Source organism: Gemmata algarum (genome assembly GCF_034097035.1).
GTDB lineage: Bacteria > Planctomycetota > Planctomycetia > Gemmatales > Gemmataceae > Gemmata > Gemmata algarum.
Map to the genome: position 1 here is coordinate 1 of NZ_JAXBLV010000176.1, position 56858 is coordinate 56858.

Genomic DNA, 56858 nt, shown 5'->3' on the forward strand with positions numbered 1-56858 from the left:
ACCCGTTGCCCCCGTCCATCACCGCCACCACACGCCCGGCGCGTCCGAACCCGCGGGCGACGGCCACACGCCGCAGACGCGCCGCCACCTCGTCGAGATCCCAGCCGCTGACGTACTCGGTGTGCTCCTTGTCCGGTGTGTATAGCACCCCCACGTACATCATCCGCCACTCCGCCTTTCTCGCGTCGGGCTGCTGCATCGGCACGCTGAACGCGTCCAACCCGACGTATCCGACCGACCCGTTCCCGTCGGGGCGTGTGAAGTCCCACGGGTTGCCGGTCGGCATCGGGAGAATAACCCCGTCGGTGTCGGCGAGCAGATCGGCGCCGGCGCGTTCCGTGGCCGCCCAGACGGGACCGGCCGACAGGCGGATACCCGCGAACCGACGCAGGATGTCGTCGGCCGCGTCGGTGAAGGAGGCGAGGGTGCCGGCCAGGGTCGCCAACGGACGCAAGGTGGGGCTGAGCCGGTCGTCGCGCAGGCCCAACGGTTCATCGGCCGGGTAGTGTCCGCGGGCGCAGTCGCGGCAGTGGTAGTAGGCGCGGGTGAACTCGACGTGGCCGGTGAGGGTCAGAACGCGGCGCGGGCGGTGGGAGTGGAAGCGGGCGTCGGATTGGCAGTGGGGACAGACGACGCTGGATCCGGTATAGCCCCCTTTTTGCGCCCGTCGGCTGCGACCTGCTGGGCCGCGGTCGCGAGGTCGTGGGCGGCGTCGCGGAGGTCGGTCTCGACGGCGCGGAAGAGTTCGGCGTCGGGCCGATCGACGAGCGCCTCGGCCATCTTGCGGAGGGCCTCTTCGGCCGCAGGTCGGAGTTGGTCGAGCGTGGCCTGGATGCGTGCCTCGCGGTCGGCGGTGCCATTAATGGCAGACCTCCGGGTGCAAGAGCCGATGGGGTTACGAGTTCGGGATTCCCCAGCCAGGCTACCCGACCCACCCCCATTTCGCAACCACAAATATCGAACAGGGTGTCCCTGTAGATTTTGGCGATGCTCAAGCAGCGGTCCAGAAGTGATGCCAGTCCGGGGTATCAACGACGGCCGCCAATTCCACGAGCGGTCCGACGTGTTCGACCCGCCAGCGCGCGCCGGTGAGCTTCATCCGTCGGTTCACCAGCTGCTTAATCGAGCCCTCAATGAGGCCACTGCCGATGCTCCGGCCTTTGGCCAGCCGTTCCGCGTACCCCAGGCGCGTCGGGTGCGCGCCGAGGTAACCGGCCAGGTCCCTCAGCGGGTCCCCGTCGGCTCCCGGTGGCCGTTCGCCGAATCGGTCGGCGATCCACCGCTCGATCCCCGCTTTCCCGTCCGCGACCACGGCCAACAGCCCGCTCTGCCGGTGCGCCGTCGCCTCCGCCGTGTCACCCCAGACGGCCTTCACCGCGGTCCCGATGTGCTCGGCCGCGTGGTACACGTCCAGCACACCGGCCGCCTGGGGCAACACATCCGCCGCCAGGTTCCAGATCCACTCGGCGCCGTCACCGAGCACCGTCACGTCCGCGCCCGTGGTCACCTTCAGCCGGTCCGCCTCGGCCCGCACCCGCACCGCGAACGCACCGACCTCCTCGACGTTCGCGACCACGGTGCGAATGGTCGGGGGCGGCAACACGCGGTCCCCCCATTTCGCGGGTGCCGCCGGTTCGCCGGGCTTCCGCTTACCGATCGCGCACACCTTGACGTCCCGCCACCCGGTCGTGGTGTTCACCTTACCGGCGTCGATCTGAACCTCGACCGCGCCGGCGGCGGCGGTGAACCGGCGGTCGTCGGTGCGGGCGCCCCGTGAGGCGCTCAGGCGACGGGCCGTTGCGTGGGTGCGCTGGCGGATCAGCTCGTCGTCCAGTTCCCAGCCGGCGAGCTCGCGCAACATCACCTGGGCTCGCGCGAACGCGTCCCGCGCGCCGGCGAGCACCGCCATCCGCTGTGCCGCCGCCGTCACGTACCCGTCGACGCCCAGAACGGCATCGGCCGGGAACGCTCCGCCGTCGGTGGTGACGGCGTACTGACGGAACAGGCGGACGCGCCCCAGCGCGGTCAGGAGCCACCGCGGGCGCCGCCCCTTGAGCCGCGCGCCGACTTTTTTTGAGCGTCGGTGGTGTTGGCCCGATCCTGAACGGCGGAAGCCAACGTGTCCCGGACCAGCCGGCGCCCCGAGTCGAGGGCGACGCGCTCACACGCGCCCAGGACCGTGCCGTCGGGCGCGGTCGCGGCGACCTGCCGCATCTGCGTCAGGAACGCCACCGCTTGTTCCAGAATCAGCCGCTCGCTCTCGGTCCGGTATTCGATGGTCAGCGTCGGCATCCGTGCCTCGGGGGTAGTTCGGGGGTTAGTAGCCTAACCGCTATAGGCTGCCAAAATCTATAGGGGCACCCTATCGAACACACCCAACTCGTCGGGTGTAGGACCGGCTTTGCGTCTGGTCGGTGTCAGGCTATCTTGACTGGTGGCAAATCCCTCTCGCAGTTTGGCCCAAGTGCAAGGCAGGACAGCCGATGGCGAAACGCAAACTAACGCCCGAGCAATTGGCGGCGGTAGAAGAGCTCGCCAAGCAGTGGGGCAAAATTGTCGCCAAGAGTACCTATAGTCCGAGCGGGCCGGGACTCGATGTGGACTTCGATGAGATGGAGCAAATCGCCGCGGCCGCCACACGAGGACTCGCACGAGGGACGCTCGAACACCTCGTACAGCAACAGGCCCAGCAACTCCCTGCCGAGCTACCTTGTCCCACCTGCCAGAAGCTTTGTCCGGCCCAAACGCGACCGCGCCCGGTTGTCGCACGCGGGGCCACCATCGCGCTCCAAGAACCGGTCGCTCACTGTCCCGCGTGTCGCCGGGACTTTTTCCCCCCAAAGGACCAATCTCAAACTTGATGCCCACGGGTACAGTCCCTCCGTACTCGCCAAGATCGTCCATGCCGGTGCCGTGCTCCCGTCGTTCGACTTGGCCGCCAAAACGCTCCGCCTCTTGGCCGACGTGTCGATCAGTGGTCGGCACGTCGGGCGCCTGACCGAGACCATCGGTGCCGAGTTGGTCGCCACACGCGACGCGCGCGCCGAAGCTCATCGCCTCCGTGACCTCGAGGCACAAGTTCCCAACGCGCCTTGCGTGGTGGCCGTTGAGATCGACGGGGGGCGCTACCAGCGCCGCGCCGAGGGGTTGGGGTGCGGGGTGCGCGACCCGCACTGGCGCGAGGACAAGGTCGCGTGCCTGGTCACGCTCACCAGCGCAACGCACGACCTCGCCCCACAACCGGAACCGCCCGCGTGCTTCCTCGACCGCACGCACGTCGCGAACATGACCGCGTGCTCAAACGCTTGCGCGCCCGCAATTCCGGGCGAGTCCCCTGAATCGAAGAGCGCCCCCGAACCCGACGTGATCGCCTGGCAACCGGAGCGCGTGGTGCGCACGTGCGTGGCCACGACACGCGACAGCGAGGCGTTCGGGCGCCTGGTGGGTGCGGAAGCGAACGCGCGAAACTTCGAGGCGGCGAGTCGTCGCGCGTTCGTGAGTGACGGCCAGGCGTACAACTGGTCGATCCAGAAGCGCTGGTTCGGGGAGTACGTGGCGGTGTTGGACTTCATCCACGTGCTGGGTTACGTGTGGCAAGCGACGCGCGCGAGCGGGGGCACCGACGCCGAGCAGTGGAGCCGGTACGTGCGTTGGATGCGCGGTTGCTGGCAGGGTCGGGTGTCGGAGGTGCTCGTGGAAATGGATCGCGAGCAAGAACGGATCGGCCAACCACCGGAGGACGCAGAGGACACGGACGTGCGTGTGGTGCTGAGTCGCGCGCGTGGGTACTTGCGGAACAACGTGGATCGGATGAAGTACCCGGAGTATCGGAAAGCGGGTTTGCCGGTGACCAGTTCGTGGGTCGAGTCGTTGATCAAGGAGATCAACTACCGGGTCAAGGGAACCGAGAAGTTCTGGAACGAACAAGGAGCCGAGTGCGTGCTGGCGGTGCGCGCCGCCGTGCTCAGCGACGACGAACGACTCACCAAACACCTTGCCGCAAGACCCGGGTCCCCGTTCCAACGACGAACCGCGGCCTGATTACAAAGCCGGTCCTACACCCCCCCTCGTCGGTCCGTGGGCTCACGGCTCCATTGCGATACGCGCGGCGGTCGGATAGGTTCATCGTCAACATCACGGGAACCCGCCATGCCGCACCTCCGCACGTTCGTCTCCCGCCGGCGCTTCTTGAGAACCGCGGGGGCGACGCCTCTCGCACTCGCGTGCGACGGGTGCCCCGCCCTGGCGCAGGAGAAACAACCGACGACGCCACTCGGGCCGCTCAACCGCTTTCCGCGGACCGTGCAGGAGTGGTGCGTCGAACAGGTGCGGGCCGCCGAGTCGCGGGGGAACGAGGTCCGCGCGAAGATCGCAACGAAAGCCGACGCGGAAGCCTACGTTCGCGACGTGCGGGCCAGGGTCGCCCGGTGCTTCGGCCCGTTCCCGGAGAAGACGCCCCTCAACGCGCGCGTCACCGGTCAACTCGAACGAGACGCTTACACGGTTGAGAAGGTGATCTTCGAGAGCCGCCCCGGGTTCCATGTGACGGCCAACCTGTACGTCCCGCGCGCCGCGAAGCAGGGCAAGAAGCTCCCGGGCGTCGTCGGCTCGTGCGGGCACGCGCACAACGGGAAAGCGGAACCCGCGTACCAGTCGTTCAGCCAAGGGCTGGCGCGGATGGGGTACGTCGTTCTCATCTTCGACCCTATCGGGCAGGGCGAGCGGTCGCAGTACCCGCACGTCGAGAAGCCCGATCGCCCCGGAGTCGGGGTCGGTGAGCACCTGCTCGCCGGGAATCAGCAGTTCCTCGTCGGCGAGTTCTTCGGGAGCTGGCGCGCGTGGGACGGCGTCCGCGCGCTCGATTACCTCCTGTCGCGACCGGAGGTCGATTCAAGGCACGTTGGGATCACCGGAAACAGCGGCGGCGGGACGATGACCGCGTGGCTGTGCGGGGTGGAACCGCGGTGGACGATGGCCGCACCGGCGTGCTTCGTGACGACGTTCCGCCGCAACCTCGAGAACGAGTTGCCTGCGGACACCGAGCAGTGCCCGCCGCGCGTCCTCGCGCTCGGGTTGGACCACGCGGACTTCCTCGCGTGCATGGCCCCCAAACCCGTTGTGATACTCGCGAAAGAGAAGGACTACTTTGATGTCCGCGGTGCGGAAGAGGCGTTCGCGCGACTGCGGCGCCTGTACCAGCTGCTCGGCGCGGAAGAGAACGTGAAATTGCACATCGGGCCGACCGGGCACGGGTACAGCATCGAGAACCGTGAAGCCATGTACCAGTGGTTCAACACGGCGACCGGTGCGTCTGACGTGAAGAGCGAACCGAAGCTGGTCGTCGAGAAAGAAGAGGACCTCTATGCGGCCCCCAAGGGGCAGGTGAGCGAGTTGAAGGCCCGCACGGTGTTCTCGTTCACCGCTGCAACGGCGCGGCAACTCGAAGACGCCCGGCGCGTCAGACCGGGGCCGGGGCCGGGGGCACTCGCGAAACGGGTGCGCGATGCGCTCTGCCTACCCGCTTCCGACCGCGCACCGGACTACCGCATCCTCCGCCCGGTGACGGGCCGCAAGTATCCGAAACCGTTCGCGACCGCTTACGCCCTCGAAACGGAGAAGCCGGCGGTCGCGGTGGTGTACCGGCTTGATGATCAGCAGCACCTTGCTCGCCCACCGAAGAACACCGGCGGCGCGACCTTATACGTTTCGCACCACTCCGCGGACGCGGAACTGCGTGACGAACCGCTGCTCGCGGAGCTGGTGAACGCGGAGCCGAAAACAGCGTTCTACGCGTGTGATGTCCGTGGGGTGGGCGAGTCGCGGCCGGACACCTGTGGCGGGACGAACCAGTTCCTCGCCGCTTACGGCAGCGACTACTTCTACGCCGCTCATGGCGTCATGCTGGACCGGCCCTACGTCGGACAAAAAACGTTCGACGTACTTTGCGTCCTTGAGTGGCTCAAGGACGTCGGCCACAAGGAGGTTCACCTCGTCGCGAAGGGGTGGGGAGCGGTCCCGGCGACGTTCGCCGCGCTGCTCTCGGAACGGGTCACGCGGGTGACCTTGAAGAACGCGCTCACGAGCTACGCCGATGTCGCGCGAGCGGAACAATACGTGTGGCCGCTGTCGTGCTTCGTGCCCGGCGTGCTGCGGTCGTTCGACCTGCCCGACTGCTACGCCGCCCTCGCGGCGAAGAAGCTCCGGTTGATTGACCCGTGGGGCGCGAACGGGAAGCCGAAATAAGGCCGACACCCGCCCGCTTTACACCAGCGGCGTGCGTGTGTTCGCCGCCGACTCCATCTGCTTGCGGAGGTCGGCGAAGTATGCGGACAGCTCGTCGGCCGACTTGACCTTGCCGCGCGAGCAGGAGCCGGTCGAGCACCCGCCCTTTTCGCCCCCGGTGCCGCACGACGAGCACCCGCCGCCGCCGGACCCGCACCCCGGCTTGCCGCACCCGCCGGACGCTTCTTTCGGGTCGTTCGCGACCGGCGCGCGGGACAGGTCGAGCAGACGAACGGTGAGCCCGAACCGTGCGGAGAGGTCTTCGAACAGGGGCGTGGCGTCGCAGGCGCCCCAGGCGAGCCCGTGGAGAATCAGGTGGTCGTCGAGCGTGAGTTCCGCGTCCACGAACGTGACGGGCAGCGCGCGGCTTGCGGCCGCTTCGTTCGCCGTTTCGAGCAACTCGCCCTCGCGCGGGGCGAACCGCGCGGCGCGGGCGCAGTCGTCGGGAGTGGCTGTCCGGAGGAGCCGGCCTTCGACGGGGAGCGCCGGGGAGAACGGCTCGCCGGGCTCACACAGCACCAGCCCGCACTCGACCCCGCGCGGCGAGTGGACGACCACGCGGGTGCCGCGCGCGGCGGGACCGTCGGCCGTGAACCGGCCGACGAACCCCGACTTGCCGAACTGAACCAGGGTGGAAGTCACTTGGCGTCCTGTTCGAAGCCGAAGAACTCGCGCATGTTCTTGTCGTACTCGCCCTGACCGCCCTCGGAGCTGAGGTCCAGGCGCAGCTCGTTCACGACCTTGACGCTGAGATCCTTGAGCCACAGCGTCCAGCACGCGGAGCAGATCTCTTGGTGGATGCGCAGCCCGATCGCGTCGGGCACGGGCGGCTTGTCGAGCTGGCGGGCGCGCTTGCCCTCCATGCACCCGGGCCGCTCGCACCGGAAGCCGGTGCCCGGCCCGTCGTCGTCCGCCGGCGCCGCGGCCTGCTTCTTCGGAACCGGGGCGCCGAGCTGCTCGAGGTGCTTGGCCATCGCGTCGCGGGGCACGCGGTCGCCCCGGTCGTCGGCCACGGACCAGCCCTTGGTAAACACCTCGATCGCCTCGGCCTTGCGGTCGAGCTTCAACAGGCTCTCACCGAGGAACTTGAACGCCGTGGAAAATTCCGGGGTGATTTCGAGCGTGCGACGGAAACACTTCGCCGCTTCCTCGGCCTGCCCGTCTTCAAGCAGGAACTGCCCGAGACGGTAGTGGGCCAAGTCGTTCTCGGGGTCCTCTTGGGCCATGTTCCGGAAGCGCGCGATCTGGTCGGCGAGGTTGTTCATCGGGAGCCTGCGGGTGAAACGAGATGAGGGCATTGTACGCGCCGCCGCTCGCTTCGGTCGATTACCGGAAGGCCGAATGTCGTAAGTCGGGAACGGCTCGAGGGCGCTCCCGGTTTACGACACTCGGTTCCCTACCCGGAAGCTCAGTTCGCCGGGCTCACCGTGACCGGCAGCTTGTACGCCGACGTCTTCTTCGACACGCGATCGGTCGCGGTGATTTCGACGGTGAACTTGCCCGGTCGGTTCATGAACACCGGGAACTGGAGCGCGAACGCGCCGTCGGCGTCCTTCACCGGTTGCGGGGCCTTGGCGTCCTGAATGTGCTTCCGCGGGGTGGTCAGCAGCGGGGCGCCCTTGTCGTCGAGGAGCTGGCACACGACCTCGACGTCCGGCTGCTTGGTCTTGGGGTCGCGCTCGAAGCTGGCGATGCTGAACTGCACGTAGACCGTCTGCCCCACCTGCCCGCTGGTCGGGGCGGACAGCTCGCCGCGCTGGTCGTGCGTGGTGTACACCGCCACCACCCCGAAGTCCTTTTTCGTCACCTCGAACTTCAGGTTCATGCTGCCGGTCGCTTTGGTTTTCGAGTCGGTGACTGACAGCTTGCAGGTGTACTCGCCGGCGGGCTGGTCGAGGCCGATGGTGACGAACGCCCGAGCGGGCAACTTGTTGCCGCGCAGCGGCACGAACTCGGTCAGCTCGCGGGGCTCGACCTTCGGCTCGCTCGGCGGCGGTAGGATGCGGGCGCCGGCCGCGTTCACCACCTCCATCGCCATCGTGTAACGCGCGAGCCCCTCGCCGTCGATGGTGATGCCTTCGATGTCGTACGCGATGAACAGCACGTCGCCGGGGAGGATCTTGGACACCTCGCGGGTCGGCCCGAGTTCGCCCACGGTGGTGCGCACGTTGGCGAGCTTCAGTTCACCGGCCGGCTGCGCCGTCGGCTGGGGCGCGAGGGCCGTCAACAGGGCGATCGCGATCATGACCGTCATGGCTCAGGGTCTCCTGTGGGTTGAGAGGGCGGGACACCGCTACCGGCGATAACACCGTATTCTCTCCGCCGTCGACGGCCCCGACCAGTGGGACCCGGTTTCGGCCCTTACGGTCACTTCTGCTCGGGGTACACGTCGGGCAGTACGTTGCGTCGCAGTTGCGCCGCCGGCTCCTTTTTGGGCCGCGGCTCCTCTTGTTGTTCCAGTTTCTCCAGCTCCACACCGAACTTGACCACGTACTTGAGGTTCGCGATCGCGACCGTGTCGTTCGGGAGCAGCGCGGCGCGGCGCACACGCTGCCCGTTCACCCGGGTGCCGTTCGTGCTGCCCAGGTCGCGCAACAGGAGCAACCCGTCCGTCTTCACGACGACGCAGTGCAACTTCGAAACGCTCTTGTGGTCGAGGCGCATGTCGCAGTCTTCGTCCCGACCGAAGAGCGTCATGTCCTTGACCAAATCGATGGACGGGCCGCCGTCGGCGGACACCAACCGGGCGCGCATATCGGGTCACCCTGGCGGTTCGGATGCGTTACCGAGCATTCTCTCTCGCGACCGCCACCGGTACAAGGGGGGCGGCGCCCGCAAATTCGTGGCTCGCCCGCGGTCGGCGGTACGGTTGACACGGTCGCGCGGCACAACGGTTGCAATAGGTCGTGGGTATCGCCCGTACTCCGCACCCAGGAACGAGCCACGTGAGCACCTCACCGATACCGACCCCACCCGGCCCGGACGTGCCGACCCGACCGCACCCACAGCCGCGACCGAGTGACCCGGTACCGACCGTCCCCCCGGATGTCACGCCGGCGCAACCCGGAACCGCCCCTGAAGGCCCGGCGCTGCCGTACCCTGTGAATCCGCCGTCACCACCACCGGCGCCAACCGTCCCGCCGACCTGGGGTTGAGGTGATTCTTGACGCCTGCCACCCAACATTTTTCGATACCGCCGCAGCCGATAGTGGGTTAGAATTTCACCGCACTCTCCGTTCGTGCCCTCTCACCGCCCAAATTCATGTGATCGTGACCGCGAGGCGCCTCGCGGCGGGCCGAGAACAGGACCTCGCTCATGGTGATGCGGAACAGGAACGACGGTGCCGACGCGCGCCGGTGGTGGGACGACCTCCCGCCCCGGGTCCGCACGCGGGTCGCGTCCCCCGAGACCGAAACATACGAACAACCGGCGCCCGACACGGAACGGCTGTTCTCGCCGGGCGAGTTGGTCCGCGATCTGTCTCGCCTTGCGTTGCTGTTCTTCGTCATCGTCGTGGCGAACATGTTGTTCCTCGTGCTCGTGCTCGCGCTTCTGCACACCTGACGGCCGACACCCATTCGGACCCCGCTCTGATGCTCCGCACAAGCCTCACGTTCGTCGCATTCATCGTTGCTCCCGCCGTTCTCGCGGATCCGCCGAAACCGGCCGAGCAGAAGTTCTGTCCGGTGATGACCAAGGACGAAATCGACCCGGTCTATTCGAAGTACGAAACCTACAAGGGCGTAAAGATCTACCTGTGCTGCGACACGTGCGTGGCGAAGTACCGTCGCGACCCGGCCGCGTACCTCGACCCGAAGTTCATTCCGGCACTTGCCGGGGTTGAACTGCCCAAACGCGGTATCGAGCAACAGTTCTGCCCCGTCTACCGCGACAAAAAGGTCTCTGAAAAAGACCCGTCGGCGATGTACAAAGGGGTGAAGGTGTACTTCTACAACGCCACCGCAAAAGAGAAATTCGAGAAAGATCCCGAACGGTACGCAGAGCCGGCCGTCCTGCCACAACTGCCGAAGAGGAAGTAAGGAACGGGGCGGGGAGCTGAGGACATCCGAACGCGCAATAGCACCCCACTTTCGGTACAGATTCTCCACTCGCCGTTCCCGCGCTTCACCCCACGTTCCGCTCGCTTCACTCCCCGCTCTTCCGGCCGCGCCGTATGCTCGTCCCTGCGCCCCACCGCTCCCGGAGGACTTCGCATGTGTCGCTTGTTGCTCCTTCCGCTTGCTCTCGCCACCCTCACGCTCATGACCGCCGACACTTCCGCCGCCGAAAAGGACGCCCGCGTGTACGAGATGCGGGTGTACTACGCGCCCCCGGGCAAGCTCGACGCCCTCAACGCCCGGTTCAAGAACCACACGCTCAAGATGTTCGAGAAGCACGGGCTGACCAACGTCGGCTACTTCGTGCCGGTCGATAACAAGGAAAACAAGCTCGTCTATTTCATCTCCGCGCCGAGCAAGGCTGCCCGCGACAAAGCGCTCCAGGCGATGGGCGCCGACGCGGACTGGAAGAAGGCCGTTGCGGAGAGCGAGAAGGACGGCAAACTGGTGAGCAAGATGGAATCGCGGTTCCTGACCGCCACCGAGTACTCGCCGCTGCTCAAGGTCGAGAAGGGGACCGAGGAGCGGGTGTTCGAGCTGCGCACCTACACCGCGACGAAGGGCAACTTGGGGCACCTCAACGACCGGTTCAAGAACCATACGATCAAGCTGTTCGCGAAGCACGGCATGACGAACCTGATCTACTGGAACGTGCTGGCGGGCGAGAAGGGGGCCGACGACACCCTGATTTACCTGCTCGCGCACAAGAGCAAGGAGGCGGCCGCGAAGTCGTTCGACGCCTTCCGCAAGGACCCCGACTGGCTCGCGGCCCGCAAGGCCAGCGAAGAGAAGGGCGGGGGCAGTTTGACGGCCGAAAAGAACGGCGTGGTGTCGGAGTTCTTGGTTCCGACCGACTACTCGCCGCTGAAGTGACGGCCGCTTCCGTACCGTGTCAACGGCGGTGCGTTGGCCGCTACAACTCGGCGACACGAGACGCTGCCACGCGGTTTTTCTCGCGTGGTAGTTCCGGAAGTCCACATCACGCCTTTTCCCAGCCAAACGGAGCGGTTGATCCCGCGCGTTCGTCCGGGAAGTGAATCCACTCACGCACATCGCTGTGGACATAAATTATTCCCAGGCTGGATGTTGCAACGTACCGCGCGGTTGCCGTTCGAGCAGGCTCCGATGGCTGCTGCGAACCGTTATCCGCGTTCCGAGCTGTGATTCGTGGGTAGCGACCGCCCAGCGAATTGCCAGCCCGTGACCAGTCAGGCGGTAGCGGATGTCTAGTCGGTGCCCCCGCGGTTGCTATCCCGACGCCACTGTAACCCCCGTTACAGCGGCGTCGGGGCCAGAAGCGACTCCGTACGCCGATTTCTGCCCGCAGGCCGCCAGTTCACATGTGAGCCGTCCGCAGTTGTAAAGTGCTCGGCAGGTGCAAAACGACCCGGCTCGGGGGCACAACAGTTCTGGTAGCCAAGGCGGCGGGTGTAGGTCACCACCCGCACCAGCACCCGCTTGTGCCCGCGGATGGTGGCCGCCAACTCGTCCCGCTCCTGCGCGGTGTGCGAGCGGATCAGCCGCGCGAACGGGAAGTGGTACGTCACGTTCCTGAACCGCAGCGCCGGGATCGGTTCCGTCATACAACTGCTCCTCCGCCGGTGCGGCGCGCTCGACACGGCCGCTACTCAACCAATGACACCGGGTCCGCTCGCCCTGCCCCGCTCCTGTGGTCACCCCCCGGTCACCCGGTTGGCTAGGGGGTGTGGCCGCCGTAAGTCCTTGCTGCTGCTGCTCGGGTCACCCCTGGTTACCCTGTTTCCTGTTTTTGTCCGTCGAACACCGTGTCACCGGTCTAACGTGTCGCAGGTGTAACGTGGTCCGGCGCTCGTTACACACGCGCCAGGTGGCGCCGGAGTGTTACGGGGGTAGGGAGGGGGTGACCGGGGGTGACCGGGCGGTCCCGGCGCGACATGCGCACGCGGGGCGAAGACCCACCCCCAACCCCTCCCTGAAGGGAGGGGAGCAAAGGCAACCTACCCCCCCCGGCCCCCTCGGCGTGCTCGCTGGCCCGGTCAGCGGAGCTTCCGTGGGCCGGCGGAAGGGAGGGGGTGGCGCGGGGAACGTTGGTCCCGGGGCGAGATGCGCGCGCCACGCTTCGTGGGTACGTTACCGTAGGCGGTCGCGGGGCTGGAGCGCGGGCGTCTCGCCCGCTTCCGCTTCGCGGGTCTCGCACCGTCGGCGGTGGTACGCCCTCTGTGGAGCGCGGGCGTCCCGCCCGCCTCCGCTTCGCGTATCGTGTCGCGATGCGCGCGACCGCCTCCGGCGCAACATGCGCGAAGCGAAAGCGGGCGAGACGCCCGCGCTCCAGCTCCGTGGCCCGCATCGCCGCACCACGCGCGAAGCGGTAGCGCCTCGCGCGCTCTTTACGCACCGGGACCAACGTTCCCGGCGCCACCCCCTCCCTTCAGGGAGGGGGCCGGGGGGTGGGTCGCCCCGCGCGCGCTTTACGCACCGGGACCAACGTTCCCGGCGCCACCCCCCTCCCTTCAGGGAGGGGGCCGGGGGGTAGGTTGTCTTCGGGGTCGGGGGCATCTTCACAGGCCGAGCGCCTTACCGCGGATTCGGATCTGGTGGCGCTCGGTGCCGAGCGGCCCGTGTGCCCGAACATATGGCCGCTACCCTCACTGATGGCAGCGACTCTGTGTCGGTTCGGCAACCGGCCGCGACTACGCCCAGCCGAACGGCGTCAGCGGCCCACGGGCGACGGCCGGGGAAGTTCCGGTCCGGTGAATGGCACCGGCGGCTCGCTCACCTTGACGTGAATGTCCTTAAACGTTGCGTCGAGTTCATTTGGCGTCACGTTGATCGTGGCGCCGCGGAACCCGGCTTTTTCGAGTTTCGCACGGCCATCTTCAATTGCGGAGTGTTTCAGCACTTGGCCTGCATGGAAGTCGAGCAGTTCGAGAATCTTCCCGTCCGGTGTCTTGACGTTACCTTCGATGAGAATGCGCCCCACGCGGTCCGGCTCGGGGGCTTTCGGAGCGACACCGAGCTTCTGCATCCGCTCGGTTTGTTGTTGGAGCTTCTTGCGGAGCGCCTCGGTCAGCTCCTTTTCGCGCTTCGCCAGTTCGGTCTGTTGGACGCGGAGCTGTTCGAGTTCGGTGAGCAGGTCGTCGACCGTCTTTTCAGTCTGCGGCGGAGGCACGGGCGCTGCCGGCGGCACGATCTGCGGCGAGGGGGCCGATCCCGGGCCTCCGGGAGCGATGGCCGGGGGCGCGATGGTCGGGTACTTCTCCTGAGCAAGTGCCGCTCCGGGCACGATTGCCAGGGCGATCGATACGAGCAGGATTCGCACGCGCATGGTCCCTCCGTGGAAGCTGGGACCAGAACTTAGTCGTATTGAAGCAAGACGGTCAAGACCGAACCGGACCGGTCATCCGCCGAACGGGTCGGGGTTGTCGTCGAACCGCTCCAGGTCGCGGTCGGACCAGCCGAAGTGGTGCGCGATCTCGTGGACCACCGTTTTGCGGATCTCGATTTCCAGCTCGCGCGGGTCGGGGAAGTCGTCTTCGAGCGGGTTGCGGAAGATGATGATGCGGTTCGGGTTCTCTAGCATATCGCTGGCGCTGGCCCCTTCCAGCGGCATGAAGTAGCCGTACAGCGAGTCGCCCGCCTCGATCTCCTCGTCGGTGAACCCGGCTTCGCGGAGGAACTCGTCGGACGGGTCGTCTTCCACGTCCACGACGACGTTATCGAGGTGCCGCTTGATCTCCTCCGGCAGGGACTCGATCGCGCGGCGCACCACGGCGGCGAACTTCTTCATGCTCATGCCCATACCGTTATGCTCGCGGGCGGGCCGGGCCGCGTCAACGGCCGGCTGGCGCAACGCGACCTACCCCGGCACCTCGCCTGCCACGAACACGGCCGCCGCGCCGAACTTCCTCTGAAGCGCCGCCCGGCTCTCGGCCCCCAAACCGTCGCGGTCGAGGACCAGGGCCGTGAGGTCCGGCGGGACCGGCGCGTTCAGCAGGTGCCGCACCCCGGCGGGTGAGAGCGTGTTGTTCCGCAAATCCGCTTCCACCAGTCCGTGCCACCACCGCGCCTGCGTGACGTGACGGACCCCCTTATCCCCCAGATGGCACGAGTGGAGGTTGATCGCGCGCAAGGCCGGCAGCGCGTGCGACAGCGACAGCAGCCGGCTCGACCGCGGGCTGAGCGGGTTGAGGCTGAGGTCGAGCCGCTTCAAGTTCATCAGCCCCCCGCTGCGGGCGAACACTTCGAGCCCGTCGCGCGCACCGACCCTCACAAGCGCGAGGTCGCGCACGGTACTCGGGAGCTGTTCGGCCAGCACCCGTATCCCGTCCCCGCCCAGCGGTTCGCTGGCGAGGTGCAGTTCCTCCAGTTCCGACGCGACCGGCCCGGCGAACAGTTGCCGCAGGTGCTCTGCGGTGATTCCCATGTTCGAGAACGACAGCCGGGCGAACGGCCCGCCGGTGTTGAGCGCGTCCACAAGCGCGCTGAGGGACTCGTACCCGGTGTGGAAATGGAGCCCGCGCGCCGTGTGCCCCAGCGGCGAGCGGAACAGGTCTTCGATCACCTCTGGCATCCCGGCCCCGCTCGCCCGGCCGAAGTACAGGTCCGTGATCCCGGCCGCGGCGGGGCGGTCGCGGAGCGCGAACAGGGGCTCAATGGGGCTGGTGGCGAACGCGACCTCGCGGAACCGCGTCACGCGCTCCGACGCCGCGATCCGGCGCCAGTCGTCGAGGGCCGTGGGCCAGAACATGAGCCGGCCGATCGGCTGCCGGTCGAACAGGGGCTCCGCGAGCGTGTCCCAGAGGGCCGGCATGTGGACCCGGAGGGACCACCCGAGCCCGCGGCGGAACGGCGTGTCCCCCCACGCCAGCGCCGACCCTTCGAGCTTCGGGAGGGTGCCGCGGAACGGGGCGCCGCTGACGACGTGCGGGGCGTGCCACCGGCACCACACCGCGAACGGCTCCCACGGCGGCGTCTGCGCCAGCCGGATCTGGTCCCGGATGAACGCCGCGCGGGCCGCCTCGTCGTGCTCTTCGAGGTAATCGGCGAAGACGAGCCGCGGCGTGTCCTCGTCGGGCTGCGCGCAGATCGCGCTCAGGAGTGCGTCGCGGTCAGACATGGCAGCATCTTATATCCGTGGGTCAGATCCGCACCCGGTCGCCCATCTTCTCTTTGAGCAACTCCAGCACCTCGGCCGACGCCGGCGAACCGGTCAGGTCCAGCAGCACGAGCGTCCCGAGCAGCGGGGACTCGAGCAGCGCGCGGACGCCCTCGTCGCCGACCATGCAGTACGACAGGTTCAGGTACAGCAGTCCGGCGAAATGCGGCGACCGGAACAGCGCGGCCGAACCGGCGTTGCCGATCGGGTTGTACGCGAGGTCCAGCACCCGCAGGTTACTCCCCTCGTGGCACGCCGCCAGTTCCGCCGCCAGCGCCGCGCTCACGTGGTTCCGCCGGTACCCCAGCCGCTCCAGCCGGCTGAGCGTCAGAGAGGTCGCGAGCCGCCGGAGCCCGTCCGCGCCGGGCGCCGTCTCGCTCAGGTCCAACTTGCGCAACCGTTCGAGTGGCAGCAGGGCGACGGCCTCGTGCCCCGCCCGCCCGATCGGGTTGACGGCCAGCACGAGCCGCTCCAGGCCTTCGGCCGCAGACGAGGTGAGCAGCCGCTGAAGGTGCGACCCGGACAGCCCGGACTCTGCGAGGCCCAGCTCACGGAGCCGCACCGGGTGCGCGATCTGGGCGAAACTGTTGACGAACGCCCCACCGGCCCACTGCCGGCCGTCCAGGTCGAGGCGCGTGAGCCGCGCCAGGAACTCGGACCGGGTGAGAACCGGGAGCGCCGCGCTCGTCAGCCCGTCGCTCCCGGCGCTGAACCACCCGATCCCGACCGCGTGCGGGGACTCCACCAGCAACTGAAGAGCGGCCGGAGTCAGGTGCGTCTGGCGGATGTGCAGGCCCGCGAGCCGGGCCAAGTGCGGCGAACGCGTGAGGGCCGCCCAATGCGCGTCCGGGTTAGCGAACGTGAGCACGCCCCCGGGCACCTGCGGCAGCACTCGGTCCGCGTTGGCCAGAAGCTCGCTCGGGCGCAGCCGGACCCACCACGGGAACCCGCGCTTCAGCACCCCGCCGGCGCGCTCCGGGGTCAGCACCTCCGGCGTGTGGGTCACGCGGACCCACGGCTCCTGCTCGCGCCGCGGCTTCTCGATCAGCTCCCACCGGAGGCGCTCCGGGTCGCACTCGGCGCGCGCGGACATCCCGATGTCGTCGCGAATGAAGCGCGCCCGGGCGTGGGCGTCGGTCGGGATCGGGAACGTGCCCGCGTGCTCGTCGAGCCAGTCCGCGAAGGCGAGCCGCGGGGTGTCTTCTTCGGGCTGGGCACAGATCGCGCTCAGGAGGGCGGCGCGGTCGGACATCGGGCCTCTCAAAGAGTTTCGGGATCGCCCCGTCGCGGGCCGCAATTGTAGCCGCCCGCGCGGGGCGGCGTCGATCGACGTTTCGCGCCGCCCCGGCGGTCACCCGCGGACCGGGGTGGGGTACTCGCCGGGCACGGCCGTGCGCTCGAGCCGCCGCCCCTCGCGCAGCACCGCCACCTTCGCGGGCATCCCGACCGGCAACTGGGTCAGCGCCCGGTGCAGGTCGTCCACGCTCGCGACGGGCCGGTCGCCGAACCCGATGATGATGTCGTCGATCCACAGCCCCGCGTTCTGGGCCGGGCCGTCCTCTTCGAGCATCAGGATCTCGACGCCGCTCTTCTGCTCCAGGCCGAACTTCGTGCGCAGCTCCGGCGCGACCGGCACCTGTCGGGCGTGCAGCCCGAGGTACCCGCGGATCACCCGCCCGTGCTTCAGCAACTGCGGAAGGATCGTCTTCGCGGTGTTGACCGGTACGGCGAAGCAGATACCTTGCGCCGGCTGAATCACCGCGGTGTTGATCCCGATCACCCGCCCGTGCGAATCGACGAGCGGCCCGCCGCTGTTGCCGGGGTTCAGCGCCGCGTCGGTCTGGATGACGTTATCGACCAGGTGCCCCGACACGCTCCGGAGCGTGCGCCCGAGCGCGGAAATCACGCCCGCGGTGACGGTGGACTCGAACCCGAGCGGGCTGCCGATCGCCACCGCGAGCTGTCCGACCTTGATCCGGGCCGAATCGCCCAGTTGCGCGAACGGGAGCGCCGTGCCCTCGGCCTGCACCACGGCGAGGTCGGTCCACGGGTCGTTGCCGACCACCCGCCCGGCCATTTCGGTCCCGTCGCTGAGCCGCACCCGCACCTTGTCGTGCCCCTGAACGACGTGGTGGTTGGTGAGCAGGAACCCGTCCGGGGCGAACAGCACGCCTGACCCGCTGCCGCCCCGCTCGCCGCGGCCGACGCGCAGGTTCACCACCGCCGGGCGCAGCTTGTCCGCGACGCCCACAACGGCCCGCGAGAACGCATCGAGCACGTCCTCGGGTTCGGGGACCGATTCGCCCTTGGGCCGCTCCGGCGCGCCCGCCTCCTCGCCGCCGTTCGTAACGAAGTGCTGCCAGAACCGAGACATGGTCGTCACCTTTCGTTCGGGTGACCAATTCTACGCTCGCAGGGCAACAGACAGCCGTGCCCCGTTCTCCCTCCCTCAAAGAATGCCGTCGAGAAATGGGGCCGCGTGGTCCCCGTGCGTCGATTGTGCCGTTCGGGTCCGAGTACCGCACGCCCGACGCACCCGAAAGACCGGTCGAACCTCCCGTGCTCCAACATCAGCCTCTGTTCCCGGGTGCGGCCTCAAAACCACGGCCCTGTCACTTCTGAGCGGCCAACGCTTCGGTGAAGAATTTCACGACCGGTGACACGTCCTTCAGCCCGTGCGGGTGGTGGTCCTGACCCGGTTTCACGACCCGCTCGACCGGCCCGCCGAGCGCCTTGTACCGGTCGTACACCAGCTCCGAGTTCTCGACGTGCGGCACCACGGCGTCCTTGTCCCCGTACACCAGGAGCAGCGGGATTTTGGCCTTCGCCAGCGGGGCCAGGTTGTCCACCGGGTTCAGCTTGTACTTCAGCGCATCGTCGTCGGTCTTGAAGTCGTAGGCCGCCAGCATCTTTTTCCACTCGGCATCCGACCCGGGGGCCGCTCCGAACTTCTTCGGCTTGCCGCCGGGCCAGCTCTTGAAGTCGCACACCGCGTTGTCCAGGTACACCGCCAGGGTCTTGTCCGGGTGTGCGGCCGCCCAGTTCATGCAGTACAGCCCGCCCCGCGACAGCCCGATGAGCCCGGGCTTCGGGTGCAATCCGTACTCCTTCACCAGCGCCTCGTGAAACGCTTCCCACTGCTTCACCGCCTTCGGCGCGCCGAACAGGTCGGGCACCTTCAGGTACGCCAGGTGCCACCCGGCCTTCACGAGCGCCGCGTCGGCGTCGGCGAACGCGCCGAAGAACTCGCCACGCCACACCCACGGGCGCCCCGGGAGCGGTTTCTCCGGTGCGACCACCGTCGCGTCCAGAGTGCCGACCTTGAAGTCGTGGCGGGTGAACCCCTGCCACTTTGTCGGCGCCCCCGGGAACGGCTTCGGGTCCGCGCCGCGCGCCGGCGCGGCCGGTACGAGGGTGAGAACGAGAACGAACGCAAGGTGGCGCATGAATGACTCCGGGAGAGCTATCGTTCGTACAGTTCGAGCGGAAGCCCGTCGGGATCGGCGAAGAAAGTGAACCGCTTCCCGGTGTACTCGTCCACCCGGATCGGCTCCACCTTCACGCCGTGCGCCCCGAGGTGCGCGACCGCGGCGGCGAGGTCGGCGACGACAAGCGCCAGGTGCCGCAACCCGCACGCCTCCGGGTAGCTCGGCCGCGGCGGCGGGTTCGGGAAGCTGAACAGCTCGATCTGTGTGCCGTCCGGCAACCGAAGGTCGAGCTTGTACGAGCCGCGCGACTCGCGGAACACCTCCGACACCACCGCCAGCCCGAGCACTTCGGTGTAGAAGTGCTTCGAGCGCGGGTAGTCCGAGCAGATGACCGCGACGTGGTGCGTGCCGAGCAAGATGGCCATGCGGTTCCCGGGTGCGGGGGCGTCCACGCGCCGGCGGCGCGCGTTGCGGTGCTGTGCCGCGCGTCAGCTTTTCGGTGACAGCCCGCACGCGCGGAGGAGCGTCTCCTGCACGGCCAGGTCGTGTTCGGGCGGGAAGTCGTGCGGCTTCTCACCGCGGATCACGCGGGCCATGTCGGCGGCGTCGCCCACGTACCGCGCGTACTTCGGGAACGTCACCTCCTGCGTGCCCTTCTTGTACCCGTCGCGCGCCTGGGACAGCGACACCCGCGCCGCCGGGTTGTCGAGCGGCTGGATGTGGAACGTGCCCTCCGTTCCGCACACGACGAGGTGCCGCCGGTCGCCGCCCTCCACCTCCAGCGCGCTGGACTTCACGCTGGCGATGGCCCGCGGGTAGCTCAGCACCGCCAACATGTTGTCGAGCAGGCCGTCCTCGAGTTTGGCGGCGTGCGTGCGGAACCCGGCGACCTCGTTCGGCCGGCCCAGCACGCCGACGACCAGATCGAGCACGTGACAGCCGAGTTCGAACATCATCCCGCCGGGGTACTCGGCGTGCTCCTTCCGCTGGGCCGGCGGCACCACCTTACTCATCACCGCGTGGACCTCGAACACCTCGCCCAGCCACCCCTTCTTGAGGAACTCGCGGAGCAGTACCACCGCCGGGTTGTAGCGGTACATGTAGCCCATTTGCACCACGAGCTTCTGCTTCGTCGCGGCGTCGAGGACGCGCTTGAGGTGCGGAAGCGACTCGCCGGCGGGTTTGTCGATGTGAACGTGTATCCCGGCGCGCACGCACGCCTCGGCGTTGTCGAGCAGGTCGCGGATGCGCGTCTCCACCAGCACCGCTTGCAGACCCGGCGTGGCCAGCAGTTGTTCGCGTGTGAGCCACTTGAGCCCGCGGTACGCGGGCGTGTTCTCGGCCCGCTTGCGCAGCGCCTCATCGGGCTCAACGATCCCGACCACCTCGTAGTCCGGTGAGTCGCGGTACACGGACAGCTTGGTGGCGTGCGCGTGGGCGACCCCGATCTGCCCGATCTTGATCGGCTTCGCACCCGCCTTGGGAGCGTCCGCACGGGCGGCGGCGGTCCCGCCGAGGACGGCCGCTGTGCCGAGGTGCGTCAGGGCGTCGCGTCGGGAGGGTGCTGCCATGATGTTGCTCGCGGGCGCCGGCACGATGCGGCGGGTGGCGTGAAGGCTCGGACCGGAGCCTGACGGTAGTCGTGGTGTGCGGGGAAGTCAAACTCCTTCCGCACACCACGAGCGTTCGCACCGGCTCACTTCGACTTGTCCTTCGGAGCGTACCCCTTCCACACCCACTCGATGGCGTGCGGGAGGAACTGCGTCTGGGCGTTGCCGACGCTGTGGCCCGCCCCGCGACAGAACAGGTACTGGTACTCGTACCCCTTGGCCTTCAGCACCTTGGCCATCCGGTGGTTGGCCTCCACCCAGTCGTGCATGTCGTCCCGCATCACGTTCGGGTTCAGCAAGTCCTGGTCGCCGACGGAGATGAACAGCCGGATCGGCTTCTTGGGCTCCTTGGGGATGAGGGTCTCGTGGAACCCCCAGGCCCCGTCCGGGAACTTCGGGTCGAACGGCCACGCCTGGTTCACGAACGTGCCCGAGGTCGTGAGCACGCGGTGGTACAGGTCGGTGCGGAACCAGGCCATGATGAGCGCGGCCGAGCCGCCGGAGCTGTTGCCCATCGCGGCGCGCCCGTCGGGGTCCTTGGTCAGCTTCACCTTGCACCCCTTCTCCACCCGCGGCAGCACTTCGGTCTCGATGTACTCGGCGTAGTCGCCGTTCATGTTGTCGTACTCTTTGCCGCGCTCGTGCCCCTGGGCGTCGCCGCCGCCGTTGGCGACCCAGATGACGACGAGCGGCGGGATCCGCTTCTGGGCGATCAGGTTGTTGAAGGTGTTCAGCAGTTCCGCGCTCGGCTTCCCGCCGGGGCCGTCGTGAATGACCTGGAACGGCATCTCGTCGCCGGCCTTGTGTTGTGCGGGGATGTAGACCGTGATCTTGCGCTTGTAGTCGATGGGGTGCGTCTCGACGATCAACGTTTTCGGGTTCTTCGGGTCGACCTTCCCGAACTCCTTCCGGGCGATCCCGGGGTTGAACAGCTTGGTCTCCTTGGAATCGATCACGAACTGCTCCACCTTCCCCTCGGGCACGCCCTCGACCCGCTTGCGCTCCGGCGCGGGCACGTACTTCGGCCCGATGACGAAGTTGTCGTAGGCGTCGAGCGGCGGGAGTTCGCCCTCCTTCAACACCTTGAACGGTGGGGCGCCCGGGTCGTCGAACTTGCGCACCGGCGGCGCGGCCGGTGAAGCGGAGCACACGATGACGGTGGCCAACATGGCCATTTGCAGCTTGCGCATGGAGAGTCCTTGTCGTTCGTTCCCTGTGGCAGGCGCGCGATACGCCGTGGCGTCCTATTTACCCGATCTGGTGCGGCGTTGCACCGATTTGCCTCTCTAATCTCGAACCGCCCGGCAACCACAACCGGCGCCGTTCTTCGCCCCGCCCGCCAGCCGCGGTTGCGTCGGCCGCCCCCCCTCGCTATGTTCCCCCGTCGCTCACACACGGGGACGGGAAACATGAGCCGGGCGGATCACTGGGCGGCGCCGTGGCTGCTGGGCGCGTGTGCGCTCGCGTTCGCGGCCTTCAGCGCGTGGCCGTTCGCGTCCGGGTGGAACGACGGCAGCCGGCTCGCGTCGGTCGAGTCGCTGATCGAGCGCGGCACGTTCTGCATCGACGACAGCGTGTTCCTGCACCCGCCGGCCGGGCACTTCGACCGCGGCACCCCGCCCTACGACCCCGACAACACCCTGTTGCGCCGCGGCACCAGCGACAAGCTGCTGATCGACGGCCGGTACTACTCGGACAAGCCCCCGCTGGTGAGCGTTCCGCTCGCGGTCGCTTACCGCGGGCTGATGGCGCTCGGGCTTCCGCACCCGGGCGACCGCCCGGACGTGTTCGCCTGGGGCATCTGCGTGCTCCTCAGCGGTACCGGGTACGCGCTCGCGGTCGGGTGCCTGTGGGTACTCGGAACCCGGGTCGGGCTGTCTCCGGGGTGGCGGCTCGCGTGGCTCGCGGCGTTCGCGCTCGGCACCGTACTGCCCGCTTACACCCGCTCCGCCAACAACCACATCGCACAACTGGGAGCGGCGGCCGCGGTGTGCGTGCTCCTGTGCCGGATCGCCGACCGCACGGCCGAAGGGCGCACGGCGTGGCTCGCACTCCTTGGCGCCGGGCTCATCGCCGGGTTCGCGTACAACCTCGACTTCGGCGTCGGCCCGCCGCTGGTCCTCGCGGTTCTGGCGGCGGTCGCGATCCGCACCCGCCGGGCGCTACCGGTCGTGGTGTGCGGGCTGGGAGTCGTGCCGTGCGTCGTTGCTGGGCATGCCATCAACTTCGCCATCGGCGGCGACTGGCTGAAGCCGCTCAACATGCACCCGGAATACCTCGCGTGGCCCGGCAACCCGTTCGGGACCAACATGACCGGGGTGGTTCACAAGCACTTTTTCGCGCAGTTCCTGTACCTGTTCGACCTGCTGTTCGGCAAAAAGGGCTTCCTGACGCACAACCCGCCGCTGCTGCTGGCAGTCATCGGCGGAGCACGGGTATTCCTTCGCCGTGGGGCCGCGATCCCCGATCGCACGGAGCTGCTGGCGCTGTGCGGGTGGTGCGCGGCCGGCTGGCTGGCATACGGTGTCCTCTCGAAGAACCTCGGCGGCGGGTGCGTGTCGATCCGCTGGTTCGTGCCGTTCCTGGTGCCGGGCTTCTGGGCGCTGGCGGTCGTCCTGAAGGCGCGACCGGAGTACCGGCCGGACTTTGTCGCGCTCGCGCTGTGGGGCGCCGGGCTCGCCGTCAGCGCGTGGCTCGTCGGGCCGTGGTGGGTCCGCTTGGTTCCCGGCTACTGGGTGGTGTTCGGCGGGTCGCTGCTCACCTGGGCCGTTGTCCGCTGGCGCGCGGCCCGAACCGCACACCCGGATGAGGCCGCCACCGCAGACGGGGCGAGCGCCCGGCTTTGGGCAGCCGTGCGGGGCCGGTCGCGCGCCTGAGATGCGGCCCGGCCGGTATCAGAGGAACACGCGGTCGCCGAACCGCTTCCGCAGCCGGGCCGCGGCGGTGGCGGTCAGCGTGTTGCCGTACAGGTTCAGGTACAGCAGCCCGCCCAGCCGTGCGGTTTGGGCGAGCGCGTCGGCGCCGTCGTCATCGATTCCCGCTTCCGCCAAATCGAGAACCAGCAGGCCGGACAGGTTCTCACCGCCCGCGAGTGCCGCGGCGCCGCCCCCGCCGATCCGGTTCCCGTCCAGGCCCAGTATTCGCAGGCTCGTGCGGCCCGCCTGGGCCAGTCGCTCGGCGGCGGCCGGGGGGAGGTTGTTTCCGCCGAGGCCGAGGCTCCGTAACTCGGGAAAGAAGCTCGCCCCGGTGAGCGCATAAACGCCCGCGCCGGTCGGACGGGTGCGGATCAGGTTCAGCGACCGCAGATTCGGCAGAGCCGCACCCGCGAGCGTCTCCAGCCCTTCCGCGCCGAGGTTGTTGTCGCTCAGGTTCAGTTCCTCGACCGTCTCCATCGCGGCGGACGCCAGCAGCGGTGCCAGCGCCGCATCGGTGACCCGGTTCGAGGACAGGTCGAGCTTCTTGAGCCGCGGCGGCTTCGCGAGCCGCGCCAGCGCCCCCACGAGCGACCCGCCGCCCTGCCGGTCCTCCCTCACACTCAGGGCCGTCAACTGATCGAACATCCGGCTCCGCACCAGCGCCGTGACGGCCTCCGGGGTGGTCAACTGCGCGCCCAAGTGCAGGTCGGTGAGCCGGTCGAAATACGGTGAGTCGAGCAGCAGCCGAATCGAACGGCCGACGCCCTCGACCAGCGACAGCGACCGTAACCGGCTGAGCCAGCCGCACGCCGCCAGGGCGGCCATGTCGGGCGCACGCGGGCCGCGTAACTCCAGCGATTCAATGGGGTACTGCGCGAACAGGTCGTCGGCGTGGGCGACGAACGTGGCCCCGTCGCGCGACTGGATGGCCCCGGGCAGCCCGCGGCGGAACGGGTCCCGCGCCCACGACAGCCCCTCGGGCAGCGGCGGCAGTTCCGTGATCCAGCGCCCGCCGTCGGCCTTTTTCTTCTGGTTGTGGTACTTGGCTTGAACCGCTTCCGGTTCGTACTCCGGCACCCGGGCCAGTTCCACGTGCGCGCGGACGAACGCCGCGCGCCGCGAATCGCCCCCCTCCTCGAGCGCGTCCGCGTACACCAACCGCAGCGTGTCGTCGTCGGGGTTCTCGAGAACGGCCCGGTAAAGTGTGTCGCGATCGTTCATTGGCGTTATTTTAGCCGGCGCCGGTCCGCGCGGGGCGTTCGGCGTGAGCAACCCGCCGCACCGCGCGGCTCTGTAATTCCGATGGCAGCGAGCGCGTTGCCGGTGCGAATTTCGGCTCGGGGGCCGGCCGGTCCGGATGCGCGGCCCGGGAACCGGGCCAAAAACGCGCGCCGCGTGGGTAGCGACGACCCAGCCCGACCCCCCGCTCCGGGGTAGCGAGCGCCCCGCTCGTGTGCCAGCGAACGCCACTACAAGCCCAGTCGGTGGCATCGCAGTGCGTTGGAGATGTGTGCGCCGGTCGATCGCGCCCGCGGCTGCTGATACGCGCGGTTCGACCAACCGCGCCTTTATCGCAGGTGGCTGCGGTTCTGCCGGCGCTACCAGTTGACGCGGTCGCCGAACCGCTCCCGCAGCGCGGCCTGGGCGGCGGTGCCAAGAGGGCGCCGGCTGCGGGTGCTGAGGTCCAGCCGCAACAGCCCGCCCAGGTACGGAGATTCGGCCAGCGCCAGCGCCCCGGCGTCGCCGATGTCGGTCTCGCACAGGTCCAGTTCGAGCAGCCCGGCGAGGGCACGCGCCCCGGCCAGGTCGGCGGCCCCGGAGTCGCGCACGTGGTTGTTCGACAGGTTCAGCGCCCGCAGCCCGCGGAGCGCCGAGGCGCCCGCGAGCGCCTTCACCGCGTTCGGCCCGAGCGCGTTGTTCGACAGGTCGAGCTGCCGCAGCCCGGCCAGCCCGCCGGCCTCGGTCAGGGCCTTGACCCCCAGCACGCCGGGGCGGGTCCGGCTGAGGTTCAGGGTCCGGAGCCCGCGAACGATTCCGCTCGCGGCCAGTGCGGTCAGGCCGTCCGCGGCGAGCGGGTTGTCGCTCAGGTCGAGGTGCTGAAGCTCGCGGACCGCGGGGAGCCCGAAGAGCGCCTCGGCGTCGGCCGCGCCGATCCGGTTGTTCGGCAGCCCGAGCCGCGACAGCGCGCCCGCGCGGCGTGCGCCCCCAAGGGCGTCCACCAGGAGCGCCGCGGGGAAGGCGTTGGCGTTCAGTTCGAGGGCGGTCAGCCGGGCGAACAGCGCCGACTCGGCCAGCGCGCCGAGCCCCTCGGGCGCCAGGCTCTCGAACTCGAACCCCAGCTCGGTGATCCCGGCGGCGTGCGGGGACCGGGCGAACCGGGCCACGTCGTCGGAGTCGAACCAGCCGGTGGAGAAGTTGAGCCGGTGCAGCCGGGTCAGGTGCGGCCAGTCCGCCAGGGCGGCGAGGTCGGGGCGGTCGCGCGAGTCGACGCCGAGCGCGCGGATCGGGGCGACCCGGAACAGCGCGTCGCCGGTTTCGAGCAGCGCCGCGAGCGACCGCACCCCCACCTTCCACGGGAACCCGCGGCGGAACTCGAACTGGCGCCACTCGCACCCCGCGGGTAGCCCCTTCGGTAGGGTGTGCGCCATGCACCACCCGGTCAGCGCGTCCGGGTCGCGCTGGCGGGCCGTCACGCACACCGGGTCGTAGGCGGGGAGCCGGGCCAGCTCCACCTGCGTGCGCACGAACGCGGCGCGGCGGTGCTCGCCGTCCTCGTCGAGCAGGTCGGCGAACGCCAGACGGGGGGTGTCCTCGTCCGGGTCCGCGCAGATGGCGCGGTACAGTGCGTCGTGCGAGCTGGTCGTCAAGTGCGGCGGTTCCTCCGGCGGCGCGTTTCGTAAGTAGTTTACGCGGGTCGTGCGGCCCGCGCCTATGCCAGTGGTCGGGGCCGTTCCCGTCCGCGCGCCGGGCTCCGGGTGCTAGAATGAGCGGCGCCCCCCGCTCCGTGCGGGGACTCGCCCGATAAGGAACTGTTCACGTGGCTGCAAGCTCCGCAGAGTCGCTCACACTCCTGGCGAACGATCCCGCCGGGGGCGAACTGAGTATGCCGCTGTTAATTGTCGGACTGGCGGCGATTCCGGTGCTGGTCGCAATCAACGGGTTCTTCGTCGCGGCCGAGTTCGCGCTCGTCGCGGTCCGCAAAACCCGCGTCGAAGAACTCGTGAACCAGGGCAAGGTCGGGGCCGCCGGGCTGCTCGCGGCGGTCAACGACCTGAACCGGAGCGTGGCCGCGTGCCAGCTCGGCATCACGGTGGCCAGCTTGGCCCTCGGGTTCGTCAGCGAGCCGGCGATCCACCGGCTGATCCACCCGCTCATGGCGGACCTGCCCGCCGAGTGGGGCCGGGTGCTCTCGATCGCGCTGACGCTGTCGCTCATCACCTACATGCACGTCGTGTTCGGGGAGCAGATGCCGAAGCTGGCGGCGCTCCAGTCGAGCGAGGCGGTGGGGCTGTGGGTGGCGCGGCCCGTGTACCTGTTCGGGGCGGTCACGGCGCCGCTCATCAAGCTGATGAACGGGTCCAGCGCATGGTTCCTGCGCCGCCTCGGGTACCGGGAGGACGCCGAGGAGGGGGAGGTCCACACGGTCAACGAGCTGCGCCTCCTCGTGGAGGACAGCGAGGAGGCGGGCGAGCTCGACTCCGACGCCGCGGACATGGTGCGGGGCGTGTTCGGGCTGGCCGACAAGGTGGTGCGCGACTGCATGGTGCCCGTCGAGAAGATGGCGGCGCTCGACGTGGCCACCCCGCCCGACAAGGTGCTCGAGATCGTCCGGCTGGGGGCGCACACCCGGCTGCCGGTGTACGAGGGGACGCCCGACAAGATCGTCGGCATCGTGAACACCAAGGACCTGTTCTTCCTGTTCAGCACGTCGGGGGTGGTGCTGCTGGAGGACGCGCTGTACCCGGCCACGTTCCTCGACCCCGGCGAGTCGGTCTCGAACGCGTTCCGGCTGTTCCGCAAGTCGCACCGGCCGATGGCGCTGGTGCGCGACGAGGCCGGCAAGGTGCTGGGCCTCATCACGCTCGAAGACGTGCTGGAAGAGATCGTGGGCGACATCGAGGACGAGCACGACGTTCCGGTGCCCAAGCTGAAGCTGGCGCGGCGCCGGGCCGGGGGGCCGGGCGGGAGCGGCCCGGCGCGGTCCGGGGCGCACCCGTCGCTCAAGGTGCGTCCGGCGGCCCCGCCCCCCGGTGAGCGCCCGGCCGGGAGCTGACCGCGTGCGCCGCGGGCGGGGTCACACCCCGGACAGCCACCCGTGCTCGGCGGCGTACCTCACAATATCGACGCGGGATTTCATGCCGAGCTTCTCCATGAACCGGGATTTGGACGCTTCGACCGTCTTCACGCTCACCCCGTTCCGCGCGGCGATCTGCTTGTTCGAGTACCCCAGCGCGACCTCTTTGAGCACCTGCCGCTCGCGCTCGCTCAGCGGCTCGTGCCCCTTGCTCGGAACGGGGCCCGGGTCGGCGACCGGTTGCCCGGCGACCGCCGGGTCCAGGTACTGACGGCCCGCCGCCGCCTCGCGGATCGCACGGATCAGGCCCGCGGCGGCCGAGCGCTTGAGCACGTACCCGCTCGCTCCGGAGGCCACCACCCGCTGGAGGTACCCGCCGTCCTCGTGCGCGGTTAGCGCGACGATGTGAACCTCCGGACAGAGCTTGCGAATCTGTGCCGTCGCCTCGGTCCCGCCCATTCCCGGCATCGACACGTCCATCACCACCACGTCGGGCCGCAGCTCGTGCGACCGGCGGACGGCGGCCTCCCCGTTGGGCACCTCCCCGACGATGTCCATGTCGGGCTCGGCGCGGAGGAGCTCCCTGAGCCCGTTCCGCACGACCGGGTGGTCGTCGGCGAGAAGCACACGCAGCTTGCTCACGGCCCTTCCTCCTCGGCTGGGACCGGAATCTGAACGGCAACCGTTGTGCCCGAACCGGGGCTCGATTCGATGTCCATCTCGCCGCCGACGAGTTCCACCCGCTCCCGCATCCCGAGCAGCCCGAGCCGGCCTTTCGGAGCGGCGTCCGGGGCGAAACCCGCGCCGTCGTCCTCGACCACGACCGAAATGCCCCCGCTCGTCCGGGTCGCCACGACGCTCACCGTTTTGGCGTTGGCGTGCCTCGCGACGTTGGTCAGCGCCTCCTGGACGAGCCGGTAAACGGTCGTCTCGGTTTCCGCCGGCAGCCGCGCCGGCCCGAGGCCGGCGGCGTGGAAGTTGGCCCTCACCCCCGACCGCGCCGACCACTCGGACACGAGCTGCCCGAGGGCGGCCTCCAGGCCGATGTCGTCGAGCGACGTGGGGCGCAAGCGGACGGCGAGCCCGTGAACCTCCCGGCCGAGGTCGTTCATGAGCCCCTGGGCCTCGCTCAGCCGGGCGGCGACCGAGGCCGGGAGGTCCCCGCCGGCCTCGATCGACTTGAACGCCAGTGACAAACCGGCCATAAGCTGGCCGATGGTGTCGTGCAGGTCGCGGGCCACCCGGCGCCGCTCGTCCTCCTGGGCGGTGGCCAGCCGCCGCGCCAGGTGCCGGCGCCGCTCCATTTCGGTTTCGAGCGCGCCCAGCACCCGCTCCAGCTCGGCGGTCCGCCCGGCGACCCGGGCTTCGAGTTCGTCGTTCGCGCGCTGGAGGGCCGCCTCGGCCTTCGCCCGCTCCGCCGCCGCCCAGACCCGCTCGGCGGTCTCTTCCACGAGGGCCGCCTCGGCCGCGGTCCAGGCCCGCGGGGCCGGTTCGGTGACGCACACCGCGCCGACCAGTGCCCCGCCCTTAATCAGTGGGGCGTTGATGTGGGCCGCGACGCGCACGGCGGCCATCGCCGGCCGGTCGCCGGCGGGGACCAGGGCGGACGCGGCCACGTCCGGCACCACCAGGGCTTCCCCCCGGCGCATGGGAGGAATGACCCAGCCGAAGTCGGCGATCCGGTGCCGGCCCGCCAGCGACGGCGAGCCGCCGCGCAGGTGGTCCCGGCGGACGGTCGCCACGCCCTCGATTTCGTTCAGCTCCACGTAGTACGCCCGGTCTGTTTTGAGCTGCTCGCCGAGCAGCCGGCACGCCTCGGCTTGAATCGCTTCCGGGTCGGTCAGGGGCCGCAGGGCGTCGGTCAACTTCAGCAGGTACGCCTGCCGCTCTTCGGCCCGCTTGCGGTCGGTGACGTCGGTGAATAGGACCGCCACCCGGCGCTCCTCGGGGGGGCCGACGCGGAACGCGTACAGGTCGAACCAGCGGCGGAACGCGGCGGAGTGCTCCTCGAACCGAATCGGCTCGCCCGTCTCGGCGACGCGGCCGTAAATGGCGAACCACTTCGGCTCGATGTCCGGCGTCAGCTCGCGGATCGTCTTGCCGGCCGCGTTCGCCAGCCCGTTGTTCTTCTCGAACGCCGGGTTGACCTCGACGTACCGCCAGTCGGTCAGCCGGCCCGCGGCGTCGGGGATCATCTCGATGATGCAGTACCCCTCGTCGATCGACTCGAACAGGGTGCGGTACCGGGCCTCGCTCACCCGCAGGGCGGCGTCCGCCGTGCGGCGCTCGGTCACGTCCACGAACGCCACCACCACCCCGTCGATCCGGTTGTCCTGGGTGCGGTACGGGAGCACCCGGCGCAGGTAGTGCCGCCCGCTCTCGCTCTCCACGGGCCGCTCGACCGGGATCAGCTTGTCCAGCACCGCCTGGGCGTCCGCCAGCAGGTTCGGGTCCGCGAACTTGAGCCGCAGGTCGCTGAACGGCCGGCCCACGTCCGACGGGATCAGGTCCAGCAGGTCCCGGACGGCCGGGGTGAACCGGCGGATGCGGAACTTCGGGTCCAGGAACAGGACCGCGATGTCGGTGCTGGTGAGCAGGCTCCCCAGGTCGTTGGCGGTGGCCTCCAGCTCGCCCATCTTGGCCTGGAGCTGGGCGTTGACCGTCACCAGCTCCTCGTTGAGGGACTGCATCTCCTCCTTCGAGGTCTCCAGCTCTTCGTTGGTGCTTTGCAGCTCCTCGTTGAGGCTGGTCGCCTCCTCGTGGGACGCCTTCAGCTCCTCGTTGCTGGACTGCATCTCCTCCAGCGCGCCTTGCAACTCGCTGCGGGTCCGCTGGAGCTCGTCGGCCAACCGCTCGGCGGCCCCCGGGTCGTGGTCCGCGGGCGGGGCCGGCGGCGGCTCCGGGTAGTCGCGGAACGTCACCAGGTACAGCGGCGGGCCGCCCCGGGGGCCGAGCGGGGCCGCCCCCACCTCGACCCGCCGGCGCCCGTCCGCGGTATCGATCAGCCCGTCCCGCACCGTGACCGGGGCCTGGGCGTCGGCCGCCCGGTGTAGGGCGGTCCGCACCGCCCCGCGCACCGTGTCGTTGGCCAGGGCCAGAAGGTCCAGGGTCGGCCCGCCGGGGGGGATGGTGAGGTACCGGCTGGTGTCGCCGTGGACGTGGACCATCTGCCCGACCGCGTCCACGGCGACCGCCGCCGGGGTGTGCCGCTCGAGCAGCGCCCGGCTCACGAGCGGGGCCGCGGCCGGGGGGGGCGGGCGCGTGCCCGTCGGGAGCGGGACCGGGCGGGCCTCGCGGGCCGCGGCCGTCATGGCCGGCAGGTCGAGTGTGCCGGAGCGGGTCGGGCCGACCCGGCGGAACAGCCGGTGCCGCTTGTCGATCGGCTCGAAGTCGCCCTCGGCCGGGGCGGCCGACTCGGACGTGCCGAGCATCAGCGCCCCGCCCTCCCGGAGCCCGAAGTGCAGCAGCGCCAGCACCCGCCGCTGGGTCTCCGGTTCCAGGTAGATGAGCAGGTTCCGGCAGGAGGCGATGTCCAGCCGCGAGAACGGCGGGTCCTGGAGCAGGTTCTGCGGGGCGAACACGACCAGCTCCCGCAGCTCCTTCTTCACCCGGTAAAAGCTGTCGTCCTTGTCGAAGAACCGGGCCAGCCGCTCGGGCGCGACCTCGCTCTCGATGCCGTTGGGGAACAGCCCGGTGCGGGCCGCCCCCAGGGCCCGCTCGGCCAGGTCGGTGGCGAAGATCTTCACGTCGAACCGCTTGCCGGCGGCCTCGGCCGCCTCGGTCAGCAGGATGGCCAGGGTGTACGCCTCCTCGCCGGTGGCGCACGCGGCCACCCAGCACCGCACCTCCGCCCCGTCCGGGCGGTCGGCGGCCAGCGGGGCGATGACCTTTTCCCGCAGGACCGCCCACGCCTCCGGGTCGCGGAAGAACCCGGTCACGTGGATCAGCAGGTCGTCGGCCAGCGCGGCCACCTCGGCCGGGGTCTGCCGCAGCGCCCGCACGTAGTCGCCCATCGAGGCGAACTGCCCCAGCCCCATGCGGCGCCGCACCCGGCGGATCAGGGTCGGCTTGCGGTACCCGGCGAAGTCGTGCCGGGTGCGGGCGCGGAGGACGGCCAGCACGTCGGCGAGGGTCTGCTCGTCCCGCGGCGAGGCGCCCGCGGCCCCGTCCGCCGCGTACGGCTGGCGGGCGTACCGGACGAGCGCCTCGGGCAGCTCGGCGGGGCGCAGGATGAGGTCGGACAGGTGGGCGTCGATCAGGCTCCGCGGCATGGCCGGGTAGCCGGCCGACTCCGGCTCCTGGGCCACCACCAGCCCGCCCACCGCCTTCACCGCCTGCGCCCCGGCGGTCCCGTTGGACCCCATGCCGGAGAACACCACCGCCACCGCCCGCTGCTGCTGCTCTTCGGCCAGCGAGCGGAAAAAGTCGTCGATCGGCCGGCCGTGCCCGCGGGCGGCCAGCTCCGGCCCGAGGTGCAGCCGCCCGTCCCGGATCGTGAGCGTGTGCCCGGGCCGGATCACGTACACGCGGTCCGGCTCGACCGGGGTGCCGTCCGCCACCTGCACCACCGGCATCCGGGTCCGCTTCGCGAGCAGATCGGCCAGCAGGCTCTCGCGGTCCGGCGGCAGGTGCTGGACCAGCACGTAGGCCATGCCGGCGTCGGCCGGGCAGGCCTGGAGGAACTCGGTGTACGCCTCCAGGCCGCCGGCGCTGGCGCCGATGCCGACCACCGGGAACGGGAGCCGCGGCTGGCGGGCGTCGTCCGGCGCCGCGGTCAGCCGGTCGGCCCCGTCCGCCCCCTCGGCCCCGCTCCCGTCTCCGGCTTCATGACCCATACTGGTTTTCACGAATGCACCTGCCTGTTACCGCCGCGCGTCCGGCCGTTCGGCGCGCCCGTTGGCGGGCGTCGTCGCGACGGTGAGCCCGTCCCCGACCGCCCCCGCGCCCAACGAGCACATCGATCAAATTGAATTAGATTCATAACAATCTTGTCGATCGCTGTCCGAGCCGGCCCCGAGCACTCGGTTCGAGAACGTTGTATGTCCGGCGGCCACTAGACCGCACCTCTTGTCGCGGGGCAAGGGCGGCCGGAACAAAACCGCGCCGGCCGTCACCACCGGGCCGTTAAAGAGGTTCCGACGCGCACGCGATCATGAACGCGGGCGACCCTTCGGCTCGCAATTTCCGAACCCGGAGGGCATAGAATGCCCCCGTATGTCAACTCCAACGCCTTCGCTCGCCGACCTCCCCTTCGAAGCCGCGGCGTTCGCCGCCCGGGCGCACCGCCACGCGGTCCGCAAGGATAACCAGACGCCCTATGTGAGCCACGTGTTCCGCGTGTGCCTCGTGGTGCGGCACACGTTCGGCTTCGACGACCCGCGGATGCTCGCCGCGGCGCTCCTGCACGACACCATTGAGGACACCACCACCGACGCCGACGACCTCGTCGAGCGGTTCGGCCCGGACGTGGCGCGCTGGGTCGCGGCCCTCACCAAGGACATGCGGCTCCCGCACGACGCGCGCGAGGACGCCTACACGAAGGTCCTCGCCGCGGCCGAGTGGCAGGTGAAGGCCCTGAAGCTGGCCGACCTGTACGACAACCTCGGCGACTGCCGCTCCTTCTCGCCCAACGGCCGGCGCAAAACCGCCGCCAAGGCGCACGCCTACCTCGGCGCGATCCGGCAGAACCTCCCCGACGCCGTCCGCCCGGCCCTCGCACTGGTGGAGCAGCGGTTGGCGTCACTGGAGGTCGGTCTAACGTCGTGATATTCCGGAGGCGCCACGACATTGCGCGTTTGGCAACCGCGGGCGAATCGAAATAATGGCGGTATCGCACCGGCCCACCGCTGGAGACCCCGCAATGCTCTTACGCTGCCTCTTACCGGTCGTCCTCGCGGCGGCCGCGTGTCTGGACTTCGCCGCGCCGGCCGCGGCGTGCCCGGGGTGCGGGCCGCCCTCCGGACAAACCCTCACCACCGAGGTCTCCCAGGCGGACTTCATCCTTTACGGCACGCTCGACAACGCGAAGCCCGATCCGAAGGAGCCGGGCTCCTCGAAGGGCAGCACCGACATGGTGATCGACGCCGTCGTGAAGGGGCACGCGCTGGTCAAAGACAAGAAGGTGTTCACCATCCCGCGGTACGTGCCGCCGGACCAGAAGCCGTCCAAGTACATGGTGTTCTTCAACGTCGTCAACGGCGACGTGGACCCGTACCGCGGCGTGATCGTGGGCACCGACAGCAAGCTGCCCGAGTACGTGAAGGGCGCGCTGGCGGTGAAGGGGAAGGACGCCGTCTCCCGGCTGCGGTACTTCTTCGACTACCTCGAGTCGCCCGAGATCGAGATCAGCAGCGACGCCTACAACGAGTTCGCGGTCGCCGAGTACAAGGAGGTGGCGGAACTCGCCCCGAAGCTCCCGACCGACACCCTCCTGAAGTGGCTGCGCGACCCGAGCACCCGGGCGTCGCGGTTCGGGCTGTACGGGCTGCTCCTGGGCCACGCGCCCAAGGACCGGCCGGCCCTGGCGGGCGAGGTGCGCAAGCTCCTCGACGCCCCGGACGGCAAGTTCAGCAGCGGCCTCGACGGGCTGCTGATGGGCTACCTGCTGCTCGATCCGAAGGCCGGGTACGAGTACCTGATGAAGCTCGTCGCCGACCCCTCGAAAGAGTTCCTGGTGAAGCACTCGGGGCTGAAGACGCTGCGGTTCTTCTGGGAGTACCGCCCCGACGTGCTGACCCGGAAGCAGATCCTCGACGGCATGACGGCGCTCGTCACGCACGCGGACCTCGCGGACATGCCGATCGACGACCTGCGCAAGTGGAAGGCCTGGGAGATGACCGGCGAGGTGCTGAAGTACGCCGACAAGGAGACGCACAACACGCTGCCGATCAACAACCGGGCGATCCTGAAGTTCGCGCTGGCCGCGAGCTGGGCGGACCCGAAGAACGCCGCCGCCACCGCCCACGTCGAGAAGGTGCGCAAGGACAACCCCGAGCGCGTGAAGCTGATGGAGGAGCTGCTCAAAGACGACATGAAGCTGACGCCGCAACCGCCGGAACCGCCGAAGAAGTGACCGGCCGGCGCGGCGCCTTTCCTGGAGCGCGGGCATCTTGCCCGCCTCCATAAGCCTCTCGCATCGCTACGCAGTCGTTCGCCGCACTTAGCCGCCAGGGCCGCGATCCCAACGGCGGCCCCCTTCGGTTGGCACCATCATTACCTCGGCGGCTCGCGCCGGTCGCTCGGCCGGGTTACAGCCGTTTCACGTTCGCGCCGCGCGGCTGTTCTGGTCATTGAGTGTGGTCCGGTCACTCCGTGAGCGGTTGCTCCGCGCATCAATGCCGCTCTGCGGACGGGCCGGTCCCGTCCTTGCGCAACACGCATCCGAGCCCCGGAACGACCGCTCACGGAGTGAGCGGACCACGCTCGGAACCACGGCACGGGCGCCGGCCGCACTCCGTACCAACGTGACGCCACCGGACTCGCCTTCCCTCGTTACGTGCGGCCGGTGTATCACAGTGCCGTCACGTTCGAGGGACACGCCATGTTTCGCGTCGCCGCTCTCACCGCGCTGGTTCTGGCCGTCGGCCCGGCGCCCGCGCCCGCCTGCACCTTCTGCGGCGACAACGTCCGCGCGAAGCCCACGCTCCGGATGCAGTACGCGCAGGCGAGCGCCGTGTTGCACGGGAAGCTCGCCAACCCGCGGTTCGACCCCAAAACCGACGAAGGGTTCACCGACCTCCACGTCGGGGCCGCGCTGAAGGACGCCCCGGCCCGCGGGAACCAGAACGTGCTCACCCTTCGGGGTTATTTGCCGGTCGTGGGCGACACGCCGAGCGAGTACCTCGCGTTCTGCACGGTTAAAGACGGCAAGCTCGACGTGACCGCGGGTCTGGCGGCGCCGGCCGCGGTGGTCGCGTACCTCACGGGGGCCGCCAAGCTGGCCGAAAACGACCCGACTGCCCGGCTCGCGTACTACTTCCCACACCTGAGCTCCCCGGACGCCACCGTTGCGGCCGACGCGTTCGTGGAGTTCGCCCGGGCGGCGGACGCGGACATCGCCAGGGCGGCCAAGCACTTCTCCCCCGAAGCCATCCGCAAGCTGATCGGCGACGAGAAGACGCCCACCGAGCGGCTCGGGGTGTTCGCGTTCCTCCTGGGCGTGTCTGGTGGCCCGGCGGACGCCGCGTTCCTCGAAAAGCTGCTGAAGCAGCAACCGCTGTCCGCGCGCGCCCGCGAGTCCTTCGGCGGGCTGCTCGCGGGGTACGTTCTGCTCGACCCGAAGGGCGGGTGGGCGCTGGCGCAGAGCGTCCTCGCGGACACAGAGCGGCCGTACTCCGTTCGGCTCTCCAGCCTGGGCGCGGTGCGGTTCTTCCAGGCCGCCCGGGGCGCCGAGTGTAAGGCGGAGGTGCTGAAGTGCTGCGCGGCCCTCCTGCCCGACGGCGACTTCGCGGACCAAGCGATTGAGGATTTGCGGCGCTGGGGCTGGTGGGACCTGAGCGCGGAGGTGTTCGCGCAGTTCGCCAAGCCGACGCACGCGGCCCCGATCGTCAGGCGGGGCATCGTTCGCTATGCTCTTTCGTGTCCCAACGACGACGCCAAAAAGTTCGTCGCGACCGTGCGCCAGAGCGACCCGAAACTGGTCGCCGCGGTCGAGGAGATGCTGAAGCTGTACGACCCCGTCACCCCGTCGAAGAAGTAGCCGTGCTCAACCTGCCTCAAACGCAGTTCGAAGTTTCCGCCGAACCCCTCACCGCCGTCCGGGCCGACTGGCTGGTGCTCGGGGTGTGGCTGGACCAACCGTACTCCGGCCCGGGTGCGGAGCTGGTCGCCAAGCTCCGCGAGGGCGGTGACTTCGGCGCCAAGCACCTCGAACTGGTCCCGGTGCTGAGCCCGGCCGGCGTCGCGGCCGCGCGGGTGCTGTTCGTGGGTCTGGGCAAGCGGGCCGACGCGAAACGCGCCACCCTTCACGATGCCGCGGCAGCCGCGGCGCGTCATATCACCGCGAAGAAGTTCGCGACGGTCGCGGTCGCGGTGCCCGATCCCGAGTTCACGCTCGCGGTCGGCGTGGGGCTGGCGCAGGGCAGCCAGGGGCCGGGCATCCGGAAGGGCACCCCCACGCGGTTCGCACCAGAGCGGTTCGTGCTGGTCGGCGGCGCGGCGGACGAGCTGCCGCGGGTGCGTGCAGAGGCCCGGGCGCTGTGGCTGGCGCGCGAGCTGGTGAACACGCCGCCGCGCGAGCTGTACCCCGAGACGTTCGCGGTCGTGGCGGCCGGCGCCGGGCGCGCCGCCGGCTTCGAGGTGGAGGTGTGGGACGAGTCCCGGATCGCGGCGGAGCGGATGGGCTCGCTGCTGGGCGTCGCGGAGGGCTCGGCGCGGCCGGCGCGGCTCGCGGTCCTGCGGTACACCGGGAACCCGGGCGGCCCGGTTCTGGGGCTGGTCGGGAAGGGCGTGACGTTCGACAGCGGCGGGCTGTCGCTGAAGCCCTCGGACGGCATGGTGGACATGAAGTGCGACATGGCCGGCGCGGCGGCGGTGCTCGCCGGCGTGCAGGCGGTCGCGGAACTGAAGCTGCCGGTGAACCTGTTCGGCGTGCTGGCGCTGGTGGAGAACATGCCGAGTGGCACCGCGCTGAAGCTCGGCGACGTGCTCACCGCCCGCAACGGCAAGACCATTGAGGTTCTGAACACCGACGCCGAAGGGCGGCTGATCCTCGCGGACGCGCTGTGCCTCGCGGCGGAGCACACGAAGTTCCTGGTCAACTTCGCCACCCTGACGGGCGCGTGCATGGTCGCACTCGGGACCGAAACGAGCGGGCTGATGACGAACAACGACGCCTGGGGCGAGCAGATCCTGGGCGCGGTGGCTAAAGCCGGCGAACGCGCCTGGAAGCTGCCGATGGACGCGAGCTACGACGGGCTCATCAAGAGCAAGGTTGCGGACATGCGGAACACCGGCGGCGGTCGGTGGGCCGGCGCGATCGCGGGCGGGAAGTTCCTGGAGCAGTTCGTCGGCGACGCGAAGTGGGCGCACCTCGACATCGCCGGCCCCTCCTTCGCCGAAAGCGACTCCGCAGCCCAGGACGCCGGCGGCACCGGGTGCATGGTGCGGAGCATCGTCGAAATGGCCCGCGCCTTTGGCGAGCGGGGGGCGTGAGCCCCCCGAGTGCGACGCCACGACTGTAGCGATGGCGAGCGCGGGGCGTGAGCCCCCCGAGTGCGACTCGACTCGACGGCCGCGCCTTTGGCGAGCGGGGGGCGTGAGCCCCCCGAGTGCGACGCCGGTGCGATTCTGGGGTCCGAAGGTATTGGGGTCCGCGCTTTTGGCGAGCGGTGAGCCCCCCGAGTTCGACTCGACTCGACGACCGCAGCGACTCCGAAGGTATCGGGTTCGCTCGGAGGGCTCACGCCCTCCGCTCGCCGATGTTACTTCTTCTGCGGAGCATCATGGAGATGGTCCGCGCCTTTGGCGAGCGGTGAGCCCCCCGCGTGCGCGTGCGCGTCGCGACGCGACGACCGCAGCGACTCCGAAGGTATCGGGTTCGCTCGGAGGGCTCACGCCCTCCGCTCGCCGACGTTACTTCTTCGGAAACTGCCAGTTCTCATCAAACAACCCGGCGGCGACCACCTCATACGCCGCGGGGGCTTTCTCGGTGGGCGCCGGCTTGATGACGGCCCAGTCTCCCAACCGCGGGTACAGCAGCGCGTTCGTGCCCTTCAGGTCGGCCTCCTTGAACGTGTGCCCGCTGTTGATGACCACATAGCTCTCGTTATTGTTTAGCGGGTTCGGGTAAATCAGCACCGGAACGTGTGTCTTCGGGTCGTACTTGACCCCGTTCACCACGAGCTCGTCTTTCGTCCAGGTGATCGGGAGCTTGGGCAGCACCTTCGCGATCAGCGGGTTGTTCTCCGGGTCGCCAAACAGAATGAGATTGCCATCGATCTTCGCATCGTAATCCGCAACTTTCGTGGTGCGCAGCGTGCCACGGAAATATCGATCCCATACCGCTGTGAACTGATCGGCTGCGGCTTCTTGATATCTATCCTTAACCGGGGTTTTCCATTGTCCAGTCGGACGAGCGACGACAAACCCGTCCACGAACGCGTCGTCGATCGGTCCCTGCAATTTGTGTCGCTTGCGGAGTTTGTCCGCGTCGGTGCGGCCCGTCACCCATTTGCCGCCGACCTTGCTCAGGAACAGATCTTCATCCGGCGCTAACTTTGTCGCCACGGTCTGGCCGTCGATTGATACGGCCGCCGGCACCGGGTGCCAATCCGTGAGACGACGCAGCCTCAGGCTCGCCACGTTCTGTGTTGTTATTCGGAGCGCGTCCTTGGTCCAAGTCGAATCGACGACGGCCTTTTCGTAGTGCTTTTCCAGTGCCTCGATTTCACCGTAGGCGAAGTCGTTCCACCGGGTGGTAAACGTCACGAACCGCACCCTTTCAGGCGTTTTGCGTTTGGTAGTCAAATACTTCTTGAATTCAGCCTCCGCCTTCTCCTGCCACGGCTTCGGCATCTGGTGTTCGAGGCCCGGCGCGACGAGGTGGGTGAACTTGAACGGCTCCTTGAACCCTTTCAGCGCCGCCTCAATATTGTCCGCGGCCTTTTTCTGCGCGTCCTTCTCGCCGCTGTACGCCACCACCGGCACGTTGAAGGCGTTCTCCGCATAGAGATGAGCGTCGTAAATGCGGAGGCACTTCTCCTGATAGTCGGGCAGTTCTTTCGGCAGGTTCGCGATGTAGCCGTGCGTGGTGGTGAACCCGGCCCCGGGGCCGATGACCTCGAAGAAGAACGGACGATGCAATCCGATGTGCCAAGTACCAGCACCGCCCATCGAGAACCCACGAATCACGACCTGCCAGGTACCAATCTCCGGCCCCCCCCGCAAGGATTCGGACGTTACGAAGTCCCCTCCTGCTTCGAGCACGTCCGTCTCGCCGGCCCACCGATAGGCGTTGTTCCCGCGCCCGTACACCTCCAGTTGAACGTACCCCAGATCCTTCGGCGCGGTGCCCTGGTGCGTGCCAATGAACTTCGCCTCGGTCAGCGCCGCGTCGCGGCCGTGCAGTACGATGTCGAGGCGCCACTGCTTCTTGGGGTCTTTGCCGTAGTCGTGTGGCAGCAACACCGCGTAGGGCTGAATTGAACCATCAACACGCGAGCGGTACGCACGCACCGCCCACTTGCCCGGGGCGTCGCGCCACACGGCCTTCCCGCCCTCCGCCTGTTTCGCGCGGGACAAGCCCTGCTCGAGCGTGGCGAACGTCCACTTGATGCTGTCCTTCGCGAGCCACTCCTCGAACCGGACGATGTTCTTGGCCGCCTTCAGGTAGATCTCCACCTCGACGAGCACGTCGTCTGCGACTGCCTTCTGTTTCAGCGCGGCGATTGCCTTCCGCAGTTCCTCGGTCTTGTCCTTGATCTGTTTCAGCGTGGCGGCGTCCGGGATGAAGGTCTTCGGGTCCACCTTCGGCGCGGCCTTCTTCTTGTCGTCCTTCTTGTCCTGCGCGTGCGCGGGCGCGGCGTCCGGTGCGGTCGCGAGCGCGACGACCATGCCGACGAACAGGAGCGGGGTAGCGAGCAGTCGCATGGGGCCGGGCCTCCGGGCGGGGTTCTGCACGTTACACCCGCGCGCCCCCGTTCGCAACGGGGTAACGAAATGCCACACGCGGGGCTCGCGCCCGCATACAATTTCCGGATGAAAGACGGGCACCGGGCGCGCGGCTGGGGCCGCTCCCGCCCGCGCCCCGGTCGCGCAGGAGGTCGAACCAGTGCACTCCGTCAAAATGCTCGTGCTGTGCGGTGTGGCGTTCGCGGCGGTCACCGGCACCGTCCGCGCCGCGAACCCGGTCGTCGCGATCGAGACCAGCCACGGCACCTTCAAGGTCGAGCTGTTCGAGGACAAGGCCCCGGTCACCGTGAAGAACTTCCTCCAGTACGTCGAGGACAAGCACTACGACGGCACCATCTTCCACCGCGTCATCAGCGACTTCATGATCCAGGGCGGCGGGTTCGAGCCGGGCATGAAGGAGAAGAAGACCCGCGAGCCGATCAAGAACGAGTCCGCCAACGGGCTGTCCAACCTGAAGGGCACCCTCTCGATGGCCCGCACCAACGTGGCCGACAGCGCCACCTCCCAGTTCTACGTCAACGTCAAGGACAACACGTTCCTGGACAAGGCGAAGGCCCGCGACGGGGTCGGGTACTGCGTGTTCGGCCGCGTCATCGAGGGGATGGACGTGGTGGAGAAGATCAAGGCTGTCGAGACCGGCACCGCCGGCGGCCACGAGAACGTTCCGACCAAGGACGTGGTTATCAAGTCGGTGAAGGTGGTGAAGGAAGAGAAGAAGTAAGACAAAAGTGAGTTAGCCACAAAAGAAAACCGAAGACAGAAGAGAGATTGGCCGCAAAAAAGCACAAAGGGCACAAAAGAAAACCAAAGAACAAGACAGAAGAGAAGTGTTTTAAACTCACTCTTTGTCTTGTTCTTTGGTTTTCTTTTGTGCCCTTTGTGCTTTTTTGCGGCCAATCTCTCTTTGGTTTTTTTGTGGCTAACCGGCCTCTTCTTGCGGCCGATCCGGCTCCGATTCATTCGGCCGCTTCAAGCTCCGCGCTCATCGACCCCGCGCACCGCGGGATGCGTGGGTCCGGGCCGTAGGCGTGGATCTGGTCGCGCTTGAGTTCGGCCCGCTCCAGGCTCGTGGTGCAGACGATCGCGCGGCCCTCCGTGTCCACGAGGCGCGCGAGCAGGAACCCCTTCTCGACCGGGTGCCCGAACAGCGCCTTCAGCATCTCGATGACGTACTCGTAGGAGTGGTCGTCGTCGTTGAGCAGCACGACGTGGTACGGCGGCTGGCGCCGGGTCCGCTGCTCCGTTTCGGTGTCCGTCTCGGGGAGCGTTGTCGGTCCAGACATGTCGCGGTCTCCGGTGGCCCACGGGTCCGCTGTTATTCTCTCTGATTCGGCCCCAGGGTCAACGGAATCGGCGAGCGGGGAACACGGAATGAGGCCGGTCGCCGGCCTCGGTGATACCACCGGCCTCATCGAGACCGGCGACCGAAGACGGTCACCCTCCGCCCACCTGGATCTTCTGGGTGCCGGCGGCGGCCATCCGGTCGGTGCTGGTGTTGGGGCCGGCGGTGGGTTCGAGCCGGCCGAACGTGACCACGGCGATGTCGTCGTTCTGGGCGCGGCCGTTGGCGTGCCGGCGGACGGTGCTCACCAGCCGCTCGCCGAGCCGCTTGGGCTGCTGGCCGCTGGCGCCCAGGGCGTCGTCCGGCAGCAGGCACCGGTCCACGGCCGCGGGGCCGAACATCGACCCGCCGGGGTTCATCGCGTCGGTCACGCCGTCGGTGAACACCGCGATCGAGTCGCCCGGCTCGACCGTCACCCTCACCTGCTCGTACGGGTAGCCGGGCAGCGCCCCGATCGGCAGCCCGGTGGCGTCGAGGGAGATGGCGTCGACGAGCTCGTCGGTCGCGGCCCGGTACAGCTTCGGGCTCATGTGCCCGGCGTTCACCAGCGTGAACGAGTTGTCCCGCGGGTCCAGCACCATCACCGCCAGGGTGACGAACCGGTCGCCCAGGCCGCCGTTGCTCAACTGGTCGTTCAGCAGGGACACCGCCTCGGCCAGGTCGGGCACGGTCAGCAGGCTGAACCGCACCTCCGAGCTGAGCTTCGCGACGAGCAGGGCCGCGGGCACGCCCTTGCCGGCCACGTCGCCCAGCACGATCGCCACGCGGCCGTCGCGCAGCGGGATGAAGTCGTAGTAGTCGCCGCCGATGGTGAGCGCCGGCGAGTAGTGGGCGTAGAACTCCCACCCGTCGATGTCGGGGAGCGTTTGCGGCAGGAACCCGAGCTGCACCTTGCGGGCCAGCTCCATCTCCTTCTGCTCCTTCTCGCGCTCGAGCACCTGGGCCACCATGCGCGCCTTCTCGATGGCCACGCCCGCCAGGTTCGCGACGATGGTGAGCAGGTTCAGGTCGTCCAGGCTGAACTTCTTGGTCCGGTCCTGGGTGTCGAGCTGGAGCGCGCCGATCGGGCGCCCGTCGGCGGTCGCCAGCGGGACGCACATGACGGACCGGATCTTGAACTCGGCGATGGACGCCGCCGGCCCGAGCGACGCGTCGTTGCCGGCGTCCTCGCTCAGGTACGACTGCATCGACTCGATCGTCTTGCGCACGATCGTCTTGCTGAACCGGGTGTCCTCCATCCCGGCGCGGCGGCTCTTCACCACCTTCGGGACGGCCCGCCCGTGCTCCTCGGTCATCAGCACGAAGCACCGGTCGGCCTGCTTGAACACCCCGAACAGGGTGTCGGCCACCTGCGCCAGCAGCGGGTCGAGCTCGTGGGTGCGGGACAGGTTGGTGCTGATCTCGAGCAGCGCCCGGAGCCGGTCCGACGGGGCCACCTCGAGGAAGCTCCGGGCGCGGTCGCTGGTGGCCGACCCCTCGATGGTGGTCTGCGCGCCGTCGTCGTCGTCGTCGTCCCCGCGGATTTTCGAGAGCCAGTCGGGCAGGGGCTGGGGGCGCACCGCCCGCTCGTCGTGGAACCGGTACAGGAAGTCGCAGATCTTGATCCGGTCGTCGGGCTTGAGCGCCTGCCGCCCGCCGGGCGGCACCTCCTTGCTGTTCACGAAGGTGCGGTTGCGGCTCTTCAGGTCCTCGATGTAGAACTGCCCGCCGGAGCGGACGATCTGCGCGTGCCGGCGGCTGACCGCGTGGTGCGGGATCACCACCTGGCACTCCTTCTCGTCGCGCCCGATCACGATCGAGAGCACGTCCGCGTTGAGCGGGACGTTCTTGTTCGTGGCGGTCCCTTCCGGGGCCTTCAGCAGAATGAGCGACGGCATTTCACGGTCCGCAGGGGAAACGATACTCGCGGCGGAGCGGCGCGCACTTGAGCACCACGCATGGTACCGGCGCGCGGCCCGCGCCGCAAGAAACCAAACCGGGGCGGACCGGCCGGCGCGCGGGCCCGCTGCAAGATAGAATACGCTCAACCCGGCCGGTCCCGGACCGGGAACCGCCCGCGGCCGCAAAAATCGGGGAGATACTGTCATGGCCGGGAAGAAACCTCAGCGCCGGAAGAAGGCCGAGCCGAAGGTCGAAGGGGTGTTGGGCGTCGGGCTGGACGGCACCGACGGTCACACCCGCGTGACCCGCACCGAAGAAATGGTCGTGGTGGGCGGTTCGGCGGAAACGCACGAGCGCATGCAAGAGACCGCGATCCGGTTCGGCGAGAACCTGGAGAAGCGGGGCAAGAAGATCCAGGAGGCGTCCGTCCGCGAAGTCATCGACCTGCTCCGCGATGCCATTGAGAGGAGCAGATGAGAGGCGCGGACCCGGGAGCGGGGGACGAGTTCCCGCGCCCCTCACGAATCTCGCGCCGCCGGCCGCGAACACCATTTCTGAAACCCCCGGTTGGGTTTGCGGGTAGGAACCAGTAAGAGGACCGGCCGTGTCCGACGCCGCGCTCGTTCAACGGTGCCTGACCGGGAGCCCGGCGGCGGCGCGCGAGCTGGTCGAGCGGTTCCAGGGCGATGTTCTGGCGGTTTGCCGGCGGCTGCTCGGCTCGGAGCACGACTCCGAGGACGTGGCGCAAGAGGTGTTCGTGCGCGTGTTCCGCAGCCTCGCCCGGTGGGACAGCGGGCGGCCCCTGCGGCCGTGGGTGCTGGGCATCACGGTGAACCGGTGCCGCACCTGGATCGGCAAACGCGCGCGGGGGCCGGAACTCGCCGACTACCTGCACGAGGCGCCCGACCGCCGGCCCGCGGACGACTCCGCCGAACTCGCCACCGAACTCCGGGCCGCGGTCGACGACCTCCGCACCGACTACCGCGAGGTATTCGTCCTGTTCCACGAGCACGGGCACCCCTACGAGTTCATCGCGGCGGCGGTGGGCCGACCGGTCGGCACCATCAAGACGTGGCTGCATCGCGCCCGGCTCGAAATCCTGGACCGGCTCCGCAGTCGTGGGCTCGTGCCCAACGAAGAGCAGCCACCGGCACCCGCTGTGCGGGGTGAAGAATGCTAACGCCCGAACCCGACTTCGACGACGAACACGACTTCGACCGGGTCGCGCCCGAGTGCCGCGCCACCGTCGAGGCGGTCCAATCGCTGCTCGACGGCGACGGCCCCGATGCCCTCGATTCCGACCCGCACGCGGGCGCCTGCGCGGCGTGCCGCGAACGGATCCGAGCCGCCCGCGTGCTGCTCGCGGTGTTCGCGGTGCCGAGTGCGCCGCCGCGGGTTCCGGCCGGCTTCGCCGACCGGGTGATGAACCGCCTCCAGGTTGCGGAACGCCCCCAACGCCGGGCGCCTTCCCGGCGCGTGTCCCGAACCGCCGCCCGGTTCGCCCTCGCGGCGGCGGTGCTGATCGCGGCCTTCGTTGTCGCGAACCGGTTTCCGAAGCCGGGGGCAGTCGTACCGAACGAAGTGGCCGAGCAACCGAAACCGGAACTGGCGCCGCAGCCGCGCGCGAGCGTGACCGTTCCGCACCCGATCCGCATCAACGACGAAGTCGCGAAGGCCGGGCAAGCGCTTCGCGACACCCCGAAGCCGTTCACCGAGTCCGTGGCGGCGGCACCGAAGCTGTTTGAAGCGTTCGCGACCGCGCTCGGCCAGCCCGTCGAGCCGATGGGCGATGTGCTGGAACCGGCCCGGAAGTCTCTTGCGGAACTGCCCGACGCCGCCCGCACCGGGCTGGAACCGGTTACCGGCACCGCGCAAAAGGCGTTCGACCGGCTCCTGCGTGATGTCGCTGCGATGAAACCGAAGTCGTGACCGCCCGCCCCTCCGAGCACACCGTCATGCCCGCCAAGTTCGCTCTCGCCGTCACACTCGTGTGTGTGCTCGGGTCGGTCGGGCGCGCCGGCCCGCCGGCCCCTCGTGACGACGCCTTGCGGGTCGCCCCGCCCGACGCCGCGCTCGTGGTGATGGTGCAAAACCTCCGCGGCCACCTCACGGACCTCCGCGCGTCGCCGTTCGCGGCGTGGCTCCCGTCCTCCGCTCTGGGGAAGCACCTCCTGAACGGCCCGGGGCTCAAGATCTTTACCGACGGGGCCGCACCCGTTCTCGGCACCCTCGGGCTGACGCCCACGGATCTGTTTCACGAGATCGTCGGCGATGCGGTGGTGTTCGCGTACACGCCCCCGCCGCCCAACGACCCGAAGGCCGAGCGGTCGGTGATCCTGCTCCGCCCACGGAAAATGGACACGCTCACCGCCGCCGTCGATCGGCTCAACGACCTCCAAAAGAGGAGCGGCGAGCTGACGGGTGTTGCGGAGCGCAAACACGCCGGGGGGATCTACTTCGAGCGCCAGAAGCCCGACGGGGCGTCCGACTTCTACTGCACCCGCGGCGCCGTGTTCGCGTTCTCACAGTCCGAGCCCGAGATTCGCGCCGTGATCGAGCGCGACAAGGGGGCAGGGGACAAGCCGCCTTCGCTGTCTGCTCGCCTCACGAAACTGGGCGTTGCCGACGCCGCCGCGGTGGTGCTGGTGAACCCGCGGCCGCTCGACGCCGAGTTCGCGGCGAAGGTGGCGGCCGCGCGGGGCGACGAGAAAGCGTTCCTCACGAAGTTCGCCGAGGTGTGGGCCGCGACCGACGCCGCGGTCCTGTACCTGTCGCTGAGCAAGGACGCGGAACTCGGCGTGGCGCTGCACTTCGCGCCCGAGAAGTTGCCCGCGGGCTTGAAGGGGTGGCTGGTCGGGGGGCGAACGCCGTCGGCGCTGTGGAATGTCGTACCCGCGAATGCGCTCTTCGCCGCGGCCGGGTGTGTGAAGCCAAACGACCTGTTGGACGCACTCGCACAACTGGCCCCGACGAGCGGCAAGCCGGGCGTGCGCGAAACCTTGGGAGAAACGTTCGGCCCCGTTTTCGGTAAGGACAAATGGCCTCTGGTGCTGGACGCACTCGGGCCGGATTGGGGCGTGTGGGTGCAACCGCCTGCGCCGGGAACGGCCGTGCCGGTCGCGGTCGCTGCGGTGAAGGTGGCGACCGGCGGTCCGAAGGGCGCCGACGCCGCGAAAGCGCTGGATCAGGCGCTGGAGTACGGGTTCCAGGTGGCGCGGGTCGCGTACAACGCGAAGAACGAGGAGCAGCTCGAACTGAAGGAAGAGACGAGTGCCGGCACGGTCATCAAGTCGCTGTCCGGCGGCGCGCTCCCGCCGGGTGTCGTGCCGTCGTTTGCGCTGAAAGACGGATACCTCCTGCTCGCGACCTCGCCGGACGCGATCAAGAGTTTTAAGGCGCCGACCGGCGACACGAAGCCGGTCGGAGAGGTTCCGCTCGTGCGATTCCGCGCGGCCTCGGCGCGCGAGTACCTCGCCGCACACGGCCCGAAACTCGCCAAACTGCTGAGCAGCACCGGGGCGGGTACGGAAACGTCACTCGCGGAGCAGTTCGGGCAACTCGCGCTGGCGCTGGAGCCCGTTGAGCGGGTCGAACTGCTCACCCGGGGCGACGATGCCGGGTTAAAGCTGATGCTGCGCGTGAAAACGGTGAAACCGTTGAAGGAGTGAGCCGCATCGCGCTTCGGAATCGCGGGCCGTCCAGAGAACACCGCCCAACGAGCAACTCAACGCTTTTGCGGAACGCTTACCGCTCCTTAGCTCACGCCATCGGCAGCGGCGTGCGGCCCTTCACCGCGGGCTCCGGGGCGGGCGCGGCGCACTTGCCGCACCCCGACCCGCACCCGGGCCGCGCGCCGAACCACGTCTTCCAGGTCGCGCGCAGCACGTACCCGACCGCGCACGCGATCACGACCCCGACGCCGATGAACTGAACTGTTGTGGACACGACCGGTCACCCCACGATCAACCGCCCCACCTGGAACGTGGCCATCGCCCCCAGGTACGCGAGGGCGGTCATGTAGACGAACGTGAACGCCGGCCACAGCCAGCTTTTGGTCTCGCGTTTGATGGTGGCGAGGGTCGCGGCGCACTGCGCGCACAGGGCGAAGAACACCATGATCGACAGCGCCACCGGCACCCCGTACTTGCCGCGCACCGGGTCCTGCGCCCAATCCTCTTGGAGCGCCTTCGTGAGCCCCTCGACCTTCTCCTTCGCCTCGTCGTCGGCGTCCGCGTCGCCGATCGCGCCCGTATCGACCTCGCCCACGTCGTAGAGCAGCCCGAACGTCCCGACGATCACCTCGCGGGCCGGGAAGCTCGCCATCGCGGCCACGCCGATCTTCCAGTCCCACCCGAGCGGCTCGAAGACCGGCTCCATCCGGTGCCCGGCCCGCCCCAAGAAGCTGTCCCGCTTCCACTCGCCGTTGAGCTTGTCCGGCAGCCCCGCCGCGGCCTCGAGCTGCTCCCGCTCCGCGTTCTCTTCTTCCGTCGCGTCCGCCTTGGCCTTCAGCTCCTTGAGCCGGTCGGCGCCCTCTTTCGCCGCGCCTTCGGCCCGCTCGATGCGTTCCGGGTACGACTCGCCGGCCGCGTTCGTGTGCGGGAAGTACAGCAGCGCCCAAACGATGATCATGGCCGCCAGAATGACCGTTCCCGCCCGCGTCACGAACGACCACCCCGCCTCGCCCATCCGCCGCAGGATCGAAGCGAGCTTCGGGCGCCGGTACGACGGCAGCTCCATCACGAACACCGGCGGGGCGCCGCGGAGCAGCGTCCGCTTCAGCGCCAGGGCCACGAGCGGGGCCACGGTGAAGCCGACCATGTACATCGCGAACAGCACCACCCCCGGGAGCCACACGGGCGCCCCCGGTTTGGCGACGAACGCCGCGGTGAGCAGGATGTACACCGGGAGCCGCGCGGAGCAGCTCATCAGCGGCGACACGAGGATCGTCGCGAGCCGGTCCCGGCGGTTCTCGATCACCCGCGTCGCCATGATCCCGGGGACCGCGCACGCCACGCTCGACAGCATCGGGATGAACGACTTGCCGCTCAGCCCGCACCGACTCATGACGCGGTCCATGAGGAACGCGGCGCGGGCCATGTACCCGCAGTCCTCCAGGACCGCGATGAACCCGAACAGGATCATGATCTGCGGGAGGAACACCAGCACGCCGCCGACGCCCTTGATGACCCCGTCCGTGAGCAGCGCGCGGAGCGGCCCGGCGGGCAGGACGCCCTCGACGCCCTTCGCGACCCAGCTCGGGCCGCCCCCGATCAGCTCCATGAGCGGCTTCGCCCACAGGAAGATCGACTGGAACATGAGGAACATCACGACCAGGAACACGGCCGTGCCCCAGAGCCGGTGGGTGAGCACCGCGTCGATCCGGTCGGTCCAGGTGACGGGCCGCACCGCGGGCTTCGTGACGGCCGCCGCGACCGCGGCGCGGACCCAGCCGAACCGCGCCCGCGCCTCCACCCCGGGCACCGCGTGCCCGGCCGCGCTCAGCCGCTCGCGCGCCCCGAGGAGCTTCGCCCGCAGCGCCTCGCCGTAGCGCCCCGCGAGCCACTGCTCGGTGTACCCGTTCACGTCGATCAGCGCCCGGCGCACCAGCACCGCCGGCACCTCGTCGCTGAGCTCCTTCTGGAGCTGGTGCGCGGCGCCGTCGAACGCCGGCGGGAACTCGACCCCGCGCGGGGCGGCGGCCGCCGCCGCCGCGAGGACCGCTCGCGTCAGCTCGGGCAGCCCGGCCCCGCTGTTCGCCTGGATCGGCACCACCGGGACGCCCAGGGCCACCGCGAGCTTGGCGTAATCGATCACCAGCCCCTGCGCCCGGGCCGCGTCGATCATGTTCACCGCCACAACAACCGGGACGCCGAGGTCGAGCAGCTGGCTGGTGAGGTAGAGGTGCCGGTCCAGGTTGGTGGCGTCCACCACGGAGACGACGACCGCCGGGCGGGGCTCTTCGGGGCGCCGCCCGAGCAGCAGGTCGACCGCGACCATCTCATCAGGACTGCGGGCCGCGAGGCTGTACGTCCCGGGCAGGTCTATCAGCGCGAGCGTCGCCTCGCCGACGCGGCACTCGCCCTTCTTCATTTCGACCGTGACGCCGGGATAGTTCCCGATCCGCTGGCGCAGCCCGGAGAGGGCGTTGAACAAGGTCGATTTCCCGGCGTTCGGGTTCCCGACCAGGGCCACGGAGAGCGTTGCGGTTGTCATAAGCGTGAGGGGCGCGGGGGGAAGTGGTGCGCGAAGTGAGCCGGCGGACGCTCGCCCCTCACCCCTCACCCGGAGCTTTGATAACGATGCCGGCGGCCTCGCTCTTGCGGAGGCTGAGGCGGGAACGGCCCAGAGCGATTTCGATCGGGTCGCCGAGCGGGGCGCGGGCGAGCACCTCTACGAGTTCGCCCTCGAGTAGGCCGAACTCGTAGAGGCGCTGGACCAGGGCGGGGTCGCCGGACACGGACACCACTTCGGCCCGCTGCCCGGGAGAAAGATCGGCAAGTGTGGACATATCGCGTCAGCCCGCCACCGGGCGCACCAGAATCTGCGCGCTGTCGTCCCCGCGGAGGCAGAGCTTGCACCCCGAGACGTTCAGCAGACAGGTCGCGCCGGGTTGCACCACTTGCAGCCGACAGCCCTGGCGGATGCCGAGTTCGGCGAGGCGACAGACCCATTCGGGTTGGCCGTTCACCTCGGCGACCTCGGCCCACTCGCCGGGGCTCAGCATGTCGAGCGGCAACAACATCAACGGCTCGCTTGTTGAGATTTTGTCTCAGGTATCTTCGCACTCCCTTGGGTCCGCGTCAAGGGAATGCGAACGAAAAGGCGGGAAATGCGGGAGGCGTCGTGGGCGGCGTTCCCATGCCGGGCGACCGTCCCGAAGTGGGGGCACGATTCAAAACAGCGCAAGCACCTTGGCGATGTCACCCCGCACGTACTCACGTGGGTGTCGGGCCGGGTGCCCTTCGAGTTGCCAGTACGTGCTCACGTGCGGGATCGTCTGGAGCGGTGCGGTCTCGTCCTCGCACCACGCCGCCGCGGTTGAACCGCGCCACCGGGTGGGATATCGCACCCCCACTCCGACGGCCCGGGGCGCACACTGATACTCGGAACCATTCGCAACCGCCAGGATCATGGTCGCGCAGACTACCCGCACCGCCGGTACCGTGTGCGCCCGGGGCACCGCGGACAACTCCTGGCGCTCGTCTGCGGTCAGTGCGCGGCGTGGCGCTTTCTTGGGGCGCCACATGCCAACCTCCGAATGTAGTACATTCGAGAGTCGCCGAGTGTGTAACTGATGGCTACGAGTGCGGGGAGTGGCCCATTCGTTAGGTGCCGCGCGGCCGGAAGTCGTAACGCCGAAGCCCTGCACTCCGGAGTGCGGGGCTTCGGCGTTACGACTTCCGGCCGCGCGGCACCTGCCTACTTTTGCAGGATCGGCAGGTAGTTGTTCGGTAACTGGAGCACGATCAGGCTCATGGCGGTCGCGTACGCCGGCCCGTGAACGTGGTCGGCCCAGGTGCCGCCGCTGGCGCGCACCCGCCCGAGCAGTTCGTCGCGGATCGCCGGGAACCACGTTCGCCAGTAGTCGCCGCCGGCGGTCCACATCGCGAGGGCCGCGTAATACTGGCCGTAGTAGTAATGCGCCGCCGGCAGCTCGCGCTGGTTGAACATGCGGTTCGGCATGTACTGCTGGAGGTACCGCAAGCCGCGTTCGATGGCCCGGCTGTTGACCTCCTCGTCCTCGGGCACGCTGGCGCTGTACAGCCCCACGACCGCGGCGGCCGTGCGGGCGAACGCGCTGCCCCCCTGGCCCTTGAAGTAGCTGAACCCGCCGTCCGGGAGCTGGCACCGGCGGATGTACTCCGAGCCCTGCCGGATCACGCTCTTGCGCACGAACACTCCGGCGTTCCGGGCCGCCCGCAGCGCCATCATGAACGCGACCGTCACGGACACGTCCGCGAACGGCGCCTTCGGCTCGTACCGCCACCCGCCTTCCTTGTTCTGGGCGTCCACCGCGAACGCGGTCGCGCGTTCGAGCACCGCCCGCACCTTCTTCTGGCGCGCGGCCTCCGGCAGCATCCCGCACACCTCCGCGAGGAACAGGCTCGCGAACCCGTGGCTGTACATCGCGCTCGGCTGGCTCCCGAACCGGAAATCGTCGGTGGTCAGGAACCCGCTGCTGGCCCCTTTCGTCCGGTCCACCACGTAATCGACGACCCGGCTGATGTGTTTCGCGTACTTCCCGCGCCCCGGTTGCTGCCCCGCACCCAAAAGGGCCAGCCCGCACAGACCGGTGATCCCGGCCGCGACCCCGCCCGCCAGCAGTCCGCCGCCGAACGAGCCGTCCGACGCCTGCCCGTGGGCGAGCTGCGCGAGCCCGCGGTCGATGGCCTCCTGCGTTTCGGCGGTGATGAACTCCGCCCCGGTCTCGGAACGCGGCCCCCCGCCGGGTTGCGCGAGGCCGACGAGGTGCAGGCCGGCGGTTGCCCCGCCGGACACGGCGGACCGCAAAAAGGTGCGTCGCGACACGGACCGCAACGGGTTAAGCATGGTAACGAACTCGTTTGGACCGGGCTTTCCGGGGGCGGTGCGCGCGGTTGCCGGCCGACACGCTGACGGGTACGCACATCAGCCCGACGCTCCTACTTCCTCGGTTCGGTGGGCTTCGCGCTCTTGTCCGCGAGCGACGAGTAATACAGCCTCAGAAGCTCTGCGTATTTCGGGGTGAACTCTTCTTTGTAGTACTGCGACATCTGGCGCCGGAGCTTGTCCGGGAGGTGCCCCCACACGTTTTTCGAGGCGTCCTCCTCCTCGAACGGCAGGACGCTCCTCCCGTTCCCTTTGCCCATCGGGCCGTCAGGGAGTTTGACCGCCGGGCCGCTCTTGGGGCTGATGTCTTTCGACGCCTTCGGCTCCCGGCCCGCCTCCTTCGTGTCGTTGCCGGGCTTGTTCTGCTGCCCCACAGGTTCCTGTTTGGGGGCGTTCATCGGGTCGCCCATCCGCGGCCGGCGCTCGCCCGCTCCCGTCGGCGCTGAATCGCTCCGGCCAGTTCCCATGCCGTCCTTGGGCATCGGCGTCTGGTCCGTGCCGTCCTTGGGCATCGGCGTGTCGCTCTTCGGCGACATGTCGCCCATGTCGTTCTTTTTGTCGGGGCTGCCCGTGTCGTCTTTTTGGCCTTCCTTCTTGTCCTGCGGTTTATCGCTCTTGTCGTTCTTGTCTTGTTGCTTGTCGTTCTTGTCTTGTTGCTTGTCGTTCTTGTCTTGTTGCTTGTCGTTCTTGTCTTGGTCCGGTTTCGGAGGCGGTGGGTTCTCTTGCTGGTTGATGAGCGCATCGATGTCGGACAGGATCTTGGTCTGCGTCTTACGTGTGTCCGCCCCGGTATCGCTCTTCTCCAACTTGTCGCCCACGTTCTTCGAGTTCGTGATGATGCGCTCGACGGTAACCGCCGGGTTCTCGGCCTTCACCGGTTCCGACCGCGGAACCGGGTCCCGCGAGCCGTCGGGGCGTATTTCACGCGGCGCCGGAGCCACCGGCCGGTCCGCACGGGCGGGCGCGTGGGCCAATCCAACGGCCGAGACGAGCAGCGAGACGCAAGCGAACCGGTTCATGGTTTCCCCTGTGGCGGCACGCCTCCGGGCGCTTCTTTCGCAGCCTCTTTGGGCGCGTCTTCGTCGCCCTTCGCCTTTTCTTTCGAGCCGAACATTTTGGCGACCTGCTCGAACAGGTCCGCGACCTCACGCTGCGCTTGCTCGAGTTCTTTCAACTCGTCGCGCGCGGCGGGCGTGAGCTTCTCGGGGTCCGGGTGGTCCGCGGCGAAGCGGGCGGTGCGCTCGTTCAACTCCGCTTGAAGCGCCCGCAGCACCTTGAGTTGCGCGAGCGGCGGCACCACCTCTTGGTCCCCGCCGCCCGCCGCGTTCGGGGGCGGCGGCCCCTTGGCCGGCGGCGGTTGCGGGGCGGCACCGCTCTTCGCCGGCTCCTTCTTGTCATCGGGCTTCAGCGCGTCGGCGAGTTGCTCCAGCCGGCGCAGCGCGAGCTCCATCGGGCGCATGACGTTACGGTCCCCGAGCGCCTCCAGCTCCGCGTCGTAAGCGGCGGCGAGGTCCGCGTCGTCGCACCGGGCCTTGATCTTTTCGCGGGCCCGGTCCATCGCCCCTGCGGCGTCGGTGAGCAGGCGGGCGAGCACCGGCAGGGGCGCGAACTCGTTGCCGCCCAGTTTGCGGGCCTCTGCGGCCAGTTCCGCCTCGCGTGCGGTGTCGATGTCGGAGTAGCTGGTGAGAAGGGGCCGGTCCCAGCCCTTTTGTTTGGCGACCTCCCCGTGAACCCGGAGGGCCTCGGCGACCGCGGCCTTCTGCCGCTCGGCGAGCGACTTCACCTGGTCGGCGAGCTTGCGCCGCTTCTCGTCCGAGAGCTGCTGGCCGCCCTGCGCGGCGGCCCGGTCGAGCCGGTCCCGGCCGGCGTCGAGCTGTTCGACCGCGGCCCGCTGGTCGCGGGCGTTCGGCTGCCCGCGCTCCAGGTCGTCGCGGGCCGCTTCCATTTTGTCGAGCGCGTTGCGCGTGTCACGGGCCGCCGCGTCGGCCTTCTCGGCCGTCAGCTTCTGGAGCAGCTCGCGGCCCCGCTCCAGCAGCTTATCCTGTTCCAGCCCCAGCACCTTGAGGGTCTCGGCGCGCTGCACCGGGTCCTGAGTGGTGTTGGCGGCCTCGACCCGCTTGCGGAGGCGGTCCTGCGCCCCGGCGAGGGCGTCGAGTTGGTCGGCGGCCCGCCGCTGCGCCTGGGGCTTGGCGAGTTCCGGCGCGGCATCGCCCTCCTTCTCGGCCAGGGCGTCGGCCAGGGCACCGAGCCCCTCGCCGGCGTCGCGGAGCGCATCCGCGCCGTCGTTCTGTCGGTTCCTGCGGAGCCGCTCGGCCGCGCCGCGGAGGGTGTCGGGCAGTTGCTGCCCGCCCGCGGCGTCGAGCCCCGTGCGGAGCGCCCGCGCCTCGGTCCCGGCCTTGTCCGCGGCCGCGCGGAGGTCGGCCGCGGCGGCGGACGCCGCATCGGCCTGCGCGCTCAGGGCCGATTTCTCGACCGGGCTGCTCGCGGCCCCGGCCTGTCGTTTCAGGGCCCCGGCCTCTTCGTCTTTAAGGGCGGCCTGCGAGCGGAGCCCCGCCGCCTGGCCGTCCTTCTCGGCCGCGAGCCGGGCGGCCCGGGCGATGAGCTGCCCGGCCTGCTCCGCCGCCTGGTCCGCCCGCACGCCGGCGCGGTCCAGCTCGCGCTTCTCGTCGTCGGTCGGGTTCAGCTTGCCCTCCCGCACCCGCTCCTTGAGTTGCTCCAGGGCGTTCAGTTGCCGCAGGACGTTGTCCTTTTGAACCCGCGCCTCGCCGCGGATCTCGCCGGCCCCGCCCCACAGGGCGAGCAGGTCGAGCAGGGCGGATACGGTGTCCTCGATGCTCCTCTGGCTCCGCCCCGCGCGCTTCAGGTAGTCGGCCAGCTCCTTGTCCTGCTCGGGCGCGGGCGGTTGTCCGAGGGTCCGAATCGCGTCGGCCAAGTTCTGCTGGGCGGCACCGAGGTCGCGATCGGCGGTCCGGCCGAGTTCCTCGGCAGCAACCGCGACGCGGTCGGTGGTGTTCGATCGGGGCAGCCCGTTCGCGCGCACGGTCTCGCGCAGCAGGTCCGCCCGCGCACGCAGCCCCTGGGCCGGGTCTATAACACGTCCGGCGACCTGGCGCTGGCCCTGCTCGGCCCCGACCAACCGGTCGCGGTCGAGCGGCGACAGCACCCCGCCCGGGAGCGGGGTCACCTCGGCCACCTTCTGCCGGGCGTCGCGCTGCTGCTCGCGGATACGCACCAAGTCCGGCCGGAGCGCGGCGAGTTCCTTCTGGAGCCACGCGTCGATGGCCTCCGGTGAGGCGATGCGGATTTCCACCTCCGTGGCGCTGCGGCCGAGCCCTTTGAGCGGGGCCACGTCGTCGAAATCGTCGGCCGCGGCCCGGAGCACCAGCAGGTCCCCCTCGCGCACGGGCGAGCCGTCCGCGCGCGTGAACGCCGAAACGGGAACGCGGGTCACCGCCTCGACGGCCCCCGCCGGCGGGACGCTGACCGCCGCCGGGCCGCCCGCGACGCCTGCGAGCGCCTCAGCGGGCACCTGCGCCGCGGTCGCAAGCGGAATCGTGCGCACCGAGCCGTCGCGGCCGACGCGGTACTCCAGAAACAACCGACGCGCGCCGTAGAGCGGGTCCTCGGCCACCGCGGCGAGCCGCACCGCCGCGGTCGGCGCCAGGTACTGAGGGTCACGGCCCGCGACCGGCCGGCTCAGCGTGACCTTCGGTACCGGGTCCGGTGTGAGATCGATCTTCAGAGTCCGTGTGCCGGTTAGGCCGGTGTCGTCGGTCAGCCGCAGCGCATATAAGCCCGACAGCCGCGGGGTGAACGTCGCGGAAATGAGGGCACCGTCCCCGGAGACCGTGAGCGGGATGTCGGCGGTCACCTCGTCGGCCAGCGCCTGTGCGGCGACCGCGGCCAGGGGGTCGAGGTGCCCCAGGTGGGCGAACGGAACGGCGGGTGCGACGGAGCCCCGGTCGCCGACGAAGGTGAGCACCGCGGCGGACAGCCTCACGTCGGCCGCCGCGCGGAACCGGACGAGCGTACCCGTCGGCACTTCGAGCCGCTCGACGCCGTCGATGTCGAGCGGGGCGAGCCCCGCGTACGCCGGCGGCGTGAGCACGAGGTGCGGCGACGGCCGACCGTCCAGCGGGACGAGCCGGGGCGGCGGGACCACGTCCACCGTTTGCCACTCGGTCGCGCCGTCGTTGGCGGTCACGCGCAGCTCGAACGTGTTCGGCACGCGGGCGGGATCGAACCGGACGGTCACGACCGCGGCCCCGGCCACCTTCGGGTCGTTGTTCATGGCGAGCGGGAATTGCTCCTCGAACTCGCCGCCGTCCCGGACGCGCACGGACACGGTCGCGGGGCCGTTGAGCGCCCCGCGCACCGCGAACCGGAGCTCGAACGCCTCGCCCTTCGCGATCCGGGCGGGGAACTCGCCCGGCGAAAGGAGCTCGATCCGCGTCTTGGTGGGCCAGGGGTGCGCGCCGAACGGGTCCGCGAGCCGGACGGCCGCGACACCGGCCGCGTCGAGGTTGAACAGCGCTAACGGGAACGCGACGGCCAGCGCGGCGGCGCAGAGCCACCCGTTCCGCCAGCACGGCCCGTAAGGGACCAGGTGCTCGAGCGGCAACCGGCCCACACGC

At 69.3% G+C, this 56858-nt stretch carries 48 protein-coding genes and 1 pseudogene (1 of these 49 running past the window's edge); 16 read left to right on the plus strand and 33 right to left on the minus strand.

Going from position 1 to position 56858, the window contains the following annotated elements:
* The 4 genes and pseudogenes from R5W23_RS13770 to R5W23_RS13785 all read right to left on the minus strand — a co-directional run.
* Window positions 1–574, minus strand: a pseudogene (locus R5W23_RS13770) (hypothetical protein); the annotation flags it as partial.
* Window positions 571–780, minus strand: coding sequence for a hypothetical protein (locus R5W23_RS13775; protein WP_320686804.1), 210 nt, complete (start codon window positions 778–780; stop codon window positions 571–573). The pseudogene R5W23_RS13770 and the gene R5W23_RS13775, both read right to left, overlap by 4 nt.
* Before the next feature lie 211 nt (window positions 781–991).
* A complete protein-coding gene (locus R5W23_RS13780) occupies window positions 992–1930 on the minus strand; it encodes an ISKra4 family transposase (protein ID WP_320686805.1) in 939 nt (312 codons plus the stop codon).
* Between the two features lie 95 nt (window positions 1931–2025).
* Entirely contained in the window at window positions 2026–2292 is a 267-nt protein-coding gene (locus tag R5W23_RS13785; protein WP_320686806.1) for a hypothetical protein, read from the minus strand.
* A gap of 621 nt (window positions 2293–2913) precedes the next feature.
* On the opposite strand from R5W23_RS13785, the gene R5W23_RS13790 reads away from it, so the two are divergent.
* Together R5W23_RS13790 and R5W23_RS13795 are read left to right on the plus strand one after the other, a co-directional pair.
* Entirely contained in the window at window positions 2914–4041 is a 1128-nt protein-coding gene (locus tag R5W23_RS13790; protein WP_320686807.1) for a LysR family transcriptional regulator, read from the plus strand.
* Between the two features lie 108 nt (window positions 4042–4149).
* The gene (locus R5W23_RS13795) at window positions 4150–6243 is read left to right on the plus strand and encodes an alpha/beta hydrolase family protein (RefSeq protein ID WP_320686808.1); all 2094 of its coding nucleotides are present in this window, start codon (window positions 4150–4152) and stop codon (window positions 6241–6243) included.
* Window positions 6244–6261: 18 nt separating this feature from the next.
* Here the strand turns inward: R5W23_RS13795 and R5W23_RS13800 are convergent, their stop codons facing one another.
* The 4 genes from R5W23_RS13800 to R5W23_RS13815 form a co-directional block, all read right to left on the minus strand.
* Window positions 6262–6924 carry a hypothetical protein gene (locus tag R5W23_RS13800; protein ID WP_261185088.1) on the minus strand — a complete coding sequence of 221 codons (663 nt, stop codon included), beginning with the start codon at window positions 6922–6924 and terminating at the stop codon, window positions 6262–6264.
* Complete coding sequence (locus R5W23_RS13805) at window positions 6921–7547, minus strand: Fe(2+)-trafficking protein (protein ID WP_320686809.1); 627 nt, start codon at window positions 7545–7547, stop codon at window positions 6921–6923. Before R5W23_RS13805 ends, R5W23_RS13800 begins: the two co-directional genes overlap by 4 nt.
* Before the next feature lie 143 nt (window positions 7548–7690).
* The gene (locus R5W23_RS13810; RefSeq protein ID WP_261185086.1) at window positions 7691–8536 is read right to left on the minus strand and encodes a hypothetical protein; all 846 of its coding nucleotides are present in this window, start codon (window positions 8534–8536) and stop codon (window positions 7691–7693) included.
* 113 nt (window positions 8537–8649) lie between these two features.
* On the minus strand, window positions 8650–9036 hold the full coding sequence (locus R5W23_RS13815) for an FHA domain-containing protein (RefSeq protein WP_261185084.1): 387 nt from the start codon (window positions 9034–9036) through the stop codon (window positions 8650–8652).
* A gap of 562 nt (window positions 9037–9598) precedes the next feature.
* Between R5W23_RS13815 and R5W23_RS13820 the strand changes: the two genes are divergently transcribed.
* The 3 genes from R5W23_RS13820 to R5W23_RS13830 all read left to right on the plus strand — a co-directional run bounded on the left by R5W23_RS13820 (window position 9599) and on the right by R5W23_RS13830 (window position 11274).
* Window positions 9599–9847 carry a hypothetical protein gene (locus R5W23_RS13820; protein ID WP_320686810.1) on the plus strand — a complete coding sequence of 83 codons (249 nt, stop codon included), beginning with the start codon at window positions 9599–9601 and terminating at the stop codon, window positions 9845–9847.
* Window positions 9848–9876: 29 nt separating this feature from the next.
* The gene (locus R5W23_RS13825) at window positions 9877–10323 is read left to right on the plus strand and encodes a hypothetical protein (protein WP_261185081.1); all 447 of its coding nucleotides are present in this window, start codon (window positions 9877–9879) and stop codon (window positions 10321–10323) included.
* Between the two features lie 174 nt (window positions 10324–10497).
* A complete protein-coding gene (locus R5W23_RS13830) occupies window positions 10498–11274 on the plus strand; it encodes an NIPSNAP family protein (protein ID WP_320686811.1) in 777 nt (258 codons plus the stop codon).
* Between the two features lie 401 nt (window positions 11275–11675).
* Here R5W23_RS13830 and R5W23_RS13835 read toward each other — a convergent pair whose 3' ends face one another.
* From R5W23_RS13835 to R5W23_RS13880, 10 genes are all read right to left on the minus strand, one after another.
* The gene (locus tag R5W23_RS13835; protein WP_320686812.1) at window positions 11676–11984 is read right to left on the minus strand and encodes a hypothetical protein; all 309 of its coding nucleotides are present in this window, start codon (window positions 11982–11984) and stop codon (window positions 11676–11678) included.
* Window positions 11985–13090: 1106 nt separating this feature from the next.
* On the minus strand, window positions 13091–13705 hold the full coding sequence (locus R5W23_RS13840; RefSeq protein ID WP_320686813.1) for a POTRA domain-containing protein: 615 nt from the start codon (window positions 13703–13705) through the stop codon (window positions 13091–13093).
* Between the two features lie 72 nt (window positions 13706–13777).
* A complete protein-coding gene (locus R5W23_RS13845) occupies window positions 13778–14179 on the minus strand; it encodes a metallopeptidase family protein (RefSeq protein WP_261185076.1) in 402 nt (133 codons plus the stop codon).
* Window positions 14180–14236: 57 nt separating this feature from the next.
* A complete protein-coding gene (locus R5W23_RS13850) occupies window positions 14237–15496 on the minus strand; it encodes a TIGR02996 domain-containing protein (RefSeq protein ID WP_320686814.1) in 1260 nt (419 codons plus the stop codon).
* Between the two features lie 22 nt (window positions 15497–15518).
* Window positions 15519–16787, minus strand: a complete 1269-nt coding sequence (locus R5W23_RS13855) for a TIGR02996 domain-containing protein (RefSeq protein ID WP_320686815.1) — start codon at window positions 16785–16787, stop codon at window positions 15519–15521.
* A gap of 99 nt (window positions 16788–16886) precedes the next feature.
* Window positions 16887–17909 carry a S1C family serine protease gene (locus R5W23_RS13860; RefSeq protein ID WP_320686816.1) on the minus strand — a complete coding sequence of 341 codons (1023 nt, stop codon included), beginning with the start codon at window positions 17907–17909 and terminating at the stop codon, window positions 16887–16889.
* Between the two features lie 238 nt (window positions 17910–18147).
* Complete coding sequence (locus tag R5W23_RS13865) at window positions 18148–18981, minus strand: alpha/beta hydrolase family protein (RefSeq protein ID WP_320686817.1); 834 nt, start codon at window positions 18979–18981, stop codon at window positions 18148–18150.
* Window positions 18982–18998: 17 nt separating this feature from the next.
* The gene (gene gloA2, locus R5W23_RS13870; protein ID WP_320686818.1) at window positions 18999–19388 is read right to left on the minus strand and encodes an SMU1112c/YaeR family gloxylase I-like metalloprotein; all 390 of its coding nucleotides are present in this window, start codon (window positions 19386–19388) and stop codon (window positions 18999–19001) included.
* Window positions 19389–19451: 63 nt separating this feature from the next.
* Window positions 19452–20534 (minus strand): Gfo/Idh/MocA family protein, encoded by a 1083-nt coding sequence (locus R5W23_RS13875; RefSeq protein WP_320686819.1) that lies wholly within the window; start codon window positions 20532–20534, stop codon window positions 19452–19454.
* A 125-nt stretch (window positions 20535–20659) separates the two neighbouring features.
* Complete coding sequence (locus R5W23_RS13880) at window positions 20660–21763, minus strand: alpha/beta hydrolase (RefSeq protein WP_010035881.1); 1104 nt, start codon at window positions 21761–21763, stop codon at window positions 20660–20662.
* A gap of 219 nt (window positions 21764–21982) precedes the next feature.
* Between R5W23_RS13880 and R5W23_RS13885 the strand changes: the two genes are divergently transcribed.
* Window positions 21983–23449 carry a hypothetical protein gene (locus tag R5W23_RS13885; RefSeq protein ID WP_320686820.1) on the plus strand — a complete coding sequence of 489 codons (1467 nt, stop codon included), beginning with the start codon at window positions 21983–21985 and terminating at the stop codon, window positions 23447–23449.
* Between the two features lie 18 nt (window positions 23450–23467).
* Here the strand turns inward: R5W23_RS13885 and R5W23_RS13890 are convergent, their stop codons facing one another.
* Together R5W23_RS13890 and R5W23_RS13895 are read right to left on the minus strand one after the other, a co-directional pair.
* Window positions 23468–24709 carry a TIGR02996 domain-containing protein gene (locus R5W23_RS13890; protein WP_320686821.1) on the minus strand — a complete coding sequence of 414 codons (1242 nt, stop codon included), beginning with the start codon at window positions 24707–24709 and terminating at the stop codon, window positions 23468–23470.
* A 377-nt stretch (window positions 24710–25086) separates the two neighbouring features.
* Window positions 25087–26355: a TIGR02996 domain-containing protein gene (locus tag R5W23_RS13895; protein ID WP_320686822.1), complete on the minus strand. Its 1269-nt coding sequence runs from the start codon at window positions 26353–26355 to the stop codon at window positions 25087–25089.
* A 170-nt stretch (window positions 26356–26525) separates the two neighbouring features.
* Between R5W23_RS13895 and R5W23_RS13900 the strand changes: the two genes are divergently transcribed.
* Window positions 26526–27761 (plus strand): hemolysin family protein, encoded by a 1236-nt coding sequence (locus tag R5W23_RS13900; RefSeq protein WP_320686823.1) that lies wholly within the window; start codon window positions 26526–26528, stop codon window positions 27759–27761.
* 21 nt (window positions 27762–27782) lie between these two features.
* Here R5W23_RS13900 and R5W23_RS13905 read toward each other — a convergent pair whose 3' ends face one another.
* The gene (locus R5W23_RS13905) at window positions 27783–28424 is read right to left on the minus strand and encodes a response regulator transcription factor (RefSeq protein ID WP_320686824.1); all 642 of its coding nucleotides are present in this window, start codon (window positions 28422–28424) and stop codon (window positions 27783–27785) included.
* Window positions 28421–32617 (minus strand): chemotaxis protein CheB, encoded by a 4197-nt coding sequence (locus tag R5W23_RS13910; RefSeq protein ID WP_320686825.1) that lies wholly within the window; start codon window positions 32615–32617, stop codon window positions 28421–28423. The genes R5W23_RS13905 and R5W23_RS13910 overlap by 4 nt, the downstream gene beginning before the upstream one ends.
* A gap of 379 nt (window positions 32618–32996) precedes the next feature.
* Between R5W23_RS13910 and R5W23_RS13915 the strand changes: the two genes are divergently transcribed.
* The 4 genes from R5W23_RS13915 (at window position 32997) to R5W23_RS13930 (ending at window position 37934) form a co-directional block, all read left to right on the plus strand.
* Window positions 32997–33548 carry an HD domain-containing protein gene (locus R5W23_RS13915; protein WP_320686826.1) on the plus strand — a complete coding sequence of 184 codons (552 nt, stop codon included), beginning with the start codon at window positions 32997–32999 and terminating at the stop codon, window positions 33546–33548.
* 94 nt (window positions 33549–33642) lie between these two features.
* Window positions 33643–34854 carry a hypothetical protein gene (locus R5W23_RS13920; RefSeq protein ID WP_320686827.1) on the plus strand — a complete coding sequence of 404 codons (1212 nt, stop codon included), beginning with the start codon at window positions 33643–33645 and terminating at the stop codon, window positions 34852–34854.
* Between the two features lie 468 nt (window positions 34855–35322).
* A complete protein-coding gene (locus tag R5W23_RS13925) occupies window positions 35323–36480 on the plus strand; it encodes a hypothetical protein (protein WP_320686828.1) in 1158 nt (385 codons plus the stop codon).
* Window positions 36481–36482: 2 nt separating this feature from the next.
* Window positions 36483–37934 (plus strand): leucyl aminopeptidase, encoded by a 1452-nt coding sequence (locus tag R5W23_RS13930; protein WP_320686829.1) that lies wholly within the window; start codon window positions 36483–36485, stop codon window positions 37932–37934.
* A 420-nt stretch (window positions 37935–38354) separates the two neighbouring features.
* Here R5W23_RS13930 and R5W23_RS13935 read toward each other — a convergent pair whose 3' ends face one another.
* Window positions 38355–40370, minus strand: a complete 2016-nt coding sequence (locus R5W23_RS13935) for a hypothetical protein (RefSeq protein WP_320686830.1) — start codon at window positions 40368–40370, stop codon at window positions 38355–38357.
* 181 nt (window positions 40371–40551) lie between these two features.
* Between R5W23_RS13935 and R5W23_RS13940 the strand changes: the two genes are divergently transcribed.
* Window positions 40552–41133 (plus strand): peptidylprolyl isomerase, encoded by a 582-nt coding sequence (locus tag R5W23_RS13940; RefSeq protein ID WP_320686831.1) that lies wholly within the window; start codon window positions 40552–40554, stop codon window positions 41131–41133.
* Between the two features lie 235 nt (window positions 41134–41368).
* Here R5W23_RS13940 and R5W23_RS13945 read toward each other — a convergent pair whose 3' ends face one another.
* On the minus strand, window positions 41369–41695 hold the full coding sequence (locus tag R5W23_RS13945) for an ATP-dependent Clp protease adaptor ClpS (protein WP_261185051.1): 327 nt from the start codon (window positions 41693–41695) through the stop codon (window positions 41369–41371).
* A gap of 151 nt (window positions 41696–41846) precedes the next feature.
* Window positions 41847–43631: a SpoIIE family protein phosphatase gene (locus R5W23_RS13950; protein ID WP_261185050.1), complete on the minus strand. Its 1785-nt coding sequence runs from the start codon at window positions 43629–43631 to the stop codon at window positions 41847–41849.
* Window positions 43632–43839: 208 nt separating this feature from the next.
* Between R5W23_RS13950 and R5W23_RS13955 the strand changes: the two genes are divergently transcribed.
* From R5W23_RS13955 to R5W23_RS13970, 4 genes are all read left to right on the plus strand, one after another.
* Window positions 43840–44112 (plus strand): hypothetical protein, encoded by a 273-nt coding sequence (locus tag R5W23_RS13955; RefSeq protein ID WP_320686832.1) that lies wholly within the window; start codon window positions 43840–43842, stop codon window positions 44110–44112.
* A 127-nt stretch (window positions 44113–44239) separates the two neighbouring features.
* Complete coding sequence (locus R5W23_RS13960) at window positions 44240–44815, plus strand: RNA polymerase sigma factor (protein ID WP_261185047.1); 576 nt, start codon at window positions 44240–44242, stop codon at window positions 44813–44815.
* A complete protein-coding gene (locus tag R5W23_RS13965) occupies window positions 44809–45564 on the plus strand; it encodes an anti-sigma factor (protein WP_320686833.1) in 756 nt (251 codons plus the stop codon). Before R5W23_RS13960 ends, R5W23_RS13965 begins: the two co-directional genes overlap by 7 nt.
* Before the next feature lie 26 nt (window positions 45565–45590).
* Window positions 45591–47303: a hypothetical protein gene (locus tag R5W23_RS13970; RefSeq protein WP_320686834.1), complete on the plus strand. Its 1713-nt coding sequence runs from the start codon at window positions 45591–45593 to the stop codon at window positions 47301–47303.
* Between the two features lie 91 nt (window positions 47304–47394).
* Here R5W23_RS13970 and R5W23_RS13975 read toward each other — a convergent pair whose 3' ends face one another.
* The 8 genes from R5W23_RS13975 to R5W23_RS14010 form a co-directional block, all read right to left on the minus strand.
* The gene (locus R5W23_RS13975; protein ID WP_320686835.1) at window positions 47395–47580 is read right to left on the minus strand and encodes a FeoB-associated Cys-rich membrane protein; all 186 of its coding nucleotides are present in this window, start codon (window positions 47578–47580) and stop codon (window positions 47395–47397) included.
* Between the two features lie 6 nt (window positions 47581–47586).
* Window positions 47587–49848, minus strand: a complete 2262-nt coding sequence (gene feoB / locus R5W23_RS13980) for a ferrous iron transport protein B (RefSeq protein ID WP_320686836.1) — start codon at window positions 49846–49848, stop codon at window positions 47587–47589.
* 58 nt (window positions 49849–49906) lie between these two features.
* On the minus strand, window positions 49907–50143 hold the full coding sequence (locus tag R5W23_RS13985; protein WP_261185040.1) for a FeoA family protein: 237 nt from the start codon (window positions 50141–50143) through the stop codon (window positions 49907–49909).
* Window positions 50144–50149: 6 nt separating this feature from the next.
* Window positions 50150–50377, minus strand: a complete 228-nt coding sequence (locus R5W23_RS13990) for a FeoA family protein (protein ID WP_261185039.1) — start codon at window positions 50375–50377, stop codon at window positions 50150–50152.
* Window positions 50378–50527: 150 nt separating this feature from the next.
* Window positions 50528–50881, minus strand: coding sequence for a hypothetical protein (locus R5W23_RS13995; protein ID WP_320686837.1), 354 nt, complete (start codon window positions 50879–50881; stop codon window positions 50528–50530).
* 173 nt (window positions 50882–51054) lie between these two features.
* Entirely contained in the window at window positions 51055–52185 is a 1131-nt protein-coding gene (locus R5W23_RS14000; protein WP_261185035.1) for a prenyltransferase, read from the minus strand.
* A 92-nt stretch (window positions 52186–52277) separates the two neighbouring features.
* Window positions 52278–53243 (minus strand): hypothetical protein, encoded by a 966-nt coding sequence (locus R5W23_RS14005; RefSeq protein WP_320686838.1) that lies wholly within the window; start codon window positions 53241–53243, stop codon window positions 52278–52280.
* On the minus strand, window positions 53240–56858 hold the 3' portion of the coding sequence (locus R5W23_RS14010) for a hypothetical protein (RefSeq protein WP_320686839.1). It continues 434 nt past the right edge of the window; 3619 of the gene's 4053 nt are visible here — the last part of the coding sequence; the start codon falls outside the window, past its right edge — the gene reads right to left on this strand; it ends in the stop codon at window positions 53240–53242. Before R5W23_RS14010 ends, R5W23_RS14005 begins: the two co-directional genes overlap by 4 nt.

What these genes read in the sequence shown, in the direction of transcription:
- R5W23_RS13865 (WP_320686817.1), bottom strand. Translation starts at nt 18,981, where the DNA reads ATGCGCCACCTTGCGTTCGTTCTCGTTCTCACCCTCGTACCGGCCGCG.
- R5W23_RS13855 (WP_320686815.1), bottom strand. Translation starts at nt 16,787, where the DNA reads ATGTCCGACCGCGCCGCCCTCCTGAGCGCGATCTGTGCCCAGCCCGAA.
- R5W23_RS13890 (WP_320686821.1), bottom strand. Translation starts at nt 24,709, where the DNA reads ATGAACGATCGCGACACACTTTACCGGGCCGTTCTCGAGAACCCCGAC.
- R5W23_RS13775 (WP_320686804.1), bottom strand. Translation starts at nt 780, where the DNA reads ATGGCCGAGGCGCTCGTCGATCGGCCCGACGCCGAACTCTTCCGCGCC.
- R5W23_RS13860 (WP_320686816.1), bottom strand. Translation starts at nt 17,909, where the DNA reads ATGTCTCGGTTCTGGCAGCACTTCGTTACGAACGGCGGCGAGGAGGCG.
- R5W23_RS14005 (WP_320686838.1), bottom strand. Translation starts at nt 53,243, where the DNA reads ATGAACCGGTTCGCTTGCGTCTCGCTGCTCGTCTCGGCCGTTGGATTG.
- R5W23_RS13805 (WP_320686809.1), bottom strand. Translation starts at nt 7,547, where the DNA reads ATGAACAACCTCGCCGACCAGATCGCGCGCTTCCGGAACATGGCCCAA.
- R5W23_RS13910 (WP_320686825.1), bottom strand. Translation starts at nt 32,617, where the DNA reads ATGGGTCATGAAGCCGGAGACGGGAGCGGGGCCGAGGGGGCGGACGGG.
- feoB (WP_320686836.1), bottom strand. Translation starts at nt 49,848, where the DNA reads ATGACAACCGCAACGCTCTCCGTGGCCCTGGTCGGGAACCCGAACGCC.
- R5W23_RS13990 (WP_261185039.1), bottom strand. Translation starts at nt 50,377, where the DNA reads ATGTTGTTGCCGCTCGACATGCTGAGCCCCGGCGAGTGGGCCGAGGTC.
- R5W23_RS13950 (WP_261185050.1), bottom strand. Translation starts at nt 43,631, where the DNA reads ATGCCGTCGCTCATTCTGCTGAAGGCCCCGGAAGGGACCGCCACGAAC.
- R5W23_RS13785 (WP_320686806.1), bottom strand. Translation starts at nt 2,292, where the DNA reads ATGCCGACGCTGACCATCGAATACCGGACCGAGAGCGAGCGGCTGATT.
- R5W23_RS13985 (WP_261185040.1), bottom strand. Translation starts at nt 50,143, where the DNA reads ATGTCCACACTTGCCGATCTTTCTCCCGGGCAGCGGGCCGAAGTGGTG.
- R5W23_RS13875 (WP_320686819.1), bottom strand. Translation starts at nt 20,534, where the DNA reads ATGGCAGCACCCTCCCGACGCGACGCCCTGACGCACCTCGGCACAGCG.
- R5W23_RS13820 (WP_320686810.1), top strand. Translation starts at nt 9,599, where the DNA reads ATGGTGATGCGGAACAGGAACGACGGTGCCGACGCGCGCCGGTGGTGG.
- R5W23_RS13995 (WP_320686837.1), bottom strand. Translation starts at nt 50,881, where the DNA reads ATGTGGCGCCCCAAGAAAGCGCCACGCCGCGCACTGACCGCAGACGAG.
- R5W23_RS13825 (WP_261185081.1), top strand. Translation starts at nt 9,877, where the DNA reads ATGCTCCGCACAAGCCTCACGTTCGTCGCATTCATCGTTGCTCCCGCC.
- R5W23_RS13915 (WP_320686826.1), top strand. Translation starts at nt 32,997, where the DNA reads ATGTCAACTCCAACGCCTTCGCTCGCCGACCTCCCCTTCGAAGCCGCG.
- R5W23_RS13925 (WP_320686828.1), top strand. Translation starts at nt 35,323, where the DNA reads ATGTTTCGCGTCGCCGCTCTCACCGCGCTGGTTCTGGCCGTCGGCCCG.
- R5W23_RS13965 (WP_320686833.1), top strand. Translation starts at nt 44,809, where the DNA reads ATGCTAACGCCCGAACCCGACTTCGACGACGAACACGACTTCGACCGG.
- R5W23_RS13830 (WP_320686811.1), top strand. Translation starts at nt 10,498, where the DNA reads ATGTGTCGCTTGTTGCTCCTTCCGCTTGCTCTCGCCACCCTCACGCTC.
- R5W23_RS13955 (WP_320686832.1), top strand. Translation starts at nt 43,840, where the DNA reads ATGGCCGGGAAGAAACCTCAGCGCCGGAAGAAGGCCGAGCCGAAGGTC.
- R5W23_RS13845 (WP_261185076.1), bottom strand. Translation starts at nt 14,179, where the DNA reads ATGGGCATGAGCATGAAGAAGTTCGCCGCCGTGGTGCGCCGCGCGATC.
- R5W23_RS13815 (WP_261185084.1), bottom strand. Translation starts at nt 9,036, where the DNA reads ATGCGCGCCCGGTTGGTGTCCGCCGACGGCGGCCCGTCCATCGATTTG.
- R5W23_RS13810 (WP_261185086.1), bottom strand. Translation starts at nt 8,536, where the DNA reads ATGACGGTCATGATCGCGATCGCCCTGTTGACGGCCCTCGCGCCCCAG.
- R5W23_RS13850 (WP_320686814.1), bottom strand. Translation starts at nt 15,496, where the DNA reads ATGTCTGACCGCGACGCACTCCTGAGCGCGATCTGCGCGCAGCCCGAC.
- gloA2 (WP_320686818.1), bottom strand. Translation starts at nt 19,388, where the DNA reads ATGGCCATCTTGCTCGGCACGCACCACGTCGCGGTCATCTGCTCGGAC.
- R5W23_RS13920 (WP_320686827.1), top strand. Translation starts at nt 33,643, where the DNA reads ATGCTCTTACGCTGCCTCTTACCGGTCGTCCTCGCGGCGGCCGCGTGT.
- R5W23_RS13885 (WP_320686820.1), top strand. Translation starts at nt 21,983, where the DNA reads ATGAGCCGGGCGGATCACTGGGCGGCGCCGTGGCTGCTGGGCGCGTGT.
- R5W23_RS13840 (WP_320686813.1), bottom strand. Translation starts at nt 13,705, where the DNA reads ATGCGCGTGCGAATCCTGCTCGTATCGATCGCCCTGGCAATCGTGCCC.
- R5W23_RS14000 (WP_261185035.1), bottom strand. Translation starts at nt 52,185, where the DNA reads ATGCTTAACCCGTTGCGGTCCGTGTCGCGACGCACCTTTTTGCGGTCC.
- R5W23_RS13935 (WP_320686830.1), bottom strand. Translation starts at nt 40,370, where the DNA reads ATGCGACTGCTCGCTACCCCGCTCCTGTTCGTCGGCATGGTCGTCGCG.
- R5W23_RS13795 (WP_320686808.1), top strand. Translation starts at nt 4,150, where the DNA reads ATGCCGCACCTCCGCACGTTCGTCTCCCGCCGGCGCTTCTTGAGAACC.
- R5W23_RS13835 (WP_320686812.1), bottom strand. Translation starts at nt 11,984, where the DNA reads ATGACGGAACCGATCCCGGCGCTGCGGTTCAGGAACGTGACGTACCAC.
- R5W23_RS13880 (WP_010035881.1), bottom strand. Translation starts at nt 21,763, where the DNA reads ATGCGCAAGCTGCAAATGGCCATGTTGGCCACCGTCATCGTGTGCTCC.
- R5W23_RS13970 (WP_320686834.1), top strand. Translation starts at nt 45,591, where the DNA reads ATGCCCGCCAAGTTCGCTCTCGCCGTCACACTCGTGTGTGTGCTCGGG.
- R5W23_RS13945 (WP_261185051.1), bottom strand. Translation starts at nt 41,695, where the DNA reads ATGTCTGGACCGACAACGCTCCCCGAGACGGACACCGAAACGGAGCAG.